General features: G+C 58.1%; 44 protein-coding genes and 3 pseudogenes. 23 read left to right on the top strand and 24 right to left on the bottom strand.

What is annotated here, in order from left to right; genetic code table 11:
* Nucleotides 1–14: 14 nt before the first annotated feature.
* From J4E53_RS10045 to mfd, 3 genes are read right to left on the bottom strand one after another with little or no spacing between them, the layout of a single operon-like run.
* The gene (locus tag J4E53_RS10045; RefSeq protein WP_060738406.1) at nt 15–2,708 is read right to left on the bottom strand and encodes a DEAD/DEAH box helicase; all 2,694 of its coding nucleotides are present in this window, start codon (nt 2,706–2,708) and stop codon (nt 15–17) included.
* 11 nt (nt 2,709–2,719) lie between these two features.
* Nucleotides 2,720–3,286, bottom strand: a complete 567-nt coding sequence (locus J4E53_RS10040) for a CsiV family protein (RefSeq protein ID WP_103308898.1) — start codon at nt 3,284–3,286, stop codon at nt 2,720–2,722.
* A 10-nt stretch (nt 3,287–3,296) separates the two neighbouring features.
* Complete coding sequence (mfd, locus tag J4E53_RS10035) at nt 3,297–6,746, bottom strand: transcription-repair coupling factor (protein ID WP_060738404.1); 3,450 nt, start codon at nt 6,744–6,746, stop codon at nt 3,297–3,299.
* Between the two features lie 168 nt (nt 6,747–6,914).
* Here mfd and J4E53_RS10030 point away from each other — a divergent pair, with 168 nt between their 5' ends.
* Nucleotides 6,915–8,378, top strand: a complete 1,464-nt coding sequence (locus tag J4E53_RS10030; RefSeq protein WP_060738403.1) for a glyceraldehyde-3-phosphate dehydrogenase — start codon at nt 6,915–6,917, stop codon at nt 8,376–8,378.
* Nucleotides 8,379–8,546: 168 nt separating this feature from the next.
* On the opposite strand, the gene J4E53_RS10025 is transcribed toward J4E53_RS10030, so the two are convergent.
* Nucleotides 8,547–9,845, bottom strand: a complete 1,299-nt coding sequence (locus tag J4E53_RS10025; RefSeq protein ID WP_103308897.1) for an MFS transporter — start codon at nt 9,843–9,845, stop codon at nt 8,547–8,549.
* Between the two features lie 254 nt (nt 9,846–10,099).
* Between J4E53_RS10025 and J4E53_RS10020 the strand changes: the two genes are divergently transcribed.
* Both J4E53_RS10020 and sthA read left to right on the top strand, forming a co-directional pair.
* Nucleotides 10,100–11,089 (top strand): FAD:protein FMN transferase, encoded by a 990-nt coding sequence (locus J4E53_RS10020; protein WP_103308895.1) that lies wholly within the window; start codon nt 10,100–10,102, stop codon nt 11,087–11,089.
* A 211-nt stretch (nt 11,090–11,300) separates the two neighbouring features.
* Entirely contained in the window at nt 11,301–12,695 is a 1,395-nt protein-coding gene (gene sthA, locus J4E53_RS10015; protein ID WP_003183399.1) for a Si-specific NAD(P)(+) transhydrogenase, read from the top strand.
* A gap of 42 nt (nt 12,696–12,737) precedes the next feature.
* Here sthA and J4E53_RS10010 read toward each other — a convergent pair whose 3' ends face one another.
* Complete coding sequence (locus J4E53_RS10010) at nt 12,738–13,460, bottom strand: glycerophosphodiester phosphodiesterase family protein (RefSeq protein WP_072407809.1); 723 nt, start codon at nt 13,458–13,460, stop codon at nt 12,738–12,740.
* Nucleotides 13,457–14,053, bottom strand: coding sequence for a PilZ domain-containing protein (locus J4E53_RS10005; protein ID WP_103308894.1), 597 nt, complete (start codon nt 14,051–14,053; stop codon nt 13,457–13,459). Before J4E53_RS10005 ends, J4E53_RS10010 begins: the two co-directional genes overlap by 4 nt.
* Nucleotides 14,054–14,147: 94 nt before the next feature.
* Between J4E53_RS10005 and J4E53_RS10000 the strand changes: the two genes are divergently transcribed.
* The 3 genes from J4E53_RS10000 (at nt 14,148) to J4E53_RS09990 (ending at nt 17,397) form a co-directional block, all read left to right on the top strand.
* Nucleotides 14,148–15,398: a lipoprotein-releasing ABC transporter permease subunit gene (locus J4E53_RS10000; protein ID WP_092166585.1), complete on the top strand. Its 1,251-nt coding sequence runs from the start codon at nt 14,148–14,150 to the stop codon at nt 15,396–15,398.
* Nucleotides 15,399–15,405: 7 nt separating this feature from the next.
* A complete protein-coding gene (lolD, locus tag J4E53_RS09995) occupies nt 15,406–16,089 on the top strand; it encodes a lipoprotein-releasing ABC transporter ATP-binding protein LolD (RefSeq protein ID WP_162843734.1) in 684 nt (227 codons plus the stop codon).
* Between the two features lie 63 nt (nt 16,090–16,152).
* A complete protein-coding gene (locus tag J4E53_RS09990; RefSeq protein WP_072407805.1) occupies nt 16,153–17,397 on the top strand; it encodes a lipoprotein-releasing ABC transporter permease subunit in 1,245 nt (414 codons plus the stop codon).
* Between the two features lie 101 nt (nt 17,398–17,498).
* On the opposite strand, the gene J4E53_RS09985 is transcribed toward J4E53_RS09990, so the two are convergent.
* A complete protein-coding gene (locus J4E53_RS09985; protein WP_103308893.1) occupies nt 17,499–18,851 on the bottom strand; it encodes a heavy metal sensor histidine kinase in 1,353 nt (450 codons plus the stop codon).
* A complete protein-coding gene (locus tag J4E53_RS09980) occupies nt 18,848–19,528 on the bottom strand; it encodes a heavy metal response regulator transcription factor (RefSeq protein WP_072407801.1) in 681 nt (226 codons plus the stop codon). Before J4E53_RS09980 ends, J4E53_RS09985 begins: the two co-directional genes overlap by 4 nt.
* A 152-nt stretch (nt 19,529–19,680) precedes the next feature.
* Between J4E53_RS09980 and J4E53_RS09975 the strand changes: the two genes are divergently transcribed.
* Both J4E53_RS09975 and queF read left to right on the top strand, forming a co-directional pair.
* Entirely contained in the window at nt 19,681–20,202 is a 522-nt protein-coding gene (locus J4E53_RS09975; RefSeq protein WP_103308892.1) for a plastocyanin/azurin family copper-binding protein, read from the top strand.
* A gap of 61 nt (nt 20,203–20,263) precedes the next feature.
* A complete protein-coding gene (gene queF, locus J4E53_RS09970) occupies nt 20,264–21,094 on the top strand; it encodes an NADPH-dependent 7-cyano-7-deazaguanine reductase QueF (RefSeq protein WP_060738393.1) in 831 nt (276 codons plus the stop codon).
* A gap of 183 nt (nt 21,095–21,277) precedes the next feature.
* Here the strand turns inward: queF and J4E53_RS09965 are convergent, their stop codons facing one another.
* Together J4E53_RS09965 and J4E53_RS09960 are read right to left on the bottom strand one after the other, a co-directional pair.
* Complete coding sequence (locus J4E53_RS09965; protein WP_060738392.1) at nt 21,278–21,541, bottom strand: DUF4404 family protein; 264 nt, start codon at nt 21,539–21,541, stop codon at nt 21,278–21,280.
* A 109-nt stretch (nt 21,542–21,650) separates the two neighbouring features.
* The gene (locus J4E53_RS09960; protein WP_103308891.1) at nt 21,651–22,271 is read right to left on the bottom strand and encodes a phosphatase; all 621 of its coding nucleotides are present in this window, start codon (nt 22,269–22,271) and stop codon (nt 21,651–21,653) included.
* A 201-nt stretch (nt 22,272–22,472) separates the two neighbouring features.
* Here J4E53_RS09960 and J4E53_RS09955 point away from each other — a divergent pair, with 201 nt between their 5' ends.
* The 3 genes from J4E53_RS09955 (at nt 22,473) to rssC (ending at nt 25,172) form a co-directional block, all read left to right on the top strand.
* Complete coding sequence (locus tag J4E53_RS09955; protein ID WP_103308890.1) at nt 22,473–23,162, top strand: VacJ family lipoprotein; 690 nt, start codon at nt 22,473–22,475, stop codon at nt 23,160–23,162.
* A gap of 346 nt (nt 23,163–23,508) precedes the next feature.
* Nucleotides 23,509–24,690, top strand: coding sequence for a two-component system response regulator RssB (rssB, locus tag J4E53_RS09950; RefSeq protein WP_060738389.1), 1,182 nt, complete (start codon nt 23,509–23,511; stop codon nt 24,688–24,690).
* On the top strand, nt 24,690–25,172 hold the full coding sequence (gene rssC / locus J4E53_RS09945; RefSeq protein WP_025212773.1) for an anti-sigma factor antagonist RssC: 483 nt from the start codon (nt 24,690–24,692) through the stop codon (nt 25,170–25,172). Before rssB ends, rssC begins: the two co-directional genes overlap by 1 nt.
* 200 nt (nt 25,173–25,372) lie before the next feature.
* On the opposite strand, the gene tal is transcribed toward rssC, so the two are convergent.
* Nucleotides 25,373–26,299: a transaldolase gene (tal, locus tag J4E53_RS09940; protein WP_092197315.1), complete on the bottom strand. Its 927-nt coding sequence runs from the start codon at nt 26,297–26,299 to the stop codon at nt 25,373–25,375.
* A gap of 177 nt (nt 26,300–26,476) precedes the next feature.
* On the bottom strand, nt 26,477–27,496 hold the full coding sequence (gene dusA / locus J4E53_RS09935) for a tRNA dihydrouridine(20/20a) synthase DusA (protein ID WP_103308889.1): 1,020 nt from the start codon (nt 27,494–27,496) through the stop codon (nt 26,477–26,479).
* A 158-nt stretch (nt 27,497–27,654) separates the two neighbouring features.
* On the opposite strand from dusA, the pseudogene J4E53_RS09930 reads away from it, so the two are divergent.
* From J4E53_RS09930 to J4E53_RS09915, 4 genes and pseudogenes are all read left to right on the top strand, one after another.
* A pseudogene (locus tag J4E53_RS09930) lies at nt 27,655–28,688 on the top strand (site-specific integrase).
* 85 nt (nt 28,689–28,773) lie between these two features.
* A complete protein-coding gene (locus J4E53_RS09925; RefSeq protein WP_103308900.1) occupies nt 28,774–29,826 on the top strand; it encodes a DNA cytosine methyltransferase in 1,053 nt (350 codons plus the stop codon).
* Nucleotides 29,827–29,838: 12 nt separating this feature from the next.
* A complete protein-coding gene (locus tag J4E53_RS09920) occupies nt 29,839–31,815 on the top strand; it encodes an ATP-binding protein (RefSeq protein WP_103308888.1) in 1,977 nt (658 codons plus the stop codon).
* A 5-nt stretch (nt 31,816–31,820) separates the two neighbouring features.
* Nucleotides 31,821–33,047, top strand: coding sequence for a PP_RS20740 family protein (locus J4E53_RS09915; protein ID WP_146042623.1), 1,227 nt, complete (start codon nt 31,821–31,823; stop codon nt 33,045–33,047).
* A 57-nt stretch (nt 33,048–33,104) separates the two neighbouring features.
* Here the strand turns inward: J4E53_RS09915 and J4E53_RS09910 are convergent.
* Nucleotides 33,105–33,313: pseudogene (locus J4E53_RS09910) on the bottom strand (pyocin activator PrtN family protein).
* A 2-nt stretch (nt 33,314–33,315) separates the two neighbouring features.
* Here J4E53_RS09910 and J4E53_RS09905 point away from each other — a divergent pair.
* Nucleotides 33,316–34,455 (top strand): annotated as a pseudogene (locus tag J4E53_RS09905) (DUF4113 domain-containing protein); the annotation flags it as partial.
* A 1-nt stretch (nt 34,456) separates the two neighbouring features.
* Here the strand turns inward: J4E53_RS09905 and J4E53_RS09900 are convergent.
* From J4E53_RS09900 to J4E53_RS09885, 4 genes are all read right to left on the bottom strand, one after another.
* Nucleotides 34,457–35,800, bottom strand: coding sequence for a hypothetical protein (locus tag J4E53_RS09900; RefSeq protein ID WP_103308886.1), 1,344 nt, complete (start codon nt 35,798–35,800; stop codon nt 34,457–34,459).
* Between the two features lie 448 nt (nt 35,801–36,248).
* Nucleotides 36,249–37,097, bottom strand: coding sequence for a metallophosphoesterase (locus tag J4E53_RS09895; protein WP_371919217.1), 849 nt, complete (start codon nt 37,095–37,097; stop codon nt 36,249–36,251).
* Nucleotides 37,063–37,662, bottom strand: coding sequence for a putative adenosine monophosphate-protein transferase Fic (locus tag J4E53_RS09890; protein WP_103308884.1), 600 nt, complete (start codon nt 37,660–37,662; stop codon nt 37,063–37,065). The genes J4E53_RS09895 and J4E53_RS09890 overlap by 35 nt, the downstream gene beginning before the upstream one ends.
* A complete protein-coding gene (locus tag J4E53_RS09885; RefSeq protein WP_003199786.1) occupies nt 37,662–37,832 on the bottom strand; it encodes a YhfG family protein in 171 nt (56 codons plus the stop codon). Before J4E53_RS09885 ends, J4E53_RS09890 begins: the two co-directional genes overlap by 1 nt.
* A gap of 166 nt (nt 37,833–37,998) precedes the next feature.
* Between J4E53_RS09885 and J4E53_RS09880 the strand changes: the two genes are divergently transcribed.
* Both J4E53_RS09880 and J4E53_RS09875 read left to right on the top strand, forming a co-directional pair.
* The gene (locus J4E53_RS09880) at nt 37,999–39,219 is read left to right on the top strand and encodes a putative DNA modification/repair radical SAM protein (protein ID WP_103308883.1); all 1,221 of its coding nucleotides are present in this window, start codon (nt 37,999–38,001) and stop codon (nt 39,217–39,219) included.
* Nucleotides 39,210–40,094 (top strand): TIGR03915 family putative DNA repair protein, encoded by an 885-nt coding sequence (locus tag J4E53_RS09875; protein WP_103308882.1) that lies wholly within the window; start codon nt 39,210–39,212, stop codon nt 40,092–40,094. Before J4E53_RS09880 ends, J4E53_RS09875 begins: the two co-directional genes overlap by 10 nt.
* 15 nt (nt 40,095–40,109) lie before the next feature.
* On the opposite strand, the gene J4E53_RS09870 is transcribed toward J4E53_RS09875, so the two are convergent.
* Both J4E53_RS09870 and J4E53_RS09865 read right to left on the bottom strand, forming a co-directional pair.
* Nucleotides 40,110–40,472, bottom strand: a complete 363-nt coding sequence (locus tag J4E53_RS09870) for a BrnA antitoxin family protein (RefSeq protein ID WP_103308881.1) — start codon at nt 40,470–40,472, stop codon at nt 40,110–40,112.
* A 4-nt stretch (nt 40,473–40,476) separates the two neighbouring features.
* Complete coding sequence (locus J4E53_RS09865) at nt 40,477–40,755, bottom strand: BrnT family toxin (protein ID WP_103308899.1); 279 nt, start codon at nt 40,753–40,755, stop codon at nt 40,477–40,479.
* A gap of 677 nt (nt 40,756–41,432) precedes the next feature.
* On the opposite strand from J4E53_RS09865, the gene J4E53_RS09860 reads away from it, so the two are divergent.
* The gene (locus tag J4E53_RS09860; protein ID WP_103308880.1) at nt 41,433–41,708 is read left to right on the top strand and encodes a hypothetical protein; all 276 of its coding nucleotides are present in this window, start codon (nt 41,433–41,435) and stop codon (nt 41,706–41,708) included.
* A 611-nt stretch (nt 41,709–42,319) separates the two neighbouring features.
* Here the strand turns inward: J4E53_RS09860 and J4E53_RS09855 are convergent.
* Nucleotides 42,320–43,255, bottom strand: a complete 936-nt coding sequence (locus J4E53_RS09855) for a LysR substrate-binding domain-containing protein (protein ID WP_060738349.1) — start codon at nt 43,253–43,255, stop codon at nt 42,320–42,322.
* 183 nt (nt 43,256–43,438) lie between these two features.
* Here J4E53_RS09855 and J4E53_RS09850 point away from each other — a divergent pair, with 183 nt between their 5' ends.
* Together J4E53_RS09850 and J4E53_RS09845 are read left to right on the top strand one after the other, a co-directional pair.
* Nucleotides 43,439–44,731, top strand: coding sequence for a dicarboxylate/amino acid:cation symporter (locus tag J4E53_RS09850; RefSeq protein ID WP_103311108.1), 1,293 nt, complete (start codon nt 43,439–43,441; stop codon nt 44,729–44,731).
* A 10-nt stretch (nt 44,732–44,741) separates the two neighbouring features.
* Nucleotides 44,742–46,253, top strand: coding sequence for an amino acid racemase (locus J4E53_RS09845; protein ID WP_103311110.1), 1,512 nt, complete (start codon nt 44,742–44,744; stop codon nt 46,251–46,253).
* Between the two features lie 143 nt (nt 46,254–46,396).
* On the opposite strand, the gene J4E53_RS09840 is transcribed toward J4E53_RS09845, so the two are convergent.
* Nucleotides 46,397–47,314, bottom strand: a complete 918-nt coding sequence (locus tag J4E53_RS09840) for an AraC family transcriptional regulator (RefSeq protein WP_103311107.1) — start codon at nt 47,312–47,314, stop codon at nt 46,397–46,399.
* A gap of 364 nt (nt 47,315–47,678) precedes the next feature.
* Between J4E53_RS09840 and J4E53_RS09835 the strand changes: the two genes are divergently transcribed.
* A complete protein-coding gene (locus J4E53_RS09835; protein WP_103311105.1) occupies nt 47,679–48,896 on the top strand; it encodes an MFS transporter in 1,218 nt (405 codons plus the stop codon).
* A 144-nt stretch (nt 48,897–49,040) separates the two neighbouring features.
* The gene (locus tag J4E53_RS09830; RefSeq protein ID WP_177431751.1) at nt 49,041–49,277 is read left to right on the top strand and encodes a hypothetical protein; all 237 of its coding nucleotides are present in this window, start codon (nt 49,041–49,043) and stop codon (nt 49,275–49,277) included.
* 45 nt (nt 49,278–49,322) lie between these two features.
* Here the strand turns inward: J4E53_RS09830 and J4E53_RS09825 are convergent, their stop codons facing one another.
* The 3 genes from J4E53_RS09825 to J4E53_RS09815 all read right to left on the bottom strand — a co-directional run bounded on the left by J4E53_RS09825 (nt 49,323) and on the right by J4E53_RS09815 (nt 50,558).
* The gene (locus tag J4E53_RS09825; RefSeq protein ID WP_103311104.1) at nt 49,323–49,811 is read right to left on the bottom strand and encodes a hypothetical protein; all 489 of its coding nucleotides are present in this window, start codon (nt 49,809–49,811) and stop codon (nt 49,323–49,325) included.
* A 142-nt stretch (nt 49,812–49,953) separates the two neighbouring features.
* A complete protein-coding gene (nadS, locus tag J4E53_RS09820; protein WP_060738344.1) occupies nt 49,954–50,241 on the bottom strand; it encodes a NadS family protein in 288 nt (95 codons plus the stop codon).
* Nucleotides 50,242–50,243: 2 nt separating this feature from the next.
* The gene (locus J4E53_RS09815) at nt 50,244–50,558 is read right to left on the bottom strand and encodes a type II toxin-antitoxin system RelE/ParE family toxin (protein ID WP_060738343.1); all 315 of its coding nucleotides are present in this window, start codon (nt 50,556–50,558) and stop codon (nt 50,244–50,246) included.
* Nucleotides 50,559–50,843: the final 285 nt, after the last annotated feature.

Raw genomic sequence — 50,843 nt, 5'->3', positions numbered from 1 at the left:
GGAATTGAGGGGGGTCAGCGCTTTTCCAGTTTGTCCGGCAGCGGCGCGAACAGCGCTTCGATATCGTCGCTCTGCAATTTCCAATCTCCGGCCACGCGTCCGTCCAGCACGCCGGCCGCGAGGTCGGACTTTTCCTTTTGCAGCAGCTGGATTTTCTCTTCCACCGTGCCTCGGGCTATCAGCTTGTAGACGAACACCGGCTTCTCCTGGCCGATGCGGTAGGCTCGGTCGGTCGCCTGGTTTTCGGTGGCCGGGTTCCACCACGGGTCGTAGTGAATCACCGTGTCGGCCTCGGTCAGGTTCAGGCCTACACCACCGGCCTTCAGGCTGATCAGAAAGATCTGACGCTTGCCACTCTGGAACTCCTTGACGGGCGTGCGACGGTCCCGGGTCTGGCCGGTCAGGATGGCGTAATCGACGCCGCGTTTCTTCAGCTCATCTTCAATCAGCGCCAACATGGACGTGAACTGGGAGAACAGCAGCACCCGACGGCCTTCTTCAAACAGCTCGTCGAGCATTTCCATCAGGCTGTCGAGCTTGCCCGAGGTGCTGCCTCGGGCGGGCAGGGTGGCGTCGTTGATCAGGCGCAGGTCGCAACACACCTGGCGCAGCTTGAGCAGCGCCTCAAGAATGATGATCTGGCTGCGGGCCACGCCTTTGCGCGTGATCTCGTCGCGGACCTTCTTGTCCATCGCCAGGCGCATGGTTTCGTAGACGTCGCGCTGGGCATCGCTGAGTTCGACCCAATGGATGATCTCGGTCTTGGGCGGCAGCTCGGTAGCCACTTGTTCCTTGGTCCGGCGCAGCAGGAAGGGTTTTATCCGACCGTTGAGGTGCTGCAGTCGTACATCGCTGCCGCGCTTTTCGATCGGTACGCGGTAATCGCGGTTGAAACTCTTGACGTCCCCGAGCCAGCCCGGCAGCAGGAAGTGAAACAACGACCACAATTCGCCCAGGTGGTTTTCCAGGGGCGTACCGGACAGGCACAGCCGCTGGCGGGCGTTCAGCTCGCGGGCGGCCTGGGCGGCTTTGCTGGTGGGGTTCTTGATGTACTGGGCTTCATCGAGGATCAGCACGTGCAATGGCTGCGCGGCCAGGCGCTCGACATCCTTGGGTAGCAAGGCATAGGTGGTGAGGACCAGGTCGTAATCGGCCAGTCGTTCGAAATGCTTTTTGCGCCCGGCGCCATACAGGGCCAGTACCTTGAGTTGCGGTGTGAAGTGAGCGGCTTCGTCGAGCCAGTTGGGAATCAGGCTGGTGGGCATCACCACCATGCACGGGCGATCGAGACGCCCAGCGTTTTTTTCACTGAGAATATGCGCCAGGGTCTGTAGGGTTTTACCCAGGCCCATGTCGTCCGCGAGGATGCCGCCGACTTCCAGCTGCCGCAGTGATTGCATCCAGCTCAAGCCTTCTAGTTGATAAGGCCGTAGCGTCGCGTTCAGGCCTTCCGGCGCGGTGGTGGTGTAATCCTTGATGTCCCGCAGGCGCTGGGCCAGGCCGCGAATGTGTTCGCCACCTTCCCAGGTCAGTGGCATGTCCTGCAGCGGGTTCAGGCGCAAGGCGTCCGCGCTGTTGAGGCGCAGTTTGGTGGTGCCGGGTTCTTGCAGGTAGAACTCGCCCAGGGTCGCCAGCACCGGTTTCAGGCGGCCATAGGGCAGGGCCACCTGCTGCGGACCGAACTCAGAGTTCGGGCGGTTGGGCAGGTTGACCAGAATCAGTTCATCGTCCCGACGCCGGGCCAGGCGTTCCGGGTTGAACAATTCGATGTGCGAACGCATCAGGTTCAGCAGGATCGGCAGCAGGCTCAGGCGCTCGCCATTGACGATGATCCCCAGTTCCAGGTCGAACCAATCCCGTTCCGGTGTTTCCTCGACCGTGGCGTACCATTCGTCCACGGCCGTCAGGTCGAAGCCGAAGTCCTCGTCGATCTGCAATTCCCAGCCCTGGGTGCGCAGTTTCGGCAGGTCGTTGAGGGTGAACGTCAGCCAGGCGCTGTCGTTGACCATTTCGTACAGTTCGCCAGCGCTTTCCGGCAGGGCCTTGCTTTGTCGGGTCGCGACCTTGAAACCGAGGATTCGCAGCTGTTCGCGGTAGGACTGTTCCACATCGGTGTGGCGTTTTATCCGCAGCGTCTGGGTTTCCTGGCGAATCAGCACGTCGGTGTTGCGCTGGCCGCTGACGTACTCGTCCAGATAGCTGAAGGACAAGGCGGCGCGGTGCTGGATGTAGCGTTGCATCTTGCCGTTGCGTGGCTCGAAGGCGCTGAACTCGATACTGGCCAGCCACAGGCGCGGCACCGGTTGTATGTTGTCCACCAGCACTTGCGGTGGGGCCTTGGGGCTGCGGTTGTCCAGCACGGCCTGGAGTTTTTCCAGCAATTGCGCGTCTTTTTCGGCGGCCGGGTAGGCCAGGGTTTCCTGGACTTGCAGCAACACCGCCGCGCAGTGCTTGCAGTTGATGCGCACCGGGCAGGAGCACGCGGCTTCGAGCAGAATCAGCGCGCCCTTGGCTGACTCTTTAAGGCGAATGGTCTGACGGTAGACGTTGCCGCCAGAGCCTTCGCAACTGGCGGTGATGGTGCTGTCGCCGGCCTCGACGATCCTGACGCGGTTTTCCAGCGCATAACGGCGCCCGCGCTCCAGGCTCTGTTCCTTGAATCGATTGACCCAGGAAGGTGCCAGGGGTTTGCTCAGGGGCGAGGGCATAGGCGCGCCAATCAGTCCGGAATGACTTCAGGTGCCTGCCGTGGCGCGGGCGCGGTCAGCGAGGTGATCTTGATCAGCAGGCCGAGGTGGCCGTTATCGAGGAAATTCAGTTGGCCATTCTTGGTATGGCTCTGCTGTTTGAGGCGCTCGCTGGCAGTGACCAGGCCATTGGCGTCGATCTGGTTGATCCAGAAATCGGCATCCACGTCGGTGAAACGGCCCAGTTTCAGTTCCAGGGTGCCCTCGATGGGAAATTGCCCAAACTGTTCGGCACCATCGCTGATGGCGACTTTGCGGCCCTGTTCACCGAGGGTCTGCTGCCAGGCCTTGTGCATCAATACCGTGTATTGGCCGCTGGCGGTGAGTTTCTCGACGATGTTGCCCATGGCCGGCGTGCGCTGGCTGTCCGCGCCCAGGCGTTGCGCGCCGGCGTCCCAGTCTTCCGGTGCGGCACGGCTGATAATTGCCGGCTCGGCATTCTGGCGCACCAGAATCATTTCAACCTGATACAGGTCGTCGGCAAACGCCAGGGGGGCGACCAGGGTCATCAACAAGGTCAGTGAGCGGAACAGGCGCATGGGGCGTCCTTCAAGCAGTGGTCGGAGTGAGGCGCTCGAACAGCGCCTCCACGGTATTGAAACGCTCTTCCGCGCGTTCCATGGGCACCATGAATTTGAACATCGTGGCACCTTCGAACTTGTAACGTTTGGGCTGGCCCTGGATCAACTTGATCAGCACCAGTGGATCGACCGGGGTCTGGGCCTCGAATTCGATACGCCCGCCGTTGGGGCCACCGTCGACTTTCTTGATGCCCAGTTGTTCGGCCTTGAGCTTGAGCAACGTGGTGCGCACCAGGTTCTTGGTCGGTTCCGGCAGCAGGCCGAAGCGGTCGATCATCTCCACCTGCAGGTCCTTGAGGCCTTCCTCGTCGCTGGCCGAGGCGATGCGTTTGTAGAGGATCAGCCGCGCGTGGACGTCTGGCAGGTAGTCTTCCGGGATCAGCGCCGGCACCCGCAGGTTGATTTCCGGCCCGCCGCCCAGGGGTTGATCGAGGTTCGGCTGTTCGCCCTTGCGGATCGACTTGACCGCGCGTTCGAGCATTTCCATGTACAGGGTGAAGCCGACGGCCTGGATCTGGCCGCTCTGGCCGTCGCCGAGCAATTCGCCGGCACCGCGGATTTCCAGGTCGTTGGTGGCCAGCACGAAGCCGGCGCCGAGGTCCTGGGTGTTAGCGATGGCTTCCAGGCGCTTTTCCGCATCCGGGGTGATCTGCTGGCGCGGTGGCGTCAACAGATAGGCATAGGCCTGGTGGTGGCTACGACCGACTCGGCCGCGCAACTGGTGCAGTTGGGCCAGGCCGAATTTGTCGGCGCGCTCGATGATGATGGTGTTGGCGCTCGGTACGTCGATGCCGGTCTCGATGATGGTCGAGGCGATCAATACGTTGAAGCGCTTGTGGTAGAAGTCGCTCATCACCTGTTCGAGTTCACGTTCGCGCATCTGCCCGTGGCCGATGCCGATGCGCGCTTCCGGCACCAGTTCGGCCAGGTCGGCGGCGCATTTCTCGATGGTCTTCACGTCGTTGTGCAGGTAATAGACCTGGCCACCACGCAGCAGCTCACGCAGCAGGGCTTCCTTGACCGTGCTTTTGTTCTGCTCCATGACAAAGGTGCGCACCGACAGGCGTCGGGCCGGCGGCGTGGCGATGATCGACAGGTCACGCATGCCCGACACCGCCATGTTCAGCGTGCGTGGGATCGGCGTGGCGGTCAGGGTCAGGATGTCGACTTCGCTGCGCAGGGCCTTGAGCTGTTCTTTCTGGCGCACGCCAAAACGGTGTTCTTCGTCGATGATCACCAGCCCCAGGTTCTTGATCTTCACGTCGTCCTGCAGCAGCTTGTGCGTGCCGATGACGATGTCGATCTTGCCCTCGGCCAGTTCGGCCACGGCGGCGTTCACTTCCTTGGTGGATTTGAAGCGGCTCATCACTTCCACGGTCACCGGCCAGTCGGCGAAGCGGTCGCGGAAACTGTTGTAGTGCTGCTGGGCGAGCAGGGTGGTCGGGACCAGGATCGCCACCTGCTTGCCACCGTGCACGGCAATGAACGCGGCGCGCATCGCCACTTCGGTCTTGCCGAAGCCCACGTCGCCGCACACCAGCCGGTCCATGGGCTTGGGCGCGAGCATGTCGGCGCGCACGGCTTCGATGGTGGTCTGCTGGTCGACGGTTTCTTCGAACGGGAAACCGGCGCTGAAGGTTTCGTAGTCGGCTTTCGGATCGGCGAAGGCGTAGCCCTCGCGGGCGGCGCGACGGGCGTAAATGTCCAGCAGTTCGGCGGCCACGTCGCGCACCTGTTCGGCCGCCTTGCGCTTGGCTTTCTGCCAGGTTTCCGAGCCCAGGCGATGCAGTGGAGCGAGGGCGTCGTCGCTGCCGGTGTAGCGGGCGATCAGGTGCAGGTTCGCCACCGGCACGTAGAGCTTGGCGCCCTCGGCGTATTCCAGGGTCAGGAACTCGGCGGCCTGGTTGTCGATTTCCAGTGTCGCCAGGCCCAGGTAGCGGCCCACGCCGTGGTCGATGTGCACCACCGGCGCGCCTTCGCGCAGCTCGGTGAGGTTCTTGATGACGGCGTCGTTGGCGGCGTCGGCGCGTTTCTCGCGACGGCGGCGCTGCATGACGCGCTGGCCGAACAAAGGACTTTCCGCCACCAGTGCCAGGGCCGGGTCATCCAGGACCAGGCCGTCGTTCAACGGCGCGATGGTGATCGCCAGGCGATCCTTGCCGGCGACGAAGTCCGGCCAACTGTCCACTGTCTTCGGCCGCAGCTTCAGGCGTTCGAGCAGTTCCAACAGCACTTCGCGACGCCCCGCGGATTCGGCGGTGAACAGGACGCGACCGGGGAATGCGTCGAGAAAGCTCGCCAGTGCCGCCAATGGCTGCGTGGCCTTGGCTTCGATGGCCAGGTCCGGCAACGCCTTGGCCGGGAAGCGTTCGCGGCCGACGCCGGTTTCCACGTCCTGCTGGCTTGCTACCACCCGCGGCCAGCTCTTGAGGCGGGCAAAGCAGTCTTCCACCGGCAGGAACAGTTCGGCCGGCGGTAATAAAGGCCGGGAAGGATCGACGCGACGCTCTTCGTAGCGATTGCGCACATCGTTCCAGAAGTTTTCCGCCGCCTGCTCGATGCCCGGCAGGGAGAACACCTGGGTGTCCTGGGGCAGGTAATCGAACAGGGTGGAGGTTTCTTCGAAAAACAGCGGCAGGTAATACTCGATACCGGCGGGGGTGATCCCGCTGCTCAGGTCCTGGAAGATCGGGCAGCGGCGGAAATCCACATCGAAGCGCTCGCGAAAGCGCGCCTTGAAACGGGTCACGGCGTCTTTCTGCAGCGGGAATTCCTTGGCAGGCAACAGGCGGATCGACTGCACTTTGTCGATGGAGCGCTGGTTTTCCGGGTCGAAAGTGCGCAGGGTCTCGATTTCGTCGTCGAACAGGTCGATGCGATAAGGCAGTTTGCTGCCCATCGGGAACAGGTCGATCAAGGCGCCGCGTACCGCGAACTCGCCGTGCTCGTACACCGTGTCGACGCAGCGATAGCCACTGGCCTCAAGGCGGGTGCGCATTTGCTCGACATCGAGCTTCTGGCCGATGTCCAGCACCAGGCTGCTGCCAAGCAGGAATTGGGTCGGAGCCAGGCGATGTAGGGCCGTGGTGATCGGCACTACCAAAACGCCATGACTGAGCTCCGGCAGCCGATAAAGGCTGGCGATTCGCTGGGAAATGATGTCCTGGTGCGGTGAAAAAAGATCGTAGGGCAGGGTTTCCCAGTCCGGGAAATGCAAGACCGGCAAATCCGGAGCGAAAAAACTCAGCTCCTGTTCCAACCGTTCGGCGCTTTGGCTGTCGGCGGTCAGCAGCAGGGTAAAACGCTTTGCAGCGCTGGCAGCCTCGGCGATGGCCAGGCTCAGGGCGGCACCGGGCAGGTTGCCCCAGTGCTGTTTACCTGCCGCGGCAGGGAGAAGCGGAAGACGCAGAACGGGCACGGAAGATTGAGCTCCAGCATTGCGACAAAGTCGACAATTGTAGCGGGGGAAGGGGGCTGCTGTCAGTCGCAGACTACCCTGGCCGGCAGGAAAACCACGGCGCGACGGGCGCGCATTGCTCCGCCGAGGACTCGGCGGCATAATGTAGCCCCTTTTTTCAGCCCCTACATGTGGAAGGTTACCGTGACTCAGAAGCCCGACCAGTGTCTTGGTGAATGGATTGATCGTGAAGCGCTCGCCGAAGCGATGATCCCTCTCATCGGTCAGCTCTACCGCAATAACAACGTGGTGAGCTCGATCTATGGCCGCAGCCTGATCAACCAGTCTGTCATCGCGATCCTCAAAGCCCACCGCTTTGCTCGCCACCGTTCTTCCGACGACAGCGAACTCTCCGTCCACGAAACATTCCCTCTGCTCAAGGCCATGAGCGAGCTCAAGCTCGGCGCGGCGTCGGTGGACCTGGGCAAGTTGGCGTTCAAATTCCGCAACGAAGGCAATGGCCGTAGCGCCGAGCAGTTCGTGCGTGAAGAGATGGCTGATGTGGTTGGCCAGCAGAACGTTTCGGCTCGCAAAGGCACTGACGTGGTCCTGTACGGCTTCGGTCGTATCGGCCGTCTGCTGGCGCGCATCCTGATTGAAAAAACCGGTGGTGGCGACGGCCTGCGCCTGCGGGCCATCGTGGTGCGCAAGGGCGCCGAGAACGACCTGACCAAGCGTGCCAGCCTGCTGCGCCGTGACTCGGTCCATGGTTCCTTCAACGGCACCATCACCATCGACGAAGAAAACAACACCATCACTGCCAACGGCAACCTGATCCAGGTGATCTACGCGAAGAACCCGACCGAGGTGGACTACACCCAGTACGGTATCAAGGATGCGCTGCTGGTGGACAACACCGGTGTATGGCGTGACGCCGAAGGCCTGGGCCAGCACCTGGCCTGCCCGGGTGTCGACCGCGTTGTCCTGACCGCGCCAGGCAAGGGCAAGCTGAAGAACATCGTTCACGGCATCAACCACGGTGACATCACCGCTGATGACAAGATCGTCTCCGCCGCCTCTTGCACCACCAACGCCATCGTGCCGGTGCTCAAGGCAGTGAACGACAAGTTCGGCATCGTCAACGGTCACGTCGAAACGGTTCACTCGTACACCAACGACCAGAACCTGATCGACAACTTCCACAAGGGCGATCGCCGTGGCCGCAGCGCCGCGCTGAACATGGTCATCACCGAGACCGGTGCCGCCACCGCCGCCGCCAAGGCCCTGCCTGAACTGGCCGGCAAGCTGACCGGCAACGCGATCCGCGTGCCGACGCCGAACGTGTCGATGGCGATTCTCAACCTGAACCTCGAGAAAGCCGCCACCCGTGAAGAGATGAACGAGTACCTGCGCTACATGGCGCTGCACTCCGATCTGCATAAGCAGATCGACTTCGTCAATTCCCAGGAAGTGGTGTCCACCGACTTCGTGGGTTCGCGCCACGCCGGTGTCGTGGATGCCGAGGCCACCATCAGCCAAGATAACCGCGTTGTCCTGTACGTCTGGTACGACAACGAGTTCGGTTACAGCTGCCAGGTGGTTCGCGTGATGGAAGACATGGCCGGGGTAAACCCGCCAGCGTTCCCGCGCTAAGCCTTAGCCGCTTGTGAAAACGCCCCGACTTGTCGGGGCGTTTTTTTTGTCCGGGTTTTGTGGTGTCTGGGCTGGCCTCATCGCGAGCAAGCTCGCTCCCACAGTTTGATCGTGTACATCCTGTGGGAGCGAGCTTGCTCCGGGCGGCGATCCGACGATGGCGATCTGTCAGGCGCCGCTCGCCATCGAAGCTTGCGTAGCCCGCAATTCATGCCGATTGCCCTTGAACAACACCAGGGTCGCAATCAATCCCAGCACCGCCGCCCCACTGAGCCATATCCCCGGTGCAGCCTTGTTGTCGAGCACATGGATCAGGTAGGTACAGGCTGCCGGAGTAAATCCGCCGAACGTTGCTGTTGCCAGGCTGTAGGCCAGGGAGAAACCGGTGGTGCGTACCTCGACCGGCATGATTTCCGTCAAGGCCACCACCATGGCACCGTTATAGGATCCATACAGGAACGACAACCACAGCTCGACGATCAGTAAATGGCTGAAGCTGGGGTTGGCTACCAGCCAGGACAGCGCCGGATAGGCCGTCAGGATCGCCAGGATCGTCGCACCGAGCAGCAGGGGTTTGCGTCCGATCTTGTCGGAAAACGCCCCCATCACAGGCAGCCAGAAGAAATTCGACAAGCCGATGCACACCGTGACCAGCAGCGCATCCAGGTCCGACAGGTTCAATTCGGCCTTGCCGAAGGTCGGTGTGTAGGCGGTGATCAGGTAGAACGACACGGTAGTCATCACCACCAGTGCCATGCCGGCCAAGACAATGCCGAAGTTCTGACCGATGGAGCGGACAATTTCCGACAGGCTGGGGCGGTGTTTTCTTGCTTGGAATTCAGGTGTTTCTTCCAGCGAACGACGAATCATGAAGATGGCCGGGACAATCATGCAACCCACCAGGAACGGTACGCGCCAGCCCCAGTCGCCCATCTCCTGGGGGCTCAGCCAGTGATTGAGGCCAACCCCCAGCAGGCCGGCAAACACCACCGCCGCCTGTTGGCTGGCGGATTGCCAACTGACAAAGAAACCCTTGCGCCCCGGCGTGGAGATTTCCGCCAGGTAGACCGACACACCACCCAGCTCCACGCCTGCGGAGAAGCCTTGCAGCAATCGGCCCAGCAGCACCAGCAAGGGGGCCACCACGCCGAGGACGGCGTAGCCTGGCACGCAGGCGATCAGTATGGTGCCCATGGCCATCAGCGCCAGGGTGATGATCAAGCCTTTGCGACGGCCATGGCGGTCGATGTAGGCACCGAGAAAAATCGCCCCCAGAGGGCGCATCAGGAACCCGGCACCGAACGTGGCCAGGGACAGCATCAGCGAGGCGAACGCACTGTCGGCGGGGAAGAACGTCTTGGCGATGGCCGTGGCGTAGAAGCCGTAGACCATGAAGTCGAACATCTCCAGGAAGTTGCCGCTGACAACGCGAAAAATCGCCTTGCCGTTGCTCGTGGTGGAAGACATGGGTAGGTACTCACTCTGGCAAATCTTGTATGAGGGTGCTTGTACGCTGTGGGGGCAGCCTGTGGGAGCAAAGCTTGCTCGCGATGCATGCGACACGGTCCAGCTGCAAGGCTGCGTTATCGTTCATCGCGAGCAAGCTTTGCTCCCACAGGTGTGCGCCTACAGGTTCGCGCATGCACGCGCTGAAGCTCATAATGGCCGGCGCGGTTTTGAGGAGAGATGAAGATTTGTTAACTGGACGGTGGGGAAGGCTTGTGGTGCTGGCCGGCGTGTTGTCCGGTTGTGGCAGCGGCGACACCCTGGAACGTTTCGACGGCCCGACCATGGGCAGCCATTATTCCATTCAGTACGTCAGGCATTCCGCCGGGCCCGCGCCGAAAACGGTGCAGGTCGAGGTGGAAAACATCCTTGCCGAAGTGGATCGGCAATTCTCGACTTATCGCAGCGATTCGGACGTTGAACGCTTCAACGCATTGCCGGCCAACAGTTGCCAGGTCATGCCTGGGCCGGTCCTGGAGTTGATCCGCGTGGGCGAGCAGTTGTCGGTTCAAAGCGATGGCGCCTTCGATCTGACTGTGGAGCCGTTGTTGAACCTGTGGGGCTTCGGGCCCCAGTCCCGGGAAGAGAAAGTGCCGACTGCAGAAGCTTTGGCCTTGGTGCGCCAGCGCGTCGGTCATGGTCATTTGCGTATTGAGGGCGACCGGTTGTGCAAGGGTGCCGCGGTGGAAGTCGACTTCAACAGTATCGCCGCCGGTTATGCCGTCGACCGCATCGCCGCCAGGCTCCAGGCCTTGGGCATCGACAGTTACCTGGCCGAAGCCACCGGGGAGCTCAAGGCGGTTGGGCGCAAACCCGATGGTTCGGCCTGGCGCATCGCCCTGGAAGAGCCCCGGGATGACCGGCAAGTGGCGGAGCGTGTCATCGAGGTCAACGGCTACGGCGTTTCCACCTCGGGTGACTACCGTCATTATTTCGAACAGGGCGGTCAGCGTTATTCCCACACCTTTGATGCACGTACTGGTGCGCCGGTCCTGCATAACCTGGCGTCAGTCACGGTGATTCATCCTTCGGCGCTGATGGCCGATGGACTATCGACGCTGTTGCTGATTCTCGGCCCTGAACGGGGTTGGGACTATGCCCAGAAACAGGGCGTCGGGGTATTTTTCGTATTGCGGGACAATGACCGTTTCGTCGTTCGCACCAATGAAGCATTTGAACGGATGACGGGCGGAAAACCTCAATGATGACAGCGCCCTGAAAGGTCACCTGTGGCGAAATAGCGCAGGCAAAACTAGCCTACGACGCGACCAAGGGGTAATGTGCGCGGCGTTGACGCTTCTATAGACTGTGGCCGGGCTCGTGAACCGGCCCCAAATTGTTCCTTCATGCCGCAGGCCGGCATGATTTAGCCGCCGATGCCTAGTGAGGCGTCGCGGCCTGTTCTGAGGAGTACGCATGGCTGTCTACAACTACGACGTGGTGGTACTGGGTTCCGGCCCGGCGGGGGAAGGCGCGGCAATGAACGCGGCCAAGGCAGGGCGCAAGGTGGCGATGGTCGACAGCCGTCGGCAGGTCGGCGGCAACTGCACCCACTTGGGTACCATCCCGTCCAAGGCCTTGCGTCACTCGGTCCGGCAGATCATGCAGTTCAACACCAACCCGATGTTCCGGGCCATCGGCGAGCCGCGCTGGTTCTCCTTCCCGGACGTGCTCAAGAGCGCCGAGAAGGTGATCTCCAAGCAAGTGGCCTCGCGCACCGGCTACTACGCCCGCAACCGCGTGGACGTGTTCTTCGGCACGGGCAGCTTTGCCGACGAGCAGACGGTCGAAGTGGTCTGCGGCAATGGCGTGGTCGAGAAGCTGGTGGCCAAGCACATCATCATCGCCACCGGTTCGCGCCCCTATCGCCCGGCCGACATCGATTTCAACCATGCGCGGATCTACGATAGCGACACCATCCTGAGCCTGGGTCACACCCCGCGTAAGCTCATCGTCTACGGTGCCGGCGTGATCGGTTGCGAATACGCCTCGATCTTCAGCGGCCTGGGTGTGCTGGTGGAGCTGGTGGATAACCGCGGCCAGTTGCTGAGCTTCCTGGACTCGGAAATCTCCCAGGCCCTGAGCTATCACTTCAGCAACAACAACATCACCGTGCGCCACAACGAAGACTACGACCGGGTCGAAGGCGTTGACAATGGCGTGATCCTGCACCTCAAGTCCGGCAAGAAGATCAAGGCCGACGCCTTGCTCTGGTGCAACGGCCGTACCGGTAACACCGACACCCTGGGCCTGGAAAACATCGGCGTGAAGGTCAACAGTCGCGGCCAGATCGAAGTCGATGAGAACTACCGCACCTGCGTGCCGAACATCTACGGTGCTGGTGACGTGATCGGCTGGCCGAGCCTGGCCAGTGCCGCCCACGACCAGGGCCGCTCGGCCGCCGGCAGCATTGTCGACAACGGCAGCTGGCGCTTCGTCAACGACGTGCCGACCGGCATCTACACCATTCCGGAGATCAGCTCGATCGGCAAGAACGAGCAGGAGCTGACCCAGGCCAAGGTGCCGTACGAAGTGGGCAAGGCGTTCTTCAAGAGCATGGCGCGCGCGCAGATCGCCGGCGAGCCGCAAGGCATGCTGAAGATCCTGTTCCACCGCGAGACCCTGGAAGTGCTGGGCGTGCACTGCTTCGGCTACCAGGCGTCGGAGATCGTGCACATCGGCCAGGCGATCATGAACCAGCCGGGCGAGCTGAACACGCTGAAGTACTTCGTCAACACCACGTTCAACTACCCGACCATGGCCGAAGCCTATCGGGTAGCGGCCTATGACGGGCTCAACCGGCTTTTTTGAGCGGCTCCGGCCGGTGGCCTGAGCCGGCCGGGGAGACCGATTTCAGCCCTTCCCGAGGGTGGCAGTGGCCAAACCGGGAAAGTCTGTAATCAGGCTGTCAGCGCCAAAGTCGGCGAGCCTGCGCATCAGCGCGGGCTCGTTGACGGTCCACACCGACACATGCAGCCCCTGGCGCTGCGCCTTGATCAGGCGTTCCGGCGTGCACAGGGTCCAGTTCAGCGCCAGAATCTCGCAGCCGTAGCTCTGGGCGACCTTCAACGGGTCGAGCCAGGCGTATTCGGCCACCAGTCCGCGGGAGATGTCCGGGGTCAGGTCCAGGGCCGCCTTGAGCACTTCCCGGGAACTGGACGTGATGGTGATTTTGTCCAGCAGCCCGAACCGCTGGGCCATTTCGCGGATCCCCAACACGGTGGCCGCAGCGCGGGTGCGTGAAGCGCTCTTGACCTCCAGTTGCCAATGCTCGAAATCACATGTCTCGAACAGCTCCTCCAGGCGTGGGATCGGGCACGGCTTGATCCAGCCCGGGCCACCCTTGCGCGCATCGTAGGTCACCAGCTCGGCGGCGGAATGTTCCACCACCTTGCCGCGGCGGTCCGTGGTGCGCTTGAGGGTCGGGTCGTGGATGACCATCAACTCGCCGTCCATCGAAAGATGCAGGTCCAGCTCGCAACGGCGTACGCCGTGCTTGAGGCACTCCTGAAAACCGGTCAGGGTGTTTTCCGGCGCTTCGCCCTTGGCGCCGCGGTGGCCATAAATGAGGGTCACGGTTCTTCCTTATTGATACCTGATTCGGTCAGTTCCCGGGCCAGGCGCCGTTCTTGCGCCTGTTTCTGCAGGATGTAGCGGGCCAGCAACTGGCGCTGGGCGTCGGTGGGGCGTTCGAACTCGGTGCCCACGTCGTAGCCGTCGCCCTTGGGGTCACAGTGGGTGACCCGCGCCCGCAGCAGCAAACCGAGGGCCTGGGGCATCAGCACCAGCTTGATCGACAAGTGGGCGCCGACGGCGATTGGGGTGGGGTATTGGAAGTCGACGCCGCCTTCGGAAATGATCACCGGCTGTGGCTCGCCGATTTCGCCGAGCACCGTCAGGGCAATGACCTGGCTGAGCAGGTCGATGCGTTTGTTCATCGCCTTGAGGTACGCCGCGACGCTGCGTTCGCGCTCGCTGATCTGGCGCAGCAGGTGCTGTGACTCGAATTCGCTCAGGTGCAGTTCACTGAGCAGGTTGAACAGTGGAGAAGCATCCTGCAACACTTCCTGGCCAGCAGCTTCAGGAATGGAGAGGGGCCGAATTTCCAGTGCGATCGTGTCCTCGATACGGTAGTATTCGCGGCGATCTTCTTCATCTAATGTCGACATGGCGAACCCATGGTAGCGGCGGTGGTCTGAGTGTAAAGCTGGTTTGTGACCCCCGCCACAAGGACGTTCCTTTTCCCTCCGAACAAGCCCCGACATGTTCAGACCTCTCTTCGTATTTATCGGCACGCGTTATACCCGTGCAAAGCGTCGCAATCATTTCGTATCGTTCATTTCCCTGACGTCCATCATCGGACTGGCCCTTGGCGTGGTCGTGATGATCGTCGTGCTCTCGGTGATGAACGGCTTCGACCATGAGATGCGCACCCGCGTGCTGGGCATGGTGCCCCACGCGACCCTCGAAACCGGCGAAGCCATCAGCGATTGGCCGAGCCTGGCCGCCAAGGTCAAGCAGAACCCGCAGGTGTTGGCCGTGGCGCCATTCATCCAGATGCAGGGGTTGCTGACCAACGACGGCAAGGTGTCCAAGGTGTTGCTCAATGGCATCGACCCCGGACTCGAGCGGCAGGTGTCGATCATCGATAACTTCATGCAGCAGGGCAAACTCGACGACCTGGCGCCCGGCAGCTTCGGCATCGTCATCGGCGACAAGGCCGCGGCCAAGCTCGGCGTTGCCATCGGCGACAAGCTGACCTTCGTCGCCCCGGAGGTCACCGTGACCCCGGGCGGCATGTTCCCGCGCATGAAACGCTTTACCGTGGTCGGCATCTTCCATGTCGGCGCCGGCGAGCTGGACGGTTACCTGGGGGTCACCAACCTCCAGGACCTGGCCCGCCTGCATCGTTGGAAACCGGATCAGGTCCAGGGCCTGCGGTTGAAGTTCGATGACCTGTTCCAGGCGCCGCGTGTGGCCTGGACCATCGCCCAGCAGCTTGGCGAAGACCGCTACTACGCCCGGGACTGGACCCGCACTCACGGCAACCTGTACCAGGCGATCCGCATGGAAAAAGCCATGATCGGCCTGCTGCTGTTGCTGATTGTCGCCGTGGCGGCGTTCAACATCATTTCCACGCTGGTGATGGTGGTGAACGACAAGAAGGGCGACATCGCGATCTTGCGCACCCTCGGTGCCACGCCAGGGCAGATCATGCGGATCTTCATGGTCCAGGGCACGGTCATTGGCGTGATCGGTACGTTCGTGGGGGCCCTGGTCGGGATGTTCGCCGCACTGAATGTCAGCGCCGCGATCGCCGCCCTCGAGGGCCTGATCGGGCACAAGTTTCTCAACGCCGACGTGTACTTCATCGACTACCTGCCATCGCAGTTGCAGTCCGATGACGTGTTGATGGTCTGCGGCGCCGCGTTGGTCCTGAGTTTCCTCGCCACCCTGTATCCTGCCTGGCGTGCCGCGCGCACCCAGCCTGCGGAGGCGTTACGTTATGAGTGAGTCGGGCATGAGTGAAAAAGCGATCTTGAGCTGCCGCAACCTGGGTAAATCCTACGAGGAAGGCCCGGAGTCGGTGGTGGTGTTGTCGGGCCTGCAACTGGAACTGCACCCGGGCGAGCGCGTGGCGATTGTCGGTACCTCCGGGTCCGGCAAAAGTACCTTGCTCAACCTGCTGGGCGGCCTGGATACGCCAACCGCCGGCAGCGTCTGGCTGGCCGGCGAAGAACTGTCGGCGCTGAACGAGAAGGCCCGTGGCCTGCTGCGCAACCGTTCCCTGGGTTTCGTCTACCAGTTCCACCATCTGCTGCCCGAGTTCACCGCGCTGGAAAACGTCTGCATGCCGCTGTTGATCGGCCGCACGGCGATTCCCGAGGCCCGTCAGCGCGCCACGGCGTTGCTGGAGCGGGTAGGGCTGGGGCATCGCCTGGAACACAAGCCGGCCGAACTGTCCGGTGGCGAGCGTCAGCGCGTGGCGATTGCCCGGGCCCTGGTCAACAAGCCTGGTCTGGTAATGCTCGATGAGCCGACCGGCAACCTCGACTCCCACACCGCCCAAGGCATCCAGGACTTGATGCTGGAGCTCAGCACCTCGATGCGCACGGCGTTCCTGGTGGTGACCCACGACATGAACCTGGCCCGGCAGATGGACCGCGTCCTGCACTTGCAGGAAGGTTGCCTGACGCCCATCTGACCGACCGAAACCCGACACTTGGAAACAGTGCCGGGTCTTTTATTTTCATACGGTGCCCCGCGAATGTTCAGACCGTTATCGATCTTTATCGGCACGCGCTATACCCGCGCCAAGCGCCGCAATCGCTTTGTTTCGTTCATCTCCATGACCTCGATGATCGGCCTCGCCCTGGGTGTGCTGGCAATGATCGTGGTGTTGTCGGTGATGAACGGCTTCCAGCGCGAGATGAGCTCGCGCATCCTCGGCATGGTGCCCCACGCCACGATCGTCGGTGTGAACCCGATCGACGACTGGCAGCCGGTGGCCGCCGCGGCGCTGAAGAATCCCGAAGTCACTGCCGCTGTGCCGTTTACCGAGATGGAAGGCATGCTGAGCCATAAAGGTTCGATGCAGCCGATCCAGATCAGCGGCATCGATCCGGCCCAGGAAGGCAAGGTGTCCATCGTTGCCCAGCATATCGTCCAGGGGCGTCTCGATGCCTTGAAGCCGGGCGAATACGGTGTGGTCATCGGTGAGATCACGGCCCGGCGTTTCCGTTTGAATGTCGGTGACAAACTGACGTTGATCGTGCCGGAAGTCAGCACCGCGCCGGGGGGCATCACGCCGCGGATGCAGCGCTTGAACGTCGTGGGTGTGTTCAAGGTCGGCGCCGAGCTGGACGGTTCCATGGCCCTGATCCACCTGGCCGACGCCGCGCAGATGCAGCATTGGCAGCCGAACCAGGTGCAAAGCGTGCGCCTGGCGGTGAAAGACTTGTACGCAGCGCCGAAGGTCTCCGGTGACATCGCCACTGGCCTTGGCGCGGATTACAAGGCTGACGACTGGACTCATACCCAGGGCAGCCTGTTCAGCGCCATGAAAATGGAAAAAACCATGATTGGCTTGCTGTTGCTGATGATTGTCGCGGTGGCGGCGTTCAACATCATCGCCACGCTGATCATGGTGGTGAACGACAAGGGCGCGGACATCGCGATCCTGCGTACCATCGGCGCCACGCCGCGGCAGATCATGGCGATCTTCATGGTCCAGGGCACGGTGATTGGTGTCGTCGGCACGCTCATCGGTGGCGTGCTGGGGGTGATCGCGGCGTTGAACGTCAGTGCGCTGGTGGGCTGGCTGGAACGGGTCAGCGGCCAGCACATCTTCAGTTCCGATGTGTATTTCGTCAGCAACCTGCCGTCGGAGCTGCAGCGTGGCGACGTCGTGCTGATCTGCTCGGCCGGGTTCATCCTGAGCTTCCTCGCCACCGTCTACCCGGCATGGCGCGCGGCGAAGATCGAACCGGCGCAGGCGTTGCGGTATTCCTGATACCCCGTAGGTCTGGATGCTTGCCAGGCCTGTGGCTTTTTTTTGGAGCGCTTCGCGCTCCAGCGGGAGCAAGCTCCCTCGCCACAGGGGTTGTGTCGGGCTTAATCCCCCTTCGGCAATTCGATCAGGAACCGCGTCCAGCCTTCGGCCGATTCACAACGGATCTGCCCGCCATGGGCGCGGATGATCGAGCGGGTGATGGCCAGTCCAAGCCCCGCATGTTCGCTGCTGCCTTCCTGGCGGGCCGGGTCGGCGCGGTAGAAGCGGTCGAACAGGCGCGGCAGCAAGTCCGCTGCAATTCCTTCGCCACTGTTCTCCACACTAACGCTCACTCCTTGAGTCGCATCGACAATGTGCACCCGCACTTCGCCGTCAGCGGGGGTGAAGCGCAGGGCGTTGTCCAGCAGGTTGGAGAGCGCCCGGCGCAACATGTTGCGGTCACCCTCTATGCGGCCATCGCCCTCGCGGCTCAGGCGGACGTTGGTGTCTTCGGCCAGCGGCGCGAAGAAGTCCAGCAGCACGTCCACTTCCTCGGCCAATTGCAGCGGTTCGCGATTGAGCGCCAGCAAGCCGTGGTCGGCCTTGGCCAGGTACAGCATGTCGTTGACCAGTTGCGCCATCCATTGCAGTTCTTCGAGATTGCTGTGCAACGCCTCGCGGTAATCCTCCAGGGGGCGTTCGCGAGTGAGGGTGACTTGGGTGTGGGTCAGCAGGTTCGACAGCGGCGTGCGCAACTCATGGGCGATGTCGGCAGAGAACGCCGAGAGCCGCTGAAACGCATCGTCGAGGCGTCCGAGCATGGCGTTGATGCTGTGGGCCAATTCCGCCAGTTCGGCGGGCATCTGCTCTTCGGGCAGGCGGGCGTTGAGGGAACGGGCCGAGACGTTGCCGGCGATGGCGCCCATGCGTCGCAACGGCCGCAGGGCCCGCCGGGCGGCCCAGGCACCGAGCAGGGCGGTGGCCAGGGCCGAAAGGCCGACGGTCAGCCAGATCAGCCTTTGCATGCGTTGCAGGAAGTGCTGGTGGTGGGTGATGTCCAGCAACAGGGTCAGTTGCGGTGAATCGGCTCGGTCGGGATACAGCGGTGCATTCAACACCCGGTAATCGTTGTCGGCATCGCTGAGGGTCGACAGGCCGGGCCGCTCCGGCAACTGAGCCGGAATCCGGATCGAACTGTCGTACCAACGCACGCCATCGCTGCCTTTGATGCGCAGCGCCAGGTCGGCCTGACGGCTCAGCTCATCTTCCAGCCGGCGTTGGGTCTGCTCGGCGTTAAGGTCTTGCAGGGCGCGGCGCAGGCCGATCAGCTTGCCTTCGAGCAGTTGCTGGTCCAGCTCGATGAAGTGTGCCTCGCTGCCACGGCTGAACAGCACGCCGGCAAACAACGACACCACTGCCGTGCAGGCGGCGAACAGCAGCGCCAGGCGGCTGCTCAGCGACCACCGGCCCCTCACAGGCTGCGCTCTTCAAGCACATACCCCATGCCCCGCACGGTGTGGATGAGCTTATTGGGGAACTCATCGTCGATCTTGATGCGCAGGCGCCGGATGGCGACCTCGATGACGTTGGTGTCGCTGTCGAAGTTCATGTCCCAGACCTGGGACGCGATCAGCGATTTGGGCAGCACTTCACCCTGGCGGCGCAGGAGCATTTCCAACAAGGCGAACTCCTTGGCGGTGAGGTCGATGCGCCGACCGCTGCGTTCGACGCGACGGCGGATCAGGTCCAGGCGCAAGTCGGCCAGTTGCAGGCTGGTTTCCTGTTGCGTCGAACCGCCTCGGCGCAACAGGCTGCGCACCCGCGCCAGCAACTCGGAAAAAGCAAAGGGCTTGACCAGGTAATCATCGGCGCCCAGCTCCAGCCCATGCACCCGATCCTGTACCGCGTCCCGCGCGGTGAGGAACAGCACCGGGGTATCCAGGCCAGCCCCGCGGACGGCTTGCAGGATCTGCCAGCCATCGCGGCCGGGCAACATCACGTCGAGGATCAGCAAGGCGTATTCACCGCTCAAGGCCAGTTGCTGGCCGGTGATGCCGTCGGCCACCAGGTCGGCGTTGAACCCGGCTTCGCCCAGGCCTTGGCGCAGGTATTGGCCGGTTTTGGTTTGGTCTTCGACGATCAGCAGTTTCATGGGCGGCTCAAGGCTGGGTTGGGACAAGGGCGTTATACCGTGGCAGGCGGGCTGGTGGCGCAACCTGACAAAGTTGTAATCGAGCTGTCAGCCGACTGGCAGGGCTGCAGCGATAGAGTTTCCCACACGCTGAATCCGATTGGAGTATGGACATGTTGATGGGAAACCGCTTGATCCTGGCTGCTTGTGCACTGGCCCTCAGTGCGCCGCTGTGGGCATCGCCCGGTCATTTCGATTTTGGCCAGCCCGCGCCGGCGGCCAAGGCCAGTCGCAGCATTGACGTGGTGATGGGCGATATGACGTTCGATCCCGGAGCCCTTGATATCAAGGCCGGCGAGACGGTTCGGTTCGTGCTGATCAATAAGGGCCAGTTGCTCCACGAGTTCAACCTGGGCAACGCGGCCATGCACGCCGACCATCAACAGGAAATGCTCAAGATGCAGCAGAGCGGCCAGTTGATGCCAACCGCGATGAAGCCGGGGATGGATCATGCCGCCATGGGCCACGACCAGGCGAGCATGCGCCACGATGACCCCAACAGCGTGTTGGTGGAGCCGGGCAAGACCGCCGAGCTGACCTGGACCTTCAGCAAGGCCACGCGCTTGGAGTTTGCCTGCAATATTCCCGGTCACTACCAGGCCGGGATGAAGGGCGACCTGACAGTCAGTCAGTAAGCACTCAAAGGCTGCGGCAAAGGCTGATAGAATCCGCTGATTCTTCAGTCAGGTTTCCGTCATGCATCCCGCAGCCGAACATTCGCCGCTGGGCAAATCCAGCGAATACATCGCCACGTACACGCCGTCACTGCTGTTCCCGATCCCGCGCACCGCGAAATGGGCGGAACTGGGCCTGACGGCCGAGACCCTGCCGTACAAGGGCGTGGATTTCTGGAACTGTTTCGAGCTGTCGTGGCTGTTGCCGTCCGGCAAGCCGGTGGTGGCCATCGGTGAATTCGCGATTCCGGCGGATTCGCCGAATATCATCGAGTCCAAATCCTTCAAGCTGTACCTCAACTCCTTGAACCAGACCCCGTTCGCCGACACCGCGAGCCTGGAAGCCACCCTGCGCCAGGACCTGTCGGCTGCGGCCGGCAAGGCGGTGGGTGTGCGAATCCGCAGCCTCAAGGACGTGGAGCGTGAAGGCATCGTGGCGCTGCCCGGTACCTGCATCGACGATCTGGACATCAGCGTCGACTCCTACGCACACCCGCGCCCGGAGCTGCTGCGCTGCGATGCTTCACGCATCGTCGAGCAAAGCCTGCACAGCCACCTGCTCAAATCCAACTGCCCGGTGACCAGCCAGCCAGACTGGGGCAGCGTGGCGGTGGAATATCGCGGCGCTGCCCTGGACCCGGCCAGCCTGCTGGCCTACCTCGTCAGCTTCCGCCAGCATTCCGATTTCCATGAGCAATGCGTGGAACGAATCTTTCTCGACCTGCAGCGCTTGCTCAAACCGGAGAAATTGACGGTGTATGCGCGGTATGTAAGGCGTGGTGGGCTGGACATCAACCCGTATCGCAGTACCGAAGATGTCCAACTGCCGAACCACCGCCTGGTCCGTCAGTAAATTTTCTTGTGGAAGTGAGCTCTTGTGGGAGCGAGCTTGCTCGCGATGAGGGCAGCACCTCCAACATTGAGGTTGGCTGATACACCGCTATCGCGAGCAAGCTCCCTCCCACAGGGGATGCATTGCAGGCACGTGAAACTAAAAAGCCCTGCTATATAGCAGGGCTTTTTGCATGCGAAGGGTTCAGATCCCCATGTTGCCCAAGGCTTGCACGATGTTGCGCAAGGTCCCGGCCAGCGTGGGGTGCTCCAGCTCGAAGCGTTCGACGGCCAGGTTCACATTGTCAGCGAGGTTGGTGTCCTGTGTTTGGGTTTCCAGTTCAAGCTCGAATTCGATCTGTTCCATCAGCGCCTGCAGGTCGGCGCGTTCGGCTTCGGACAGGGGTGGATTCTGGTCCAATTGCTCGCGCAGTGTGTTGAGCTGGTCTTGCAATTCGCGGGCAGGCATTGGCGTACTCCCTTTATTGATAGGCACAGCCATGGACCGCGACGCTGCGTCAAAAGTCCATGGCCTGCCTTAAGAGTAATCCACACTGACGCGCCCTGCATGATCCCGGTCAGGGCTTCTCGCCTTTAATGCGGCGCAGGCAGATATCGGCCAGGCAAGTGTCGAGCTCGCCCAAGTGATCGATCACTGAATGCACCCCGAGGCCGAACAATTGCACGGTGGCCTTGGCGCGTTTGGTTTCCCGCGCCTGTTGGCTCAATGCCTGCCACTCGGCGGGCGCCAGGCCACACAAAGAGCCGCAGGATGCCAGTCCGATCGTCCATAAACCTGCATTGAGCCCTGACTGCAACAACCGCGGTTCGCCGCTGACCAGCACGCAGCCGTCCAACTGCTGGACGTTCAGCGCCATCAGCGCTTGCCAGCAGGCATGCGGTGCTGGCCATGGATAATTTGTTGCGGGAAGTTGCGGCGCTTTGATGGACGTGGGCAATGAAGCCGCCAGGCTATGGCTGATGGCGGGAGGCAATTCGTCGAGCCAGGCGCAGGGGATATTCAGATGTTGCAAGCGTTGCAGGCTTTCCAGGGCTCCGGGTGTCGGCTGGGCGTGATCCGCTGGTGCTGCCCCTGGCTGACGAATGCGCGCCCCGAAATCCACCAGGCATCCGCTGAGGCCAAACAGTACGGCGGTCAGGCTGGGGACGGGGAGGGGCAGGGCTTCGGCGCGGGGCATGGGAACGTCCTTGAAATAACCAGCAGCCTAATGGGCTCCGATGACAGTCCGGTGACAGTGAGATGAAGGCTGCCAGTTGCGGAAAAGTCCTACGGCCTGGGTGTTTTTCGGTGCTGCCTATCCACGCGTTCCGTCTTATACTAGCCAGCTTACCGCCTGGGCTCGGCGCCCTTGCCTGAATAATCCAAGGAGTTCTTCCCTATGCGCTGGAGCCATCGTCTAGCTCAGCTGTGTCTTTCCGCTTGTGTCCTGCTGGTTCCGTTCGCCACTCAGGCCGCGACGGAAGAAGATCCTTGGGAAAGCATCAACCGTCCAATCTTCACCTTCAACGACACCGTCGATACCTATGCGCTCAAGCCACTGGCCCAGGGTTATCAATACGTGACGCCGCAGTTCCTCGAAGACGGCATCCACAACATGTTTCGTAACATCGGCGACGTCGGCAACCTGGCCAACAACGTGTTGCAGGCCAAGCCGGCCGCCGCCGGGGTCGACACCGCCCGGTTGATCTTCAACACCACCTTCGGCCTGCTGGGCTTCTTTGACGTGGGCACCCAGATGGGCCTGCAGCGCAGCGATGAAGATTTCGGCCAGACCCTTGGCTACTGGGGCCTGGGCAGTGGTCCGTATGTGATGCTGCCGCTGCTGGGGCCAAGCACCCTGCGTGACGCACCGGCCAAGCTGGTCGATGACTACACCGCTCCTTATCGTTATATCGATAACGTCTCGGTGCGTAACTCCATTCACGGCCTGAACATCGTCGATACCCGCGCCAGCCTGTTGTCGGCCGAGAAGATGGTGAGCGGCGACAAATACGTCTTCATCCGCAATGCCTACCTGCAGAACCGCGAATTCAAAGTCAAGGACGGTCAGGTCGAAGACGATTTTTGATTTCGATTTGTAAAACCACAGAAGGCGGCCCAAAAGGCCGCCTTCTGTGCTTTGGCGTCGTGTTTGAGCGGGTTTGATCCTTCCATTGAGTTACGCTTCGCTCGGTTCTTATAACTCTCTGTGCTTTGACAAATAAAGACGGCAAGCGGCTATCTGCATGAGCTTGAAACGCCCCGCGGATGGGAGTACCGTCTGCGCCTTAGAAGGGCACCTCTGATGTAAGGGCGTGTAGGGCAAAGGCCTGACGCCGGTACGACAGAGAGGCTAGAAAGCGAATCCAGTAGTGCGTGCCAGGCCAGACCGCCCAGCCCGCTACGCCAACCTAATTCTGGCGCCGTTTGCCCACATGCCAAAAACCAGTGCCACGCTGCTGATAATCGATGATGACGAAGTGGTGCGAGCCAGTCTCGCAGCCTACTTGGAAGACAGTGGTTTCAGCGTCCTGCAGGCCAGCAATGGCCAACAGGGTCTTCAGGTATTCGAGCAAGACAAGCCCGACCTGGTCATCTGCGACCTGCGCATGCCGCAGATGGGCGGACTCGAACTCATTCGCCAGGTGACCGAGCTTTCCTCACAGACCCCGGTGATCGTGGTGTCGGGCGCGGGCGTGATGAACGACGCAGTCGAGGCATTGCGCCTGGGCGCGGCGGATTACCTGATCAAGCCCCTTGAAGACCTCGCGGTGCTCGAGCACTCGGTGCGCCGGGCCTTGGACCGTTCGCGGCTGTTGGTGGAAAACCAGCGCTACCGCGAGAAGCTGGAAACCGCCAACCGCGAGCTGGAAGCCAGCCTGAACCTGTTGCAGGAAGACCAGAACGCCGGGCGCCAGGTGCAGATGAACATGCTGCCGGTCAGTCCCTGGACCGTCGACGATTTCCGTTTTGCCCACCAGATCATCCCGTCGTTGTACCTGTCGGGCGATTTCGTGGACTATTTCCGCGTCGATGAGCGGCGAGTGGCGTTCTACCTGGCGGACGTTTCCGGCCATGGCGCGTCCTCGGCCTTCGTGACGGTGCTGTTGAAATTCATGACCACGCGGCTGCTGTTCGAATCCAAGCGCAATGGCACGCTGCCAGAGTTCAAGCCGTCGGAAGTCCTTGGGCATATCAACCGAGGCCTGATCAGTTGTAAGCTGGGCAAACACGTCACAATGGTCGGTGGAGTCATCGACGAGGAGACTGGTTTGTTGACCTATAGCATCGGCGGTCACCTGCCGTTGCCTGTGTTGTATACGCCAGACAGTGTTCGTTACCTGGAAGGGCGTGGTTTGCCGGTGGGCCTGTTCAACGAGGCCACCTACGAAGACCACGTACTGGAATTGCCACCGACATTCAGCCTGACGCTGATGTCTGATGGCATTTTGGACCTTTTGACAGAACCTACACTCAAAGAGAAAGAAGCGGCCTTGCCTGAACGGGTAAGCGCAGCGGGCGGCAGCCTGGAAGGCTTGCGTCAAGTGTTTGGATTAGCCACGCTCGGGGAGATGCCGGATGATATCGCCCTGTTAGTGTTGAGCAGGAACCTTTGATGAGTACCGGTAGAATCCAGTTCGCCGAGCAGGACGGCACCTTCGTCCTGAAGTTTGTCGGTGAAGTGCGCCTGACCCTGTGTTCGGCGCTGGATGCGACTATTGAGCGGATCTTCACCGCGCTGAACTTCAGCGCCATCGTGATCGACCTGACCGAAACCCGCAGCATCGACAGCACCACATTGGGCCTGTTGGCCAAGCTGTCGATCCTGTCGCGGCAAAAGGTCGGCCTGCTGCCGACCGTCGTCACCACCCACAACGACATCACCCGTCTGCTGCAATCGATGGGCTTCGACCAGGTGTTCAACATCGTGGGCGACCCTGTGCCGTGTCCGGAATGCCTGGACGACCTGCCTGACCAGGATCAGTCCGAAGAGGAAGTGCGGATCAAGGTGCTTGAAGCCCACAAGATCCTCATGGGGCTCAACGACTCCAATCGTGAAGCGTTCCATGATCTGGTGAATGCGCTGGAGCGGCCTTGAGTCTTGGGCTTTGTGTAGGCTGCACCGGCTTTATCGCGAGCAAGCTCGCTCCCACAGGTTTTTTGACGTTCTGACATCCCTTGTGGGAGCGAGCTTTCTCGCGATGGCGTTTGCCGACCCGCCACATTGCTTAAGCCAAGCCGCATAAAAAAGGGCGAACCCAACCAGGTTCGCCCTTTTTGCATGCCGGCTGAATCAGCTCAAAGCTTGGCTTGCAGCAACGCCTCCAGTTTCTCCTGGTCCCGGGCAAACTGACGAATACCTTCGGCCAGTTTCTCGGTCGCCATGGCGTCCTCGTTGGACAACCAGCGGAACTGCGCTTCGTCGAGGATCAAGCGCGCCTCTCCGGCTTGCCCTGGCGCCAGCTTGCGCTCCAGCTTGCCTTCGTCGGCGGCGAGTTTTTCCAGCAGGTCCGGGCTGACGGTCAAGCGGTCGCACCCGGCCAGTTGCTCGATCTGGTTGAGGTTGCGGAAGCTCGCGCCCATGACCACGGTCTTGTAGTCGTTGGCCTTGTAGTAGTTGTAGATGCGCGTCACCGACTGCACGCCCGGATCATCCGCGCCGGTGTAGTCGTTACCATTGGCTTTCTTGTACCAGTCGTAGATACGGCCCACGAACGGCGAAATCAGGAACACCCCGGCATCGGCACAGGCCGCGGCCTGGGCGAAGGAGAACAGCAGCGTCAGGTTGCACTGGATGCCTTCACGCTCCAGCTGTTCGGCTGCACGAATGCCTTCCCAGGTGGAGGCAATCTTGATCAACACCCGATCCCGGCCAATACCGGCCTTTTCGTACAGGTCGACCAGACGATGCGCACGCTTCAACATGGCCTCGGTGTCGAACGACAGGCGCGCGTCCACTTCAGTGGAAATACGCCCCGGGATCACTTTCAGGATTTCTTGCCCGACCGCTACGGCAAAACGGTCGCTGGCCAGGCCCACATCGCCCTTGCAGTCCGCCACGCAGGCGTTCAGTTGCTCGGCATAGCCCTGAATGGCCGACGCCTTGAGCAGCAGGGAAGGGTTGGTGGTGGCGTCCACGGGTTTGACGCGGGCAATGGCCTCGAAGTCGCCGGTATCGGCCACGACGGTGGTGAATTGTTTGAGTTGTTCCAGCTTGGAAGTCATGAGCGTGCTCTGTCCTATGGGTCCGTTGACATTACCCGAGGGCCGGCAGCCACTCAAGGGCGTGAAGAGGTATCGACGGCCCCAGCGGCAACAACCTGAAAACGGCTGTTTGAAAGGCCGGGGCGGTATCGGTAGATACGATGCCAAAACAGCGTGCAGGTTCAAAGCAAGTGACGGTTAACGCCCTTCCAGCAGTTGCCCTGCCTGATCCAGCAACGCCAACGGATCCTTGGTTTTGTGGATGTCCACCGACAACAACTGCCGAAACCGCCGCGCCCCCGGAAACCCGGTGCCCAGCCCCAACACATGACGGGTAATGTGATGCATCGACCCGCCAGCGGCCAGGTGATCGGCAATATAAGGCCGCAACTGCGCCAGCGCCTCGGCCCGGGTGATGATCGGTGCGGTGCTGCCAAACAACTGCTGATCCACTTCGGCCAGCAGATACGGGTTGTGATAAGCCTCGCGCCCCAGCATCACACCGTCGAACGTCTGCAGATGCTCGTGGCAGGCCTCCAGCGTCTTGATCCCACCGTTGAGCACAATCTCCAACTCCGGAAAATCCGCCTTCAACCGCGCGGCCACGTCATAACGCAGCGGCGGGATGTCGCGGTTCTCCTTCGGCGACAGCCCCTCCAGAATCGCAATCCGCGCATGCACGGTAAAACTCGTGCAACCGGCCTCGCGCACCGTCCCGACGAACTCACGCAACTGCTCGTAACTGTCCCGCCCATTGATCCCGATGCGATGCTTGACCGTCACCGGAATCGACACCGCATCACGCATCGCTTTCACACAATCGGCCACCAACCCCGGATGCCCCATCAGGCACGCGCCGATCATATTGTTCTGCACCCGGTCGCTGGGGCAGCCGACGTTGAGGTTCACCTCGTCGTAACCGTGCTCCTGGGCCATACGGGCGCAGGCGGCCAGGTCGGCAGGGACGCTGCCGCCCAGTTGCAGGGCCAGGGGGTGTTCGGATGGGTGATGGCGCAGGAAGCGTTCGTGGTCACCGTTGAGCAGCGCGCCGGTGGTGACCATTTCGGTGTAGAGCAGGGCGTGTTTGGATAGGATGCGTAGGAAGAAGCGGCAGTGGGCGTCGGTCCAATCCATCATCGGGGCGACGGAGAAGCGGCGGGACGGCTCGGAGTGGGATGATCCAGTGTTTACGAGGGCTTCAGGTTTTTCTGGTTTCATTAATACTGATCTTATATACAGCGGTTTTTACCCATTTTCCTTGTTTTTGGAAAGCGGCTGCTACATTGTAGCAACCGGTCTCGGCAATGTAGCAACTGGATATGGGCACGATCACATCACGCAAGCGCAAGGACAATTCGACGACTTACACGGCGTAGATTCGGATCAATTGGGACGGGAAGACAGTTTATCAGGAAAGCCAAACCTTCGACCGCAAGCTGGTGGCTCAGGCGTGGATCAAGCGTCGGGAAACGGAGCTTGCCGCGCCAGGTGCTATCGAACGTGCGAACCGCAAGGGTGTGACAATCAAGAAGATGATCGACCAGTACGGACGAGTACGAGAAGATCCGTCCGCTGGGGAAGACCAAGCGAGCAACCCTAACGGCGATTAAGGAGACTTGGCTCGGTGAGGCTGATGATTCGGCGCTGAATAGCCAGAAGCTAGTGGAGTTTGCACAATGGCGGATGGGCAAGGAGGGAGGCGGTGTCCAGGTGCAGACAGTCGGGAATGATCTATCGCACCTAGGCGCTGTACTTCGGTTGCTAGGCCGGCCTGGGGCTATGAGATAGATCCGCTTGCCATTACTGACGCTCGAAAGGTATTGCGAAAGCTCGGAATGGTCACTAAGAGCAAAGAACGCAATCGCCGGCCTTCTCTTGATGAGTTGGACAAGCTGATGAAGCATTACTTCGACATGCGGACTCGGGGTAATAACTCGATTCCCATGCCAAAAATAATCGCGTTCGCTCTCTTTTCGACACGTCGGCAGGAGGAAATTACCCGGATTCGCTGGGATGACCTCGACTGCTCGGGGCAGGCCATCCTTGTGCGAGACATGAAGAGCCCTGGGCAGAAAATCGGTAATGACGTCTGGTGTCATTTGCCTGACGAAGCCTGGGCTATTCTGCACAGCATGCCTAAGGTCGAAAGGGCGATTTTCCATACAACGCTGAGTCTGTGTTCGCGGCCTTTACACGGGCCTGTCCACTCCTTGGTATCGAGGATCTTCATTTTCATGACCTGCGGCATGAAGGAGTGAGTCGGTTGTTCGAGATGGATTGGGATATTCCCCGAGTATCGAGCGTGTCGGGTCATCGGGACTGGAACTCGCTCCGAAGATACACGCATTTACGTGGCCGGGGAGATGTTTACAAGGGATGGGCATGGCTTAAAGCAGCGATTCAATCATGATTCTGGTGCATGGAGCTCGATGTATCGAATTGAGCGCCTCTGCTAAATGTGGTATAAGGCCCTATTTTGTGAGCGGGTTTATTTAATGGAAGCTTCAGTCCCTGATATGGCTATAGTAGAAAAAAAGACTGAAGGCAACAGCCTCTCATCTAATTCCCATAAAGTAGTTAGTTTATTCTGCGGCGCCGGTGGTCTTGATCTAGGTTTTACTAACGCTGGTTTTGAGGTTTGCTACGCAGCAGATTATGACGCTGCGGCAATCAAAACATACAATAGAAATCATCCTGGAAATCTAGGACGTGTAATAGACCTTTTAGCTACAAGTGTAGAACAGTTATGTGATTCTATTGTTGAGTCATGTGGTGAAAGTCCGGAGATTTCTGGCATCATTGGCGGCCCCCCCTGTCAGGGCTTTTCTCGAGGGAATGTAGGGCGGCATGCGGAAGATCCTCGGAATCAATTAGCTCTAAAATATGCCGCGATCGTGAATTCTTTTTATGAAAATTTCGGTCTCAAATTTTTTGTATTTGAAAACGTGCCAGAGATTCGAGCTCAAAAAAATAAAAGTTTTTTAGAGGGATTGCGTAAAGAGCTTTCTCAGAATTTTAATATTTATGAGCGAGAGTTAAATGCTAGTAATTACCAGGTTGCGCAGGCTCGTCGAAGATTATTTATAGTCGGTGTGTGTAAGAGCTCTGGCGTGAGTGAGTTTTCTTTTCCACCGCCATCCCCTCTGAAGGAAAAGGTCGTAGGTGATGTCATTAGTGATTTGCCCGACCCCGTTTATCTAACAAGCAAATTAGTTCCAGAGTCGATCCCGTATCACCAGAATCATTGGACATCGCAGCCGAAGTCAAAGCGTTTTGAAACCGGAGTCATGCCCGTCGGTGGACGTTCATTTATTCAGCTAGACTGGACCAAGCCTAGTCGTACAGTGGCGTATGGGAATCGTGAGATACATGTACATCCTAACGGTAAACGACGTCTAAGTATTTATGAGGCTATGCAGTTGCAAGGGTTTCCATTTAAATATGTTTTAGAAGGAAACATGAGTCAACAAGTTAAGCAGGTTTCTAATGCTGTGCCACCTCCGGTTGCGGAAAAAATAGCGCAATCCATCATGGAACAAGTATTGTAGGGCGAGACGGTTATGGAAGACATCAGCGGAAAAAACAACTTGTCCGACGAGGAGCTGGAGCTTCGGAAGCAATTATCAAATACAAAGTTTTATGACGAGCCTGTGGTAGCGACGTTAAAAACCAATGAGCGTGTTTTTGCTAGAATTACAGACGGTATTTATCGAGAGCCTGCATCGGCGTTGCGTGAGTTAATTGCGAACTCTTATGATGCGGATGCGACAGAGGTCAGAGTTTTCACCGACGCTCCGCGTTTTTCAAAGATAGTCGTTCGAGATAATGGTCATGGATTAGATGAAAGTACCTTGGCGCACATTATCTGTAATATTGGCGGTAGTTTAAAGCGCAGTAAGGAAGGTAAGTTTCATGATGTTACTAGTGAGGTTGATAAGAATTTAAGTCCTAACGGTCGGCGATTAATCGGTAAGCTAGGTATTGGTTTGTTTTCCGTATCACAGATCACCCACCATATAGTGATAGTTTCAAAGGTCAAGGGCGCTAATAAACGACTGGTTTGCGATATAATTTTACGTCCTCAGTCCGAAGTTCTTGCTGATGTGGATGAGGATACGTATGTTACAGGTAAGGCCGAAATTACATATGTTCCGGCCGAGGATATAGAACATTCTGGAACGGAAATTACGTTGCTTAAGGTGCGTCCTTTCGTTCGAGAGAGTCTGCAATCCAAATTGCTTTGGAATGCTATACAATATGAGCGACAAGCAGGCGACGAAGTTGAAGAGGTTGAGTTTGAACTTGAAGATGAACTTAAGGAGCTACCTCGGGTACCAGATTTTCACATAGGTGAGGTAGACCCTGCAGATTCCGAGAGACTCATCACCACGGCGAAATTGCCTTGGTCGCCAGAAGACAATCCTTTAGAGAGGTTTAAGAAACTTGTATCAGAAGTTTCTCAGCTGACGGTGGATGCGAAGCGGGGTAATGTTAAGCTTAAGGAGTGTTTGGACGAATATCTGAGGATGATATGGTCGATAAGTCTTTCAGTACCAGTTCAGTATATCGAAAAGCACCCTTTTGATGTTAAAGCGGCTGACAATGTTGATGTTTATTTAATTAGCAATGGAGGGCGAGGCAGCGCCGCGACAAAAGTTGAGTTGGCCGACTCTGAAACAATCGAATCTAAACTGGGTTTTTCTGCTAAGCGCACTGAAAGCGAACTTCCGTTTCTGGTAATTATTGACGATGTAGAGTTGCGTAGACCAATTTCTATCGCAGGGAAAGCAGATCGAGAAAAAGGCCAGTTGATGTTTGTGGGTAGTGCTAGTCCTTCGCTAAGCAGCGTTCCTGAAAGCTATAGAGGTGGTGAACTAGAGTTTGAGTATTATATGCTGTGGAATCATAAGGTTGTTCCATTAGAGCATAATGGGTGCCTTATTCGTATTAATGGCGCGAATGGCACTCTATTTGATCATGCTTTTTTGGAATATCAGATATCAGAGCAAACCAGGTTGAGACAGCTTACTGGTGAGGTTTTTGCTATAAAAGGACTGGACTCGGCTCTGAATATCGATCGGGAGTCATTTAATATTGCTCATCCTCATTATCAATATTTGAAGAAATGGATGCATAACGCTCTTCGTCAGTTTATGAGTAAAAGTAAAGCTCTGAACAAAGACGATGCTACGGTAAGAAATAAAGCAAAAATTGATGAGATCAAAGAAAATATAAATTCCGTAGTTGACTATTTTACAGAAACTAGAAAAGTTCGCTTCTACTCATCTACAAAAGGTGAGCAGCCTTCGCTTTTGGATGATCCTGGTACGGTAAGTATTGAGCGTAGTGTTGTGTTCTCTTCGACTCGACCCGTGACCAGTACGGAAAAAGCTAGAATGGGACTGCATGAGGAAAAACTAATTGCAGTTGCTAATATTCTGGAATCGTATGGACTGCTGTCGAGCTTGAGTCCGTCAGAAGTAGAGAAGCTTATAGGTGCCATTGGTAGAATCTTTCTCTTGGATATTAAGAAATGATAGGCATGGATCGCGGTGACGAGCTGGAGTCGGATCTTGGTTATGATGATGTTGCTCATGCCAAAGTTTCTTTGAAGACAAAGTTTTTACCTTGGCATAAGCCGAGGAAGCAATACATTAGAAGTAATCAGTGGAATAGTGTCATAGTTAGTCTGGTGAATGCTTTGGATATCAAATCTAAAGCAAGGTCGTTGGAGTACCTAAGTCTTCCCGGGCCGGATCTATTAGATGTAAGATCGCTTTACACCGCTTGCGCCGAAAAAGAAATTAGCATTAGATTTACAGGTCTGAACGCTATAGCGGTTGAGGATAAAGAGTCCACGATGGATCAGCTTATATCTCTTGACGAGCTGCGCGGCCTTAAATATATCGATCCTTCCTCCGATGTTTATCGGGATCAGCTGGAGCGGTTATCGAATAAAGCCTCGATTGCGTATCAGAAAGTAATCAAGCAAGCTCGAACGTATGATGTGATTAACATTGATTTGTGCGGAAGTTTTCTGGAATCGCCGCCGATAGAAAATGAAAGCAGTTATTATAAAGCGTTGTTTGAATTGTTAAGGTATCAAGCTGACAATCGCACCGAAGATTGGCTGTTTTTTATTACCACACGTACAAACAAGGATATGGTTCATGCTGAGACCTTTGAGCGTTTTGTAAAGGTCCTGGAAGAGATATTTGATGTAGATCAAGCTGTTTATGATAAGTGCATGGAGCTTAAGATATTCGGTGAAGGTGTGCTGGTTGATCGCCGTATAGATGTTTCAAAAGTAGGTCCAGCTTCCTTTAATAATTTAGTAAGCGCAGGAATAGGTAAGTGGGTTCTTAGTGCGTTGACTGCAGAAACACCTGCGTATAAATCTAAAATGTTAGAGCTGTTTGGCTACAATGTATTACTCGATCCTGAGTCTGCCTGCGATATGATATCCTTCGGTTTTTGGTGTACGAAAATGCCGACGAGAGCAGTTGATGCATTCGGTCTTGCTGGGGGAGTTAACTTAAATAGTGAAGATGCAGAGATTGCTGTCAGTAAGTGTCGAGTGTCTGTCATTGACTCGATCTCTAAAATTGTAGATGTTGATAAGCATCTTGCAAATGATGAAGCTTTTGAAGAAGCCCTTCGTTCGTCTGTAAACCTAATGAAATCTGCGCGGTACGATGTGGATAGCTATGTAGCTTGGGCTAGAGATGAACACCTCAAGGTGAAGCAACTATTAGCGGTGCGGGGTTAACTTAGAGAGCGGGTATGGATGTTTAAATCCATGCCCTGCTCTAGCAGTCAGTTAGTGTTATCTTCCCATTAGCTTGTCATGGTCCGATATGGCTTTCGTTCTCTGTCGATCAATATAGTTTGCTAAATCGACCAGATGTACACCGAGTGCAGCTTTTTGAGAGTCTGCCCCAATCGCACAATCGGTATATCAATCTCCCCCGATAAGCACTTTAGTTTGAATTTTTCAACCGTCAAACCCATATAGTCACTACACACCTGACTGATTGGGGTGCGTGATCGCTCGGAGCTACGACGCGAAGCCTTATGTGAAAATGGGCAAGCCGTATTTTCAGATCAAGCACAAGCTGCAGAAACACGGCATCGTCCCGTTCTCGTCGAATTACGTGCTCTATGGCGACATGAGCGAGCGCGTGATGACGCTGATTGAATAGTTGGTGTCGGCTGTTGAGGTCTATAGCATCGACGAAGCCTTCGCGGACATGACCGGCATTGATGGCCGGGATGCGTTTGGCCGCCAGATCCGTAGCCACGTGCTGCGCTGCACAGGCATCCCGGTCGGGGTAGGGGCCGCTCACACCAAAAACCTGGCGAACCACACCGCCAAGCGGCTCCAGGTGCAAACGGGCGGCGTGGTCGATATCTGCGACCCGTTCAAGCGCGACTGGGTGCTGCGCAACACCGACGTGTCCGAAGTCTGGGGCGTCGGTCGCAAGATGAAACTTCATCTGGACGCCATGGGTATCAAAACTGCGATGGACCTGGCGAAGGCCGACCCGTGGACGCTGCGTAATAAGTTCAGCGTGGTGATCGATAAGACCTCCCGTGAGCTGGCCGGCACGTCGTGTCTGGAGCTGGACGAGCCAGACACGACGAAGCAGGAGATCTGCTGTAGCCGGATGTTCGGCAAGCGACTCACGGAGCCGGCACCGATCAAGGAGGCGGTGGCCACTTACATGATGCGGGCCTCGGAAAAGCTCAGGGCACAAAAGTCTCTTTGCAAGAAGATCCGCGTCAGCATCCGCACGGGCATGTTCAATCCGAAGGAGGCGAAGTATGCCAACGGGGTACTGATTGACCTGCCGTACCCCACCGATGATGTGCGGCTGCTGACCAAGGCTGCGATGGACGCGCTCGAACGTGTCTTCAGGGAGTACAGCAAGGCAGAAGTGCTATTAATGAATTTCTGTAAGATAGGAGAATACACAGACGATTTATTCGCCACCACTCAACCTGCCGATATCACGAACTTAATGGAAGTGTTAGATAAGGTCAACGGGCGCTGGGGAAGGGGAACGCTTCGCCCCGCTAGCGTGCCTATTGATCCAGCTTGGCAGATGCGACGGATGATGATAAGCCGTAGCTTTACCACTAAGCTAGATCAGTTGTGGATTGTTGAGTGTAAATAAGTTATCCAACTTCTATGCGAATAAAGGACTGGATAGGGTGCCACTCAGGAAGCCAGCTTTCAATTTCTCCGTTCTCTTTTAGATAATGGTGACTGGCTCCTAGTAGAGCGTGCATAGGCAGGGGGTGAGTGGCGCGTGGATTGTGAAAAACATCGAGCCCCTCGACCCATTGTTCAGTAGCAGAGCTCTCTGATACATAGTAGGAATAATGCTCTATGCTTTGCATTTCGTTACGTTTCTTGTATGCAGTTCCGTATCTTAAGATTTTAGTTCGGTTAGATCCAAATCCGGCTTGGAGACCAATTCTGTTAAATTTCGAAATTGTCGCGCTCGAGTTGAAAATCACTGCGCTGATATTTTCAGCGTCATCCAGTCCAAAAAAATTTGATTTAACTATTTTTTTACCCCATTGATGATTTTCAATGCGCTCAATAAAATTTCCGGGCGTCGGAGTTTCAAGTGGGCGAACACCATACAGATAGGCCGGCAAAGCATCTCGAGTGAGAGTCATTGCCGCAGGCGTGTGGAAATCCTGTATTGCTAGGACGAAGGGTTTTCCCTGCACGTTCTGTAGCTGCCAGTAGCGCTTGCGTAGTTTTTCAGTTAGCGGGCCAGCAAACTTAATTGGGAAATAATCACGTAACGCTGCCCTAAATTGGTCTTCGCTCTCAATCTCAGGAGGCGGAACAATATTGCCTTTTTTGTCCTTTGAGGGATTTACAGTTGTAGCTTCGACACAGAAGTCGCCCGCCAAACCCGTACAACAGAAATCCGGGACTGCCTTGGTTTTGTCTATAGCATGACCGGCTTCAGAAAATAATGAAAATAAATATAGTTCCCATATCCGCGAGTCAAATCCCGTAGTTTGGAATTGTTCGACAAAATTCCCGTCGGCATCCTCGTGCCAACGCATCATAGGTTCTATAATAGCCTTAGCAGGGGAGTATCCCTCAAGCTCTGTGAGAGAAAGGAACGATTGATTAAGAGGCTGTTTGGTTTTCTCCAAAGGCGTAAAAAAGTCTACGGGTTTCTTATCGTTGTCACCTTGAGTTCGAAGTCGCTCAAGGTTTGGTATGATTTCAGAAATTTTATGTCTAAGAGCTGAGCGTGCCAAAATTTTTGTTTTGAAGAATGCGGTTGAAGAAATCCAGCGATAACGTTGTTTTTCATCGCGAGCTAAAATTATTCCAGTGTACTCTTTATCTGGTTTGTCTCGTATAATTGCTGCTAGGATTCTAGAATTATCGGCTTCATACCATTGTAGTTCGTCGCCTATTAATACGGTCAAAGGGGTTTTGCAATATGCGGCGAAGGCGTTGAAGCGCTGTTTTGAAATTATCCGCATAACAGATCTCACAAGATATTAATGAAGAAGTCATGGATTTGGTTTAGACCATAATCTAAATCAATGCCATTTTTAGGTCGATAAGTCGACCGCCTAAGGAAAGATATCCGATTTCAACGTCCTATGTCCTAGAGTCGATGAGTTTCAAGCAGCTGCGTGGTGCAAAAAAGCTGAGACGTATTCAGATGTGATTGCTTCAAATTTGCTACGGGAAGCGTAGGGCAGTCACCGGGGAGCCAGTAAATCGATGTGTTTAGCGATTAGTTTGTCCAATCCATCATCGGGGCCACGTTGAAGTGCCGAGAGAGAGGGTGTGATGGAATATGTTCTAGGGGCATGGGGATCGGATGCAAATTGTGAAAGGGGCACAGTTTATCAGGCCTGGGTTGGCGTGAATGAGAGGGCGCTCGTACTCCGGCATTCAGAGTAATAACCCCCCGCCCTGACCTCACTCGCTCATGCGGGTGCTCACGACGGTTTCGAATTGGATTTCTATCAGGCTTAACGCGCCATCAGCAAATCCACAGCCCGTATCGATATAGATGACATTGCCCAGTCTCATGACCCCGGGTACGGTTGAGTGCCCTACATAGAGCTGGCTTATTCCATTGATGGAAGAGTGGTCTTGCCACTCGATTTTTTTCCTGGCATACAGCGCTGTTTTCAGGGCTTGTCGTTGATTCGACTTTCCAGATTTTCCGCTAATAGCATTCTTTGCTTCTTGCCAGTCATCGTTACTTTTAATAATTGGCGCTTCGGCGTGTACTATTCCAATTGTTTTATCGCTTGATAGATTGATTTCAATGATCAGCGGAAGCGCTTGCAAGGCTTGCAGGAGTTCATGTTGGAGAGTGGGTTGTAACTCGTAGAGCCAGGCCCCACCATTTCGGATATGCCTAGGTATATTCCCGTGGCCGGAGATGCAGTCAATGAGCATCTGCTCATGATTGCCGCGCACGGCATGGAACCATGGTTTCTCAAGCCAATTCAGTACATCTGTAGAGTCGGGGCCTCGGTCGATGAGGTCGCCCACAGAAAAGATACGGTCTGCTTCGGTATTGAAATTTACTTTGCTCAAGGCTTTTTTCAGAAGCGTGAAATGCCCGTGAATGTCGCCCACTACAAAGTCACGACCTTTTTCGTTGGGTGGGAAGGATTTTGTTGTGAGCATTTTTAGTGCTTTAGCAGATGTTAGTTGCTGACAACTGTAGCACTTTGACGGAATGCTCCGTAAGGCGCTGAGCAGGGTGATGTCGAGGCGATCAAAGTTGAATCGTTTGCCCAATACATTTCTCAAAAACCTGCTCCATAGGCTCCATGACGCAGTTATAAGCCGCGATATTGGCGCAGATCCACTCCTCCTTCTCAATCCCCCACCAACTGATTTCAAACCCGGCATTCATGATGAGGTGTTCAAACAGGATGCGTTGCGCACGACCGTTGCCTTCGCGGAAGGGGTGTACGACGTTGACGTCGGAATAGGCCTCTGCAACGGCGACGATCAGCTCGGCCCGCTCCATGCCCTCGAACCAGTTGGCCGCCGCTATGTTCATGAAGATCTTGTTGGCTTCCGCTTGCATGTACTGGGGTTGGCAAAAGCGGGTGGCTTGTTTGGACATGCCAACGGTGCGCAGTTCTCCGGCCCATTCGAACAGGTCCGAGAAGAGAACTCGATGAATGTTTTGAAGGTAGGCCAGGCTGTAGGGAGGAGGGCTGAATTCGACGTTGTCCGCTGCGATGGCCGAGAGTTGTTGTTCGGCTTCGCTTAGGGTTGGTTCATCTCGAATATCGAGCTTGTTGCGAAGGACCGTGGAGCCGGGGTAGCAATAAGCGTCTTCGCCGACTCCATATTTGTCAGCCATCAGGTTCTGGTCTGGGTGAAGGCCTTCAAGACCTCTTCGCGCGTTGGCATTTTGCGTTCGCCGTCCGCGAAGGTCGTTTTGAAGCCTTCCAGGCGCAGGCTAGCCGCGTAGTTGGATCTGCGCGTCCTGGCGGCATAGGCCTTTTTGGTTTCAAGGCTGACATTGCCCATGGGGCTGGACCTCAATCGCGTTGGTTGGCCGATTATAGCCCATCCCACCGGCATGGCCTACGTCATGGTCAGGGCGACTCATGGCAGGTGTTGAATTGACCAATGGCGCTTGCATTGCGGTGCATCTCAAAATACTGTGTTTATATCCAGTGTACGAGTTCTCTTCATGCAGCTTATCGCCAAGCTCGGCATTCTTGCCGATGCTGCCAAGTACGATGCTTCCTGCGCCAGCAGCGGTGCCCCCAAGCGTAGCTCCCGTGGTCGTGAGGGGCTGGGGGCCACCGATGGCATGGGCATTTGCCATAGCTATACGCCGGATGGGCGCTGCGTTTCGTTGCTGAAAGTGTTGCTGACCAATTTTTGCCTGTACGACTGCCAGTATTGCGTCAACCGTCGTTCCAGCAATGTGCCGAGGGCGCGTTTTACGCCGGAGGAGGTGGTGCGGTTGACCCTGGATTTTTATCGCCGCAACTGCATCAGTGGGCTGTTTCTGAGTTCCGGCATCATTCGCTCGGCCGATTACACGATGGAGCAGTTGATACGAGTGGCGCGGTTGCTGCGGGAAGAGCACCAGTTTCGTGGCTATATCCACCTCAAGACCATTCCCGATGCCGATCCGCTGTTGATCGAGGAAGCGGGGCGGTTGGCTGATCGCTTGAGCGTGAATATCGAACTGTCCTCCGATATCAGCCTCAAGCGTCTCGCACCGGAAAAGCAGTTGACGACCATCCGCCAAGCCATGGGCACCATCCACCAGGGGCAACAGGCGGTGGCCGGTGAGCCGCGGGCGCCTCGCTTCGCTCCGGCCGGGCAGAGCACGCAGGTGATTGTGGGGGCCGATGCCACCGATGATCACGCCATCCTGAGCAACGCCGAATCGCTCTACCAGGGGTACGGTTTGCGACGGGTTTACTATTCAGCGTTCAGCCCGATTCCCGACAGTCCTGCCAGTGTGCCCCTGGCGGCGCCGCCGTTGCTGCGCGAGCACCGGCTGTATCAGGCCGATTTTCTCATGCGCGGTTATGGCTACAAGGCAGGCGAGCTTTTGAGCGAAACCCACAACCTGGACTTGGACATCGACCCCAAGCTGGCGTGGGCGCTGGCCAATCGCGAGGTGTTCCCGCTGGATATCAATCGCGCCGAACCCGCATTGTTGGCGCGTATTCCGGGGATTGGCCTGCGTAGTGTGCAACGCCTGGTTGCGTTGCGCCGGGAGCGGCGGGTGCGTTATGACGACTTGGTGCAGTTGCGGTGCGTGCTGGAGAAGGCGCGACCGTTCATTGTCACCAGCGATTACCGGCCTGCCGACGCCCAGGTGCGCAGTGGTCTGCTGCGGGCGCGGTTGCGTGATCCCCAGCGGCCGGTGCAGATGGGGCTTTGGTCGTGATTGCCCTGGATTGCGAGGATGATTTCTCTACGTGGCGGGACCAGGCTCGAACGCTGCTCGGCCATGGCATCGACCCGAGCGATGTCACATGGGCCCAGGGCCCAATCGCCGACTTGTTGGCCGTGCCGGCGCCGCTGCCCCAAGGGCCGGGCCCGTTCCGTACGCGGGTTCCCGCAGCCTTGCTGACCCAACTCGAACAGGCTGGTCGCTACCAGGGCGAGCAACGTTGGAATCTGCTGTATGAGGTGCTTTGGCGGGTTGCCCACGGCGACCGCACGGCCATGCTCGCGGGCGACCGCCTGGGCAGTGAGCTGCAGCGGCGGATCAAGCAGGTCCAACGCGAGGCTCATCACCTGCATGCCTTCGTGCGCTTCGTTCCCTTACCGCAAGCATTGGCCGAGCAACTGCAACTGGATCTGGTCGCCTTTCATCAACCGGCCCATGACATCCTCGAAAGTGCCAGCGGCCATTTTGCCGAGCGGTTGGGGCAACAACGCTGGCTGATCGCAACGCCTCGCGACGGTATCCGTTTCGATGGGCAGTCGTTGGATTACCAGCGACGTTGCCCCGAGCAGTGGCAGCATTGGGCACGTCACGCTGAAGATCCCGGCGCCGAGCTGTGGCGGACCTATTACAGGCATATCTTCAATCCGGCGCGGCTCAATCCCCAGGCGTTGCGTCAGCACATGCCGGGGCGATTCTGGCAGCACTTGCCGGAAGGAGAGTTGATTCCGCGCCTGGTGGGTTTGGCGCGGCGGGGGAAGCAGCGGGATGGGCAGGCGTTGGAGGTGGGGGAGAAAATGGGCAAGCGGATTATTGTGGGTGTGGGTGTGGGTGAAGGCACTGAGGTAAGACAGTGCCTTGCTCCTGAGTAAATCGATCCTCTCAGTTCATACCGATGCTTTGGCTTTACCGGGCCTGGATGCGTCCACCATCTTGTGCAGCTCCTCAGTCATGGCGGCTAGGCGCTTTTCCAGATCCTTCACGTCGGACCGGGTAATACCGTTTGCATAGGGTTTAACTGTTCGGGTTCGCTTTTGGGCTGCCGGTAACAGATTGTGGGCAGTTTCAGATATCAAAGCCTGACGCAGTAGATTGTTGATGAGTGTCTGATATCCAGTACCAGCACTTTCGGCGCGTTCGCGAGCGGCCTCGATCACGTCCTCATCAAGCATGATGGTTATGCGGGTTTTGCCTTTGCTGCTTGCAACCGCCCCACGCTTGGCTGTGCTGAAATCGTATTCTTCTTTCATGGGTTCAACCTCCCAGGTACTGACGTAGTTCTTTTTTGGAGGCTAGTCGTGCGCTGATAAGACGAACGAAATCTGGCTCACGGTAGGTGTATGCAACGACGAGTACACGACCGCAGGCGTCTTGCCCCATGATAATCCACCGCTTTTCATCATGATCATTATCCTCACGCTCAAGAGCCATTTCGTCATAAAACACAGCTTCGGCATCGGCCAGGCTCACCTTGTGTTTCTTCTTGTTAGCGACGTTTTTTGCTGGATCATACTGAGTTATGAATGTTGTAATTATGCATATTCTATATGTATAAAAAAGACCCTGTGTCAGCCCTTTCGTTTGACTTGCAGCCAGGACGGGTGTGCTCAACCATACGATGAAACCTCAGCCCTTGCTTATGGCGCTGAGCGCTCATTCGTATCGAAATCATTCTTTGCATCCCACCGCCTGAACTGCTGAGTCCAGCTCCGGACACCTCCATCGGAAATTTCCCTCAAGCTGCGTCGCTCCCCGCTGACTATCCACCCAATCACCCCGTGCGCTAAGTTCTCTCCGTCGCTGCAAATTCAGCGAGAGGGTGTGGAAGCCCTCACGAAAACCTAGCGCGTTGCACCGCTAAATTAAAAAGCAGACGCTTTTCCTAGGTCTGCTGTTAAATTACGGCGGCTGTACGCGGGGCGCCTTCGGGTGCGCCGGGTCCTAGGTTCTCGGTCTTCCACACCCGCGTACAGCTGCCACCCACCAGGTGGAAGTGGTGAAGGCAGTTCCTTTACATAACCTAGGTACAAGCCAATGAAAAAACTCACCCCCAACCCTCCGACAGCCACAGCCAATCCAAGGTGGCTTTCGTCTAGCGTCACCCAAGAATATCTCCTGCCAAATATCCGAATCTCGATCCCGGATTCACTCCCTTCGCCAGTGGCCCCCGAATCCGCCACTGACCGCCCATCCCCGCAGGAGTAACCCCCATGTCCCGCTACATGCCCATAACTGGTATCGAAAACAATTTCCACGCGCTCCTGATCGACACGGAAGCGCCGTTGGACGTGTTGCACGATACCGCCGCTTACCGCATCGCCGCTGTCACCCAGTTGCTGGAAAACCTCGCCATGCGTTCCGACATCAGTACGGACGCGGTGGTACTCCATGATTTTGCCCAAGTGCTGGCGATCCCCCTGCGCGATGGGTGTGATTTGCTGGATGTGATCGGGCGGCGATTGCAGGCGCAGGTTCTGGCGTTGTAATGAAAGTGGGCGACCTCACAAGGTCGCCTGCATTGCCTTGCTCATCATCCTGTGCAGCCTGGGACCTGTGGGAGCGAGCTTGCTCGCGATAGCGGTGGTTCAGTTGATGGCGATGTTTGATGTGCTGCCGCCTTCGCGAGCAAGCTCGCTCCCACAGTTTTTTTCGGGTTGTTCACAGATAGTGCGTTCACCACAAATCCCTGTGTGGGAGCGAGCTTGCTCGCGATAGCGGTGTGTCAGTTTGCAGGATGCTGGATGTGCTGCCGTCTTCGCGAGCAAGCCCGCTCCCACAGGGTTTGGTGGGTACACAAATGTTGCGTACACCCTCAATCCACTGTGGGAGCGAGCTTGCTCGCGATAGCGGTGGGTCAGTTGATGGTGATGCTGGATATGATGCCGTCATCGCGAGCAGGCTCGCTCCCACAGTTTTTTCCGAGTTGTTCATAGATATTGCGTTCACCGCAAATCCTCTGTGGGAGCGAGCTTGCTCGCGATAGCGGTGGTTCAGTTGATGGCGATGTTTGATGTGATGCCGTCATCGCGAGCAAGCTCGCTCCCACAGTCAATCGGCGTGTACCTACCCTTTGCGAACAACGCTTGGGTGGTGTTGATCAGTTCGCACTCGGTGCGCTGCCCAGCCGATGCAACGAAGCACCCTCCAATGTCTTCCACAACTTGCGCATCGTCGGATTGCGATTGGCAATCGCACAATACGAGCGAATCTCCAATCGCGTGCTCCATTGCTCGCCGCCGGCCCGCACCAACAGCCCACGCTCCAACTCATCGGCCACCGCACTCTGCGGCAACCAGGCCACGCCGTAGCCCTCGATGGCCATGCGCATCAGCAGCATCGCCATGTCCGCTTCATAACAGCGCTCCAGCGCGATGGGTTCAGGGCCGTTGTTGATGACGATGTCGGCGACGCGCCCGAGGAATGTCGTTGCCGTATAGGCCAGGTAGGGCACCGGTTTGCCGGCGCGACCGGGCAGGCGGAACAGCGGTTCGCCCTTGCGGTTGGGCGCGCATAAGGGAATGAACGCGTCGTGGCCGAGCACCAGGCTGCCAAAACGCTCGGCGTCCAGCAGGATGGGCGCAAGCGGGTGATGGTAGACCATCATCAAGTCACAACTGCCTTCCTCCAAGGCAATGACGGCGTCATGAATGTTGGCGGCCACCACCCGGGCGTTGAACTGCTCGTTGTGTTGCTGGAACTGCGACAGCCACTTGGGCAGGAAGGTCATCGACAGGCTGTGGCCGGCGGTGATCTGGATGGAACGGCCCGGCATTCGTTCCACGTCCCGCAGCGTCGAGCGCAACCTCAGCAATCCGGCGAGGGCCTCTCGGCTTTCATCGCAAAAGGTGACTCCCGCGGGGGTGAGTTGGACAGGGTAGGTGCCCCGGTCCACCAGCTTGACGCCCACCCATTCCTCAAGTGAGCGGATACGCCTGGACAAGGCCGATTGCGTCACGCATCGAACCTCGGCCGCGCGGGAGAAATTTTTCCATTCGCCAATCGCCAGAAGATCATCCAGCCATTTGAGTTGCATATCGAGAAACTCCCCCTGTGAGAGCGCGATTTTACTGGGCAATCCCCCAGCATAGCGCGGCCTTTCGCTAACTATTCCAAAAGCGCATGGGGTTAGCCGGATTACTCATCATCCTCTCGGATCCGCTCCTTAGAATCGATCCTGCCAAGTAAAAAACTCCAAGAACTACTTGAGGACAGCACCGTGAAGAAGAATAAGCTCCCACGTCGAATTGCAATGGGCATAGCCCTGGGCGTGCTGGTCGGTTGGGCGTGTCACCATTTCGCAGGGAGCGAGCAAAGTGCCAAAGAGATCGCCAGTTACTTCTCGATGGTCACTGATATTTTCCTGCGCATGATCAAGATGATCATCGCGCCGCTGGTGTTCGCGACGTTGGTGGGCGGTATCGCTAGCATGGGCAATTCTCGTTCTGTCGGCAGGATCGGGGCCCGGGCGATGGCCTGGTTTGTCACCGCCTCGGTCGTCTCGCTGCTGATCGGAATGGGGCTGGTCAACCTGTTTCAACCCGGTGCCGGGCTGAACATGGACGTGGCCCAGCACGCAACGGCGGCCGTGCCGGTCAATACTGGCGACTTCAGTCTCAAGGCGTTCATCGGCCACGTGTTCCCCCGCAGCATCGCCGAAGCGATGGCCAACAACGAGATCCTGCAGATTGTGGTGTTTTCACTGTTCTTCGGCTTTGCGTTGGCGGGGGTGAAGCGGGCGGGTTACACCCGGATCAGCGATTCCATCGAAGAGTTGGCGAAGGTGATGTTCAAGATCACCGACTACGTGATGGCCTTCGCGCCGATTGGGGTGTTTGCCGCCATCGCCTCGGCAATCACCACCCAGGGGCTTGGCTTGCTGGTGGATTACGGCAAGCTGATCGCCGAGTTCTACCTGGGGATCCTGATCCTCTGGGCGTTGCTGTTCGGTGCCGGCTACCTGTTCCTCGGTCGCTCTGTTTTCCACCTCGGCAAGCTCATCCGTGAACCGATTCTCCTGGCCTTTTCCACCGCCAGCAGTGAGTCCGCCTACCCGAAAACCATCGAGGCGCTGGAGAAGTTTGGCGCGCCAAAACGTGTGTCCAGCTTCGTGTTGCCCCTGGGCTATTCGTTCAACCTTGACGGCTCGATGATGTACCAGGCGTTCGCCATCCTGTTCATCGCCCAGGCCTACAACATTGATCTGAGTTTCACCCAGCAGTTGCTGATTCTTCTGACGCTGATGATCACCAGCAAGGGCATGGCCGGTGTCGCCCGGGCTTCGGTGGTCGTGGTCGCGGCCACGTTGCCGATGTTCAATCTTCCCGAGGCGGGGCTGCTGTTGATCATCGGCATCGACCAGTTCCTCGACATGGCCCGTACGGCCACGAATGTGGTGGGTAACAGCATTGCGACGGCGGTTGTCGCCAAGTCCGAACCCCACGAAGACGACGAGGAAGAGGGTGGACATGCCCCGGCTCGGTCGCGATCCGAGCCGGTGCCGGTGGCTTGAGGAGAGACTCATGAAGGCTAAAGCGAAGTCGAGCCACAAGGCTGTGGTGCGCAAGTTGGGGATTGTCGGCGGGCTTGGGTCACTGGCCGGGGGCGATCTGTTCTACAAGTTGGTCAAGTCCCGGGCGGTGCTCGAGGATCAGGGGCGCTACCATTTCCTGTTCGAGCAGCACCCCTTCAAGGACGTGCTGCTGCCGCTGGACCAGGGCGCTAACATGACGTCGCGCAAGTTCTATGTGTTCCAGGTGTGCAAGTCGTTCGAGGACAGTGGCTTCGATGCGGTGATGCTTCCATGCTTCGCCAGCCATACGTTTCGCGCTGAAATCGAGGAGGCGCTGGGCATTCCCGTGCTGGACATGATGGCCGCCTTGACCCAGCACATCAGCCACACGGTGCCGTCCCAGGCGACGTTGGGGGTGATCGCCTCCGACTTTGTGCGCCATTGCGGATTGTTCGAGCGACATTTTGGCAAAGACTTTCAGATCGTTTACCCCGACGCAGACGCTCAAGCGGGTTTGATGGAGGCGATGTACGGCCTCAATGGCATCAAGGACGGTCATCTCGAAGGCGTGCCGCTTGAGGCGGTCTATCGGGCGTGTCTCTCATTGCAGGCCCAGGGTGCGACGGTGATCCTGCCCGGCATGACCGAGCTTTCCCTGGTCTGTGCCGACTTGCAGCGTCGCGGGATCACCGTGCTGGACATCAATGAGATCTACGCCGACTTCGCGACGCTGGACCAGCAGCCCAGGCGCCCACCCTTCAAGCTGGGTATCGTGGGGGGCGTCGGGCCTGCCGCCACGGTGGATTTCATGGCCAAGGTGGTGGCCAATACGCCAGCGGGAAAGGACCAGGACCACATCAAGATGGTGGTCGAGCAAAACCCGCAGATACCGGACCGGACGGCGAACCTGTTGCGGGATGAGACCGATCCGACGATGGCGATGTACGCCACGTGCAAACGTCTCGAAAGCGCCGGTGCCAACGCCATCGCAATTCCCTGCAACACCGCCCATGCCTTCGTCGAGCGGATCCAGGCGCACCTGAGGGTGCCCATCGTGAACATGCTGAGCGAGACGGTGGCGTGGATCGCGGGCGCTTATGGTTCGGACAAGGCGATTGGCCTGCTGGCGACGTCCGGTACGGTGCAGAGCCAGGTCTATCACCAGGCAGCGCGTCATGCCGGGCTCCAGCTCCTTACGCCAGGTGTCGATTACCAGGCGATGGTCATGGACGCCATCTACGGACCACGGGGTATCAAGGCTGGCTTCACGCAAGGGCTCTGCAGGGAGCAATTGTTGCTGGCGGCTGAGCACCTGTGCGAGTTGGGGGCTGGGGTCTTGATCCTGGGATGTACGGAGTTGCCGCTGGTGCTGGCGCATTGCGAGGCGTTCGATATCAATGGGCACACGGTGGCGCTGGTTGATCCGACGATGATTCTGGCGTTGAGGTGTGTGACGTTGGCGCAGAGGGCTGACAAGCCGATGAGCGTTCTGAAAACGTCGAAGGATGTTGCTGCTATCTGACGGTTGAAATTTGGCCCTTGTGGCGAGGGAGCTTGCTCCCGCTTGAGTGCGAAGCGCTCACAAAAGGGGCTGCTACGCAGCCCAGCGGGAGCAAGCTCCCTCGCCACAATGAGTCAGACCACAATGAGTCAAACCTGAATCTATCAAACCGCCTTGGTGTGGTTGGCCGGCCCGCGCAACGCCGCAATGTCCCGCTTGGGTGGCACGCCAAACAAACGGGCGTATTCGCGGCTGAATTGTGAAGGGCTTTCGTAACCCACCTTGAAGGCCGCACTCGCGACGTCCACGTGTTCATTGAGCATCAAGCGTTTGGCTTCGTTCAACCGCAGCCACTTCTGGTATTGCAGCGGGCTCATCGCCGTGAGCTGGCGGAAGTGGTGGTGAAACGTCGGCGCGCTCATTTGCACCCGCGCCGCGAGGTCGTCCACGCGCACGGGCTCGGTGTAGTTCAATTTCAGCCAGTCGATGGCCTTGGCGATCCGGTAGCCCTGGCTATCGACCGAGGCGATCTGCCGCAGTCGGGCGGCCTGGTCGCTGAGCAGCAGCCGGTAGTGGATCTCGCGCTGGATCAACGGTGCCAGTATGGGGATCGCTTCCGGTTCGTCGAGCAGCGCCAGCAGGCGTGCGAACGGCGCCAAAAGGTCCGGCGTCGCGGTGCCGATTCCTGCGCCGATCCCGACCGCTCGATCACGCGGCGGCGACAGGCTGCCCAGGGCGATCAGGTCGGCCACCATGCGCAAGTCGAGCCTCAGGACCAGGCCCAGGCAGGGTTGCTCCGGGCTTGCCTGCAGCACTTCGGAATTGGCCGGGATGTCCAGGGAGGTCATGAGGAACCGCTCGGTGTCGTAGCCATAGGCTTCGCCACCGATCCACACCTGCTTCTCGCCTTGGGCCACCAGCACGATGCTCGGTTCGATCATGCAAATCACCGGCGGTGCCGGGGCTTCACGCCGGAAGAAGACGAGGCCGGGAATGGGCGTTTCGAAGTCGCCCGGGTGTGGTGTCCAGGCGCCAATGACGGCGGTCAATGTCTCTTGTACGGATCTGCGTTGGACGGCCATGTCGGCTCCGGGTGTCATCTCGGCTCAAGCGCTATAGGCAGAACATTAACGCGCTAAACGAAGCGCTGCCTATGCGCGATGGAAGAACTCATAGGATCAGGCAAGCATCTCAGCGTAATGCGTTACCGACCGGCCGGATCGAGCGCTGAAAATAGTCCCTCACTCAATCCACCAAAGAACCGCGAGCAAGCTCGCCCCCACAGGGGTGGTGTGGCGGGCACGAAATATATGAACACCCCATTCAAAACTGTGGGAGCGAGCTTGCTCGCGATAGCGGTCTGCCTGAGGCGCCGGTGTCGGATGTGCCGCCGTCATCGCGAGCTCGCTCCCACAGCTCCATCAAGCAACACAGGATTGTCATTCAATGACCGATAACTCATTGCCACAAGACCCGCCCGCCTGGGGTGCGGTATTTGCCATGGCGCTCGCCGCGTTCGTGCTGGTTGCCTCGGAGTTCATGCCCGTCAGCTTGCTGACGCCGGTAGCGGCCGATCTTCATGTCAGTGAAGGGCAGGCCGGTCAAGGCATTGCCGTCTCTGGCGCGTTTGCCCTGATCACCAGCCTGTTCATCGCCTCGATTGCCGCCCGGGTCGACCGCAAATGGCTTCTGCTGGGGCTGACCTTGCTGATGATCGTTTCAGGCACCGTGGTGGCGTTCGCACCGAATTACCCGGTATTCATGGTCGGTCGCGCGTTGATCGGCGTGGCGATTGGCGGCTTCTGGTCGCTGTCGGCGGCCACGGCCATGCGGCTCGTGCCGGACGCTCAGGTTCCGCGGGCACTGGCCGTGGTCAATGGCGGCAATGCCTTGGCGACCGTGGTCGCTGCGCCGCTGGGCAGCTTCCTGGGGGCGATCATCGGTTGGCGTGGCGCGTTTTTCTGCATTGTGCCGGTCGCCGCCATCGCCCTGGTCTGGCTGCTGTTGCGCCTGCCCTCCATGCCTTCGAAGGCGAAGCAGGGCAGTACCAACGTCTTCAAGTTGATGACCCGGGCACCGGTCGCGCTGGGCATGCTGGCGGTCAGCACGTTTTTCATGGGCCAGTTCATGTTGTTCACCTACCTGCGCCCGTTCCTTGAAACAGTGACGCAAGTGAGCGTTTCAAGGCTGTCCTTCATGTTGTTGGTGATCGGTGTGGCGGGGCTGCTGGGCACCTTCCTGATCGGAACCTGCTTGAAAAACAACCTCTATCGGACGCTTATCGTCATCCCCCTGTTGATGGCCGTGATTGCCATTGCCCTGGTGGGGTTCGGCGGCTCGGTCACGATCACGACCCTCCTGCTCGGCCTTTGGGGCCTGGTGGCTACGGCAGCGCCCGTAGGCTGGTGGACCTGGCTTTCGCGAACGCTACCGGAAGATGCTGAAGCCGGTGGCGGCCTGATGGTAGCGATCGTCCAGCTCGCCATCGCAGCGGGCGCGACAGTGGGTGGCCTGCTGTTTGATCTGAGTGGCTATCGCGCGACCTTCGAAACCAGTGCGGCCGTGTTGGCCATGGCCGCTGTGCTGACGGTGCTGGCTGCTCGGTCAGCGGTCCGGGAGTCGTTATCGACTGGGGCGGCGGCGTCCTATGGCGCGGCGGGTTGAGGCGGATCATCCACGCCAGGAAGGGCGACCGTTGGGCGCTTGAGTTTGGTGGCACATTGATGGCTTGTTATGCTCTGGGTTTGTCATTCATCACGTTGGTTCATTGTGACAACAGAGCGAATTTCCCAATTAGAGCAAGCCCTTATGGCCGTGATCGCCGCGGCCGGGAAGATGGGCATCAGCCGCGATGAATTGTGCGTACAGGCCGTGGGTGGGCTGATATCCGATCCGTACTGGAGCTGGGCGGATGTTCGATACGCGCAAGGCGCGGCTGACGAAATCGACAATGCCTTGAATTTACTGGTAGGAAGACCGGCCCAAGAACTGACGCTACCGGTGCCCGGAAACGATCCAGCACTCGAATCAGCGCCGCAGATCTAGCGTGCCCTCCAATGAAAATGGGCGATCAAGGATCGCCCGTTTACGTTATAGGCCAAGGCCTTCTTCTACCAGCGAGAGCAAGGCGTCCTCGTCCAGAATGGTAGGTTCAGCGGGCTGTTGCCCTGTCGAGTGCAGGGCATGGATATGCCAAAGCGATTCGCCATGCTCACCGAGTGTGCGCACGATGCAGTGTTCCTGCCCTTTCATATGGACTTCAATGCAGCCCTCTCCCTTGGCCGAGAAGCGCGCAATCGGGTCGAATGAAATGCGGCGATGATTGCCTTCGATCATCAGTTGGTCGATGGCGTAGTTGTACGTCGAACCGCTGGAGTGACTTTCAAAGACGTGGGTGGGGTTGCGCCGAATGTCCAGGCCCGCCTCGCACACGGGAGCCAGCCAGGTTTCGATCTGGCGATACAGCTCGTAGACCTGGGCCGGCCAGTGCTCGATCGCCAGGTCGGCGCAGTTGTCGGTATCGGCGCGGGTCTGCTGGGTTTTCCTCAGTTTGGCCGCTAGCTCGTCTGCCTTGCTCATGTCGATTCCTTGTCGTGATGATAGGTTTTGAGCTTAGCTGATGGGGTGGGGTGTTCATTTGCGCCAGGTCATGGCGGGCTGGGAGCAAGCGCCTTCGCCACATGGAAGCACTGCCTGAGCGTTCTGTTCATTTCGACAATGCTTAAACGGCTAAGGCGCTGATCACGTGTTTCGGATCATTGTGAATCGCCCGCAGCAGCGCTTTAGCGGGGCCGGTAGGCTCGCGCCGTCCCTGCTCCCAGTTGCGAAGCGTGCCCAGTTGGACATCGATCAGTGCTGCAAATTTGGCTTGGGTCAGGCCGGTAGCCTTGCGTATCGCCTTCACTTGCAGTGCATCGACGATGAATTCCCGTGATGGCTGGCGTTCGCCTCGGACGATTTCATCCATCTGTTGCACGCTTTCCATCAGCTCATCGAAAAATTTGCTCATGGTTATCTCCAGTGCTCGACAATCAATTTCAACGCTTTTCGTTGATCGACAGTCAAGTCTTGCTGTTCATTTTTCGGATATATCATCAGTAACGCGATCCGCGAAGCATGGACGAAGTGGTAGTAGATCACCCTGGCTCCCCCCCGTTTGCCATGGCCTTTGGCTGCGATACGAATCTTTCGGATCCCCCCGGTGGCTTCCATAACTTCACCAGCGGAAGGATTGCAGACCCGTATTTTCTGTAGGACAGCGAAATCATCGTCATCCATCAGTTCTTTGACCCGACGGGTAAAAATTGGAGTTTCAATAAAAATCATTGCTAATGTACGCCAGTGGCTTACTTTCGAGCAATCCTATTGAAGCCCGACCTCCGATGCACTCCGTGAGTTGTAACCAAATTCGGGGTGCCCGATGATCAAGGCAAGACGTAGACGAGCACCCACCATGCACATGACAGCTCTAAGCAATAACGATCTGGGACCCTTGCGCGATGCACTCACCCAAGCCGGGCTACCCGTGGACGACCTGACATATTCCGGTCGCCAGTTCTTCAGCTTCAACCACCAGGGTGTCGACGTGGGGTTTGCTGGCATCGAGGGGGA

It is taken from the genome of Pseudomonas sp. FW305-28, assembly GCF_017351395.1.
GTDB classification, from domain to species: Bacteria; Pseudomonadota; Gammaproteobacteria; order Pseudomonadales; family Pseudomonadaceae; genus Aquipseudomonas; species Aquipseudomonas fluorescens_AA.
The sequence above is the reverse complement of the archived record's forward strand: the minus strand, read 5'-3'. Positions and strand labels throughout refer to the sequence as shown.

Bases quoted from the DNA above. Each gene is read 5' to 3' on its own strand.
- J4E53_RS10045 (WP_060738406.1), bottom strand. From the start codon at position 2,708: ATGCCCTCGCCCCTGAGCAAACCCCTGGCACCTTCCTGGGTCAATCGA.
- J4E53_RS10040 (WP_103308898.1), bottom strand. From the start codon at position 3,286: ATGCGCCTGTTCCGCTCACTGACCTTGTTGATGACCCTGGTCGCCCCC.
- J4E53_RS10030 (WP_060738403.1), top strand. From the start codon at position 6,915: ATGTGGAAGGTTACCGTGACTCAGAAGCCCGACCAGTGTCTTGGTGAA.
- J4E53_RS10025 (WP_103308897.1), bottom strand. From the start codon at position 9,845: ATGTCTTCCACCACGAGCAACGGCAAGGCGATTTTTCGCGTTGTCAGC.
- sthA (WP_003183399.1), top strand. From the start codon at position 11,301: ATGGCTGTCTACAACTACGACGTGGTGGTACTGGGTTCCGGCCCGGCG.
- J4E53_RS10005 (WP_103308894.1), bottom strand. From the start codon at position 14,053: ATGTCGACATTAGATGAAGAAGATCGCCGCGAATACTACCGTATCGAG.
- J4E53_RS10000 (WP_092166585.1), top strand. From the start codon at position 14,148: ATGTTCAGACCTCTCTTCGTATTTATCGGCACGCGTTATACCCGTGCA.
- lolD (WP_162843734.1), top strand. From the start codon at position 15,406: ATGAGTGAAAAAGCGATCTTGAGCTGCCGCAACCTGGGTAAATCCTAC.
- J4E53_RS09990 (WP_072407805.1), top strand. From the start codon at position 16,153: ATGTTCAGACCGTTATCGATCTTTATCGGCACGCGCTATACCCGCGCC.
- J4E53_RS09980 (WP_072407801.1), bottom strand. From the start codon at position 19,528: ATGAAACTGCTGATCGTCGAAGACCAAACCAAAACCGGCCAATACCTG.
- J4E53_RS09975 (WP_103308892.1), top strand. From the start codon at position 19,681: ATGTTGATGGGAAACCGCTTGATCCTGGCTGCTTGTGCACTGGCCCTC.
- queF (WP_060738393.1), top strand. From the start codon at position 20,264: ATGCATCCCGCAGCCGAACATTCGCCGCTGGGCAAATCCAGCGAATAC.
- J4E53_RS09965 (WP_060738392.1), bottom strand. From the start codon at position 21,541: ATGCCTGCCCGCGAATTGCAAGACCAGCTCAACACACTGCGCGAGCAA.
- J4E53_RS09960 (WP_103308891.1), bottom strand. From the start codon at position 22,271: ATGCCCCGCGCCGAAGCCCTGCCCCTCCCCGTCCCCAGCCTGACCGCC.
- J4E53_RS09955 (WP_103308890.1), top strand. From the start codon at position 22,473: ATGCGCTGGAGCCATCGTCTAGCTCAGCTGTGTCTTTCCGCTTGTGTC.
- rssB (WP_060738389.1), top strand. From the start codon at position 23,509: ATGCCAAAAACCAGTGCCACGCTGCTGATAATCGATGATGACGAAGTG.
- rssC (WP_025212773.1), top strand. From the start codon at position 24,690: ATGAGTACCGGTAGAATCCAGTTCGCCGAGCAGGACGGCACCTTCGTC.
- tal (WP_092197315.1), bottom strand. From the start codon at position 26,299: ATGACTTCCAAGCTGGAACAACTCAAACAATTCACCACCGTCGTGGCC.
- dusA (WP_103308889.1), bottom strand. From the start codon at position 27,496: ATGAAACCAGAAAAACCTGAAGCCCTCGTAAACACTGGATCATCCCAC.
- J4E53_RS09925 (WP_103308900.1), top strand. From the start codon at position 28,774: ATGGAAGCTTCAGTCCCTGATATGGCTATAGTAGAAAAAAAGACTGAA.
- J4E53_RS09920 (WP_103308888.1), top strand. From the start codon at position 29,839: ATGGAAGACATCAGCGGAAAAAACAACTTGTCCGACGAGGAGCTGGAG.
- J4E53_RS09915 (WP_146042623.1), top strand. From the start codon at position 31,821: ATGGATCGCGGTGACGAGCTGGAGTCGGATCTTGGTTATGATGATGTT.
- J4E53_RS09900 (WP_103308886.1), bottom strand. From the start codon at position 35,800: ATGCGGATAATTTCAAAACAGCGCTTCAACGCCTTCGCCGCATATTGC.
- J4E53_RS09890 (WP_103308884.1), bottom strand. From the start codon at position 37,662: ATGGCTGACAAATATGGAGTCGGCGAAGACGCTTATTGCTACCCCGGC.
- J4E53_RS09885 (WP_003199786.1), bottom strand. From the start codon at position 37,832: ATGGGCAATGTCAGCCTTGAAACCAAAAAGGCCTATGCCGCCAGGACG.
- J4E53_RS09880 (WP_103308883.1), top strand. From the start codon at position 37,999: ATGCAGCTTATCGCCAAGCTCGGCATTCTTGCCGATGCTGCCAAGTAC.
- J4E53_RS09870 (WP_103308881.1), bottom strand. From the start codon at position 40,472: ATGAAAGAAGAATACGATTTCAGCACAGCCAAGCGTGGGGCGGTTGCA.
- J4E53_RS09860 (WP_103308880.1), top strand. From the start codon at position 41,433: ATGTCCCGCTACATGCCCATAACTGGTATCGAAAACAATTTCCACGCG.
- J4E53_RS09855 (WP_060738349.1), bottom strand. From the start codon at position 43,255: ATGCAACTCAAATGGCTGGATGATCTTCTGGCGATTGGCGAATGGAAA.
- J4E53_RS09845 (WP_103311110.1), top strand. From the start codon at position 44,742: ATGAAGGCTAAAGCGAAGTCGAGCCACAAGGCTGTGGTGCGCAAGTTG.
- J4E53_RS09840 (WP_103311107.1), bottom strand. From the start codon at position 47,314: ATGGCCGTCCAACGCAGATCCGTACAAGAGACATTGACCGCCGTCATT.
- J4E53_RS09835 (WP_103311105.1), top strand. From the start codon at position 47,679: ATGACCGATAACTCATTGCCACAAGACCCGCCCGCCTGGGGTGCGGTA.
- J4E53_RS09830 (WP_177431751.1), top strand. From the start codon at position 49,041: ATGGCCGTGATCGCCGCGGCCGGGAAGATGGGCATCAGCCGCGATGAA.
- J4E53_RS09825 (WP_103311104.1), bottom strand. From the start codon at position 49,811: ATGAGCAAGGCAGACGAGCTAGCGGCCAAACTGAGGAAAACCCAGCAG.
- nadS (WP_060738344.1), bottom strand. From the start codon at position 50,241: ATGAGCAAATTTTTCGATGAGCTGATGGAAAGCGTGCAACAGATGGAT.
- J4E53_RS09815 (WP_060738343.1), bottom strand. From the start codon at position 50,558: ATGATTTTTATTGAAACTCCAATTTTTACCCGTCGGGTCAAAGAACTG.